Genomic DNA, 56,176 nt, shown 5'->3' with positions numbered 1-56,176 from the left:
CCTGCGGCCGCACGTCCCGCATCCACTTCTCGAGCTGGTCGGGACGGCGCAGATCCACCGAATCGCGCGGCGCCGTCACGATCTCGCAGTCCTCGCTCTGTAGGCGGCGCACGATGGCGCTACCGACCAGGCCGCGATGTCCGGCGACCCAGACTCTCTTATTGCGCAGCGTGTAGGACGGGTTCATAGCGAGCTCCGGTTGTCTTCAGGATCTTGCGATCGGACTCGACCATCTCGGCCACCAGCTGTTCGAAGCTGGTGCGGTGCCGCCAGCCGAGCTTGGTGATCGCCTTGGCGGGATCGCCCAGCAACAGGTCGACTTCGGTCGGCCGCTTGTAGGCTTCGTCGAGCGCCACCAGCACCTTGCCGCTGCGCTTGCAGCAGCCGACTTCCTCGGCGCCCTCGCCGCGCCACTCGATATCGCGATCGATGTGCCGGAACGCAATCTCCACGAACTCGCGCACGGTGTGTGTCTCGCCCGTCGCCAGCACATAATCCTCCGGCTCCTCCTGCTGCAGGATGCGCCACATGCCCTCGACGTAGTCGCGCGCATGACCCCAGTCGCGCTTGGCGTCGAGATTGCCGAGATAGAGGCGCTCCTGCACGCCGCGCTCGATGGCCGCGACCGCGCGCGTGATCTTGCGCGTGACGAAGGTCTCGCCACGGATCGGCGATTCGTGGTTGAACAGGATGCCGTTGGAGGCATGCATGCCGTAGGCTTCGCGGTAATTGACCGTGATCCAGTAGGCGTAGAGCTTCGCCACCGCATAGGGGCTTCGCGGGTAGAAGGGCGTGAGTTCACGCTGGGGCGTTTCCTGAACCTTGCCGAACAGCTCGGACGTCGAGGCCTGGTAGAAGCGGACGCGGTCCTGCATACGCAGGATGCGGATCGCCTCGAGCATGCGCAGCGTGCCGAGCGCATCGGTATTCGCGGTGTATTCCGGCGTCTCGAAACTCACCTGCACGTGGCTCTGCGCCGCCAGATTGTAGACCTCGGTGGGCCGGATCTCGTTCAGCAGGCGGATCAGGTTGGTCGAATCGGTCATGTCGCCGTAGTGCAGGAACAGGCGCACGCCCGCGTCATGCCGGTCGCGATAGAGATAATCGATGCGTTCGGTATTGAGCAGCGAGGACCGGCGCTTGATGCCGTGCACGATGTAGCCCTGCCCCAACAGGAAATCGGCCAGGTAAGCGCCGTCCTGTCCGGTGATCCCGGTGATCAGAGCGACCTTGTCCGTCTGTTGTGTCATGTACGCAACCTTCCTGTTCAGGAGAAAAGGATCTTCTCGGCGACGCGGTCCCACGAATAAGTGTCGACCACGTGGTGCTGGGCGACCGTGGCCATCCGCTCGAGGCGAGCCGGGTCGGAGAGAGCGCAGACGATGGCGTCGGCGAGCGCCTCGGGCGTCGCGCGATCGACCAGGAAGCCATGCCGCCCGCCATCGACGAGTTCAGGCAGGCCGTTGCGCGCCAGCCCCATCACGGGCGTGCGCGAAATCATGGCTTCGAGATAGACCTGGCCCCACGGGTCGTTGAGCATCGGCTGTACCAGCAGCGTCGAGTCGCGATAGAGCTGCTGCAGCTCGGCCCACGGCAGGTGATCGCGAAACGCGATGCCGGCCGTGTCCGCGACCAGCGCACGGCTGCGCGGGTCGCCGACGATCGTGAGCGTGAGGTCGGGCCGTCGCGAGCGAGCAGCGCGGAAGGCCTCCACCAGCAGCTCGCCGCCCTTGGCCTTGAACAGGTGCTTGGCGACGAACAGCAGCTTCGGCCGGGCATAATCCTTGGCGCCGTGCCAGGGCTCGATCGCCCCCATGCCCGATCCGACGGCCGTCACCTTGGACGGCGACACGCCGTAATGCGCGATCAGGTTGTCGCGGACATAGCGTCCGAAGGTGAAGACGTGCGCCAGGCCGTCGAACGAGGCGCGTTCCGCCCGATCGTAGGCGCGCCGTGCCCGCGCCGTGAAGCGATCGGCATGGACGTGGTGCAGCGACGCCAGCGCCCAGGTGTGATCGCAATAGAGGTAATGGCGTATTCCCCGCGTCGTATCGACGGACGGCAGCAGATCGAACGTTCCGGTGTGGAGCACGTCGCGCACGCCGAGCCGCTGTGCCGCCTCGCTCACCTGCGCGGCGAGCCGGTGCCGCATACTCAGGCTGCGCAGCACCTGCTCGCTGGTGAGCGGACGGCCGTGGCCGTCCAGCATGTCGGCAAGGGCAATGCCGACCTTGGCAAGCTTGCTCACCCGCGGACGGATTCCCTTGACCACGACACCACGCCGCTCCAGCGCGTTGGCGACGTTCGCCGGCGCTCCCGACCAGGTGCGCAGCTCGCGCGGATCGCCGAACACCGAGGTGATGGCAATGTGCTCGAAGCGTGGCGTGCGGAGGGTCGTCACGGCGTCGGGAGACAGCGTCGTGTCCATGCGGCGGAGAAGACATCGCGGCCGATGTTTCGGCCAGTGATCAACCTGTGACGGTCTTTGCTGCGCGTGCGAGGCGCCACAGATTGATCACATTGGCGCAACGCATGTTGCGTCGATACTCCGCGCATGTTCGGAGCGCTCGACGAGTTGGTACAAGACGATGCATCGGTTCAGCCGATGGCATCGACGTCGACCCTTTCCCGTCGGCGGCTGTTCTATTTCTGCTCCGAAGTGAGCGACGCAAGCACGCTGAAACGCATCCAGCAGTTCATCGACCACGGCTTCGACATCACGGTCTTCGGCTTTCATCGCACGCGGTACAACACTGGCTACGAGCCGGCATGGCCGTACGTTCCGCTCGGCCTCACGGTCGACGGGCGTTACTGGCACCGCCTCGGCGCCCTGATCGGCGCCCTGCCCGCCATCATCGCCAAGCGCGCGAAGCTCAAGGACGCGTCGCTGTTCTATGCCCGCAATCTCGACCAGTTGATCCTGGCCCTGTTCGCGCGGCTGATCGCCTTCAACCGGGCGCCGATCGTCTACGAGGTGCTCGACATCCCGCCCTTCCTCACGCGCACGGGACTCGGGTCGCGGCTGCTGCGCTGGATCGAACGGCGCTGCCTGCGCGGGGTCGACCTGCTGGTGCTCTCCTCCCCCGCCTTCCATCGCCGGTACTATGCGGCGATCCAGGAATACGAGGGACCGTGGTTCCTGCTCGAGAACAAGCTCCACCCCTCGATCACCGCCGTCGGGCGCAGCGACGTACCGGCGGCCACGCGCAAGCGCGGCGAGCCGTGGGTGGTGGGCTATTTCGGCCTGATCCGCGGCCAGGCGACGTTCGATCTCATGGCGCGGCTGGCCGAGCGGCTGCAGGGGCGTGTGGTGTTCAAGTTCCGCGGCGCGCTGACCACGGTCGATCCGGTCAGGTTCCAGGCCGCGCTCGACCGGCTTCCCAACATGTCGTTCGGCGGCCCCTACGTGCCGCATCAGGATCTCGAGACCCTGTATCGCGAGGTCGACTTCGCCTGGGCGCTCGACCTCGAACATACCGATCACAATTCGCGCTGGCTGATGCCGTGCCGCTTCTACGAGGCGGGCTATTTCGGCGTGCCGTGCCTGGCCGTGCGCAGCTTCGAGGTCGGCTCGGTCCTGGAGCGCCACCGCATCGGCTTCACCTTCGAGCAGCCGCTCGAGGAGCAGCTTCTGCGCTTCTTCGAGACGCTCACGGTCGAGGACTACGAGCGGATCCGCGCGCGCCTCGATGCCGTTCCGCCCGAGATGTTCGTCGCCACCGACGATGCGCGCCGGCTCTGCACGCTGATGGACGATCTCACGCCGCGTCGCGGTTGATCATCACGCAATCGAACTCGACCAGGCGAAGCGCGCTGTCGCGGCTCACCGGATAGAGGCCGGTGATGTCGAAGCCGCGCTCGTTGAGATAGCGGATCGTGTCCATGTAGCCCGGCATGCCCTTGTAGATGCCGATCACCGACGCCTCGGTCTGCAGGGCGCGGACCAGCGGCAGGCTGTCGCCGGCGCCCTGAAGCACCTCGATGTCGAAGCCCTGCGTGTCGAGCTTGAGATAGGGGCGCTCGAATCCCAGCCGCTCCTGCAGCACCGGCATCACGACATCGAGCGTCCGCACCGTCACGTTCTCGACATGCTGCGGCACGTTCAGCCCGTCGTAGTCGCGCACGCGGCTGTTGTCGGGCTGGAGGAACGAGCTGAACTGGTCCGAGACCATGACGTTGATCGGCAGGTTGCCGTCCTTGGCGCCCAGGGCATAGCCCTCGACATGCCAGTCGTCGTCCGCCTGCGCCCGCTCGCGCAGCAGCGCGACATGGCGCGACACCGGCTCGAACGAGACGATGGGCCCTTCATACAGCACCTTGTTGCGCAGGAAGTCGTGGTACTGACCGACATTGGCGCCGACATCCAGCACGCAGTCGATCTTGAGCTGCTCCAGCAGGGCGCCGAGATGAAGGGCGAAATCCCGCTCCTTCATCTCGCGCAAGGGGACGATATCGTAGCCGAACGAACGGCTGACCTTGAGGACCGAGTCCTTGACGATCTTCAGCATGGCGCGAAGCATTCGCCAGGCGCCGGACCGTTGACAGTGATCATTCGGTGGCGCCCGTCACGCCACCAGCATCTTGCCGAGCCGCACGGCATCCAGCACGAAATGCCGCACGTCGTAGAACAGGATGGCGAGCTCGAGCGTGACGACGAAGGCGAGCGCGTAGAAGGCGGCCGGATGCGCCGCCTTGAAGGCGAGGACCCGGTCGGGCATCCGCGTCGCCGCGATCAGCGGGCACAGCACCAGCATCAGCAGGATGCCGAGCCCCGCGCCGGCCAGCACGTCGCTGGGGAAATGGTAGCCGAGATAGACGCGCGGCAGGCAGATCAGCAGCAGCGTCCAGACCATCGCCGCCGCCCCCAGCCAGCGCGAACGCGCCCAGATCGGCACGGCGAGGGCGAAGAACAGCATGGCGTGATCGCTGGGAAACGAACTGAAGGTATTGAGCGACTCGGGATCGACATTGAGCGGGACGTGCAGGCCGAGACCGGGCGTGTGCAGCGGCCGCTGATGGAACGGCAAGCCGACCTGGAGCGCGCGCGACAGGATGGCGATGGCGAGCGCCGCCGTCAGCGCGACCACGATATCGCGCCGGCGGCCCATGGTGCGGTCGAACCATAGCCACCAGTAGAAGGCCAGGAACAGGCCGCCCTTGATCAGGGTCGCGTCGGCGATATCGAAGACCAGCTTGTCGAGAACGCCGTTGTGCCCGGCTGGCTGGTTGATCCAGAGCAGCAGCGCGCGATCCCAGTCCCTGGGAGCCCAATCCATCAGGCCCAACCCGTCAAGCGCGTCATCACCACCCCCGTCACACAAGCGTAACGAAACAGCTCTCCAGGCGGATGTGACCAAGGTGTGAACATCAGTCGTTTGATGCTACCGTCACCGATACGCGTTCGCAGGTTGAGGGTTTCGATGAAGTTTGGCTGGCTCACCTTGTCGTTGTCGCCGTCGCCCGAGGAGGACGCGCGACGCATCGCCCAGCAGGTCGAGCAGGTCCGCGAAGCCGAACGGCTGGGCTTCAGCGATGTCTGGCTGACCGAGCACTATTTTACCGGCGAGAGCGTCTATAACGACTCGCTGCTGTTCGCCGCGGCGCTGGCGATGAAGACCGAGCGCGTCCGCCTCGGCTTCGCCGTCGTGCAGACGCCGTTCCACCACCCGGTGCGGCTGGCGACCCAGCTGGCGCTGCTCGACAATCTCAGCAACGGCCGCATCGATGTCGGTGTCGGCAAGGGCACCGTCTACAACGAGTACGAATTCGTCGGGCACGGCCTGCGCAGCCACGACAGTCGTGAGCGCATGGAAGAGGCGATCGAGATCCTGGAGCGCGCCTGGTCGGGCAAGCCCTTCACCTACCGGGGCCGGTTCCACACGGTGACGGTGCCGGCGCTGCGGCCCAAACCGGTGCAGCAGCCCGGCCCGCCGCTGTGGCGCAGCGTGATCTCGCCGGGCTCGTTCGAGGAATGCGGGCGGCTCGGCCTGCCGATCCTGACGGCGCGGCTGCCGGTGGCACGGATCAAGGAACGCTGGGCGCTGTACGACAAGGGCCTGCAGGCGGGCGGCCACGACGACGCCACGCGGGCCGCGCTGCTGGCCAAGAGCGCCCTGTGGCGCAATGTCTATGTCGCCGAGTCCGACGCCCAGGCCGAGGACGAGCTGGCGAGCCTGCTGGCCGAGACCCGGGCCCACATGATGCATGTCCGCGAGGCCTACAATCCGCCCGACTTCGAGCCCGCGCCCGAGACGCTCAATCCCTGGACCGACCCGAAGGTCCCCGACGACGTCGCCATCCCCTATGTGCTGGAGACCGGCTCGATCTATGGCGCGGCGCGCCGGGTACGCGAGCAGGTGGCGGAGCTGGCCGATGTCGGCGTGCGCCATCTCCTGTGCCAGACCGGCTTCGGCGCCATGAGCCACGAGCAGACCCTGGCCTCGATGCGGCGGTTCGGCGAGCAGGTCATGCCGGCCTTCGCCGCCCCGGCCTGAGCCGGAATGCCGCCGGCCTCCCCGGCCGGCGAGGTCGCCCCTATGGGTAGGGGCTGGCAGGCGGTTCAGCCCCCGGAAATTGCGTTTCTCGCGGTCCCTGCATTTTCCCGCAGGGCCTTCGGACCGGTTGCTTCGGACCGGCTGCGCTGTAATAAAGCGTCCTCGAACGACCGGCTCACGGGGTAAACACAATTGTCGTTGCATATCGTGGATGGACGGACCGTCGTCGCCCAGCGGCGCGGACCGCTGGCGCGCATCGGGCGTTTCCTGGCTGAGCCGTTCAAAGACGCCTGGCACCATCGCGACCTGCTGCTGGCCATCCTGCAGCGCGAGCTGGCGGAGCGCTTCAAGGGCTCGGTGGCCGGCTGGGTCTGGGCGGTCACGGCGCCGCTCCTGTCCCTGATCGTCTATACCGTGGCCTTCAGCGGCGCGGTCAGGTTGCCGAGCGGCGAGGTCTCGGGCTCGAACTTCGACTATGCGCTGTTCATCTTCGGCGGGCTGATCGCCTTCAATTTCTTCTCGGAGATGGCCTATCGGGCGCCGTCGCTGCTGCACGAATACGCCCATTTCATCAAGCAGACGATGTTCCCGGCCGAGATGCTGCCCATCATCTCGACGCTGCGCGCCACGGCCTATGCCTCGATCGGCCTGGTGCTGATGCTGGTGGCGCAGCTGGTCCTGACAGGCACGCTGCACTGGACGGTGCTGCTGCTGCCGATCTGGTACATCCCCTTCATCGCCTTCCTGATCGGGATGACCTGGACGCTGTCGGCCATGGGCGCGTTCACGCGCGACACCGCCTATCTGATGATGACGGTGGCGCCGCTGCTGATGTTCGCAACCCCGGTGTTCTATTCCACCGACCAGATGTCGGAGACGCTCAAGCTCGTCTTCTACATCAACATCCTGACTGGCTTCATCGAGGTGCTGCGCGACATCGTGGTGTTCGGCCAGCTCCCCAATCCGCTGGTCTGCGCCTGGGTCCTGTTCCTCTCGGTCGCGACCTTCTACTTCGGCTTCTGGTTCTTCGGGAAGCAGCGGGACGGCATCGCCGATGTCATCTGAAAAAGACGTCGTAATCCGGGCGCGCCACCTCGCCAAGGCCTACCGGATCTACGGCAACCAGCAGCAGCGGCTGAAGCAGGTGCTGTTCGGCTCGTGGCACACCTACTACCGCTCCTTCTGGGCGCTGAAGGACATCAGCTTCGAGGTCCGCCGCGGCGAGGCGCTCGGCATCCTGGGCCGCAACGGCTGCGGAAAATCGACCCTGCTGCAGATCGCCTGCGGCATGATCCGGCCGACCAAGGGCGAGATCATGGTCAATGGCCGTATCGCCCCGGTGCTGGCGCTGGGCGGCACGTTCGATGCCGAATCGACCGGCCGGCAGAACGTGCTGATCGGTGGCGCCGTGCTGGGGCTCAAGCGCCACGAGATCCTGGAGAAGATGGACTCGATCGCCGATTTCGCGGGTATCGGCGACTTCATGGGCCAGCCGGTGAAGTTCTATTCGAGCGGCATGCGCGTGCGGCTGGCCTTCGCCATCTGCGCCCATATCGACCCCGAGATCCTGGTGGTCGACGAGGCGCTGGCGGTGGGCGACGCCGTGTTCCAGCGCAAGTGCATGGACTGGATCGACAATTTCCGCCGGCGCGGCACGCTGCTGTTCGTCAGCCACGCCACCTCGGAAGTGGCCCGGCTCTGCAACAACGCGATCTGGATCGACGACGGCCGCATCCGCGAGGCCGGCACCCCGGCGAACGTCATCCGCGCCTATCGCCGCGCGACGCTGATCGAGCAGGACAATATGAGGCGGTTCTCGGCGATGTGATTCGGCCGCCGCGGCCGCCCTCGCTCACGAGCCAGGACGATCAGCGGCCCTTGCGACCGAAGAGATAATCGCCGAGCCGCTTCAACGCACCGCCTGCTTCCGCCGTTTCCGAGTCACAGCGGCAGGCCGTGTCGTCCCGGCCTTGAGATGCGCCATTCCCGGCCGCGCCCGCGTCGCCGTTGCCGGTCGATGTGTCCGCCACCGCGGGGGCAGGACTGTCCGAGAAATAGGCCTCGACGTAGGCTTGGTAACCTTGCCGTCCATCGGACATCTGGCGGGCCAGCAGGTCGAGCAACTTCTCGGGGTCGACCAGCCCCGACAGCCCTTCCCTGTTCGCGACGATCAACTCGGCCGCACAGTCGCTGAGACAGTAGATCTCCAGAAAGCAGCACAGCTTCAGGAGCGCCAGTGGCTCCAGGTTCGGAACACCGAACAGATCGCGGAAATACAGGGCGTCGCCATCCTGCAGTTGGCCGTGCGTGGTATAGGCGTAGAAGCGTTTCCCCGACGGCAGGCGATAGTCGTAGAGTTGCGGATACGGCAGCGCGGTCCGGCTGTGATGGTTCACGCTCAGATCGTAAAGCCGGAATCCCTGCGCCTGCAGGAATGCATCGAGCGACGAGAAGGGCGGCGATCCATTGATCTCGGCGTGCAGCCGAATCTCGCTCAAGACGCCCAGCAGCCCGGGAGACGAGATCGCTTGCCCGCCCCCCTTGAGGATGTCGAGTTCGGCGCCCTCGGTATCGAGCTTGATGAAGTCGAACTGGGGAATGCCGTGATCCCGCATGGCATCGCGCAATGACTTCACGAAGATCGTGTGCTCGGCCACGACTTCGCCGTTATCGCGATTGGTGAACCGCCCGAAATACTCCATGCGCGTCTTGTAGAGGCCTGTGCTGAAGGCCAGCCGGGACTCGTACAGCGTGGCCTGTCCCGTCACGGCACCAAGAGCGGCCGGGATATAGGTGACATGAGCCGGCGCGCTGGCGGCAAGCCGGGCGCATTCCTCCTGCTCGGGCTCGAAGCAGTAGATCCGCGCCTGATCGCCGAACACCGCCCATTCGGCATTGACCCCGGCCCGAGCCCCGACATCGACAACGATGACGGGATTACTGGCAAAGATCTGCTTCTCCTCGACGAGATAGCGGGTCATCACAGGAGAAGCATTCACGGCAATCGGGCACATCGAAGACGGTTTCCGCCCGTCTTTCCGACAGCCCCCACCGGCCCGTCGGTCCAACGGTCAATCAAAAGAAGGTCGGTACTCAAAGCCCGCCGCGCCGAAAACAGCAAGCGGAAATCGGCGGGACATGGTCACTGTTCGGCGATTGGGCCTGGCGGTCGCCGCAGTCTAAGGGCGGCAATCCCGTTCCAGACTGGCACGATGGATGAAGTCTGGTAGTCCCTGCCCCATCGAATGCTCGTAGCGGCGCGCAACGGCGCCGGCATTGAACGGTATCCCGAGGGCCGCCCGAACCTCCCGCTCGACCTGATCGCGCAGCGTCACGATCCTCTCGGCGGAAAGATGGTCGGTGAAGACGAAGGCCGAATAGCCGCCATCCGGATTGCCTTTGTAGTAGTTGGCGGACGTCCCGTAATCGACCTCGTAGGCATGCAAGCGATCGCCCGTCTTCGGCTGCGTATAGGTCCAGACGTTCTCGAAGTCCGGATTGGGTTCGGCGAAGTCGTAGTAGGGTGTGCCGGGATAGGTCGTGATGATCGTGCAGTCGAAATCGTCGACCCTGCTGCGGACCAGCCACTCCTTGATTGCCTCGATGGTCTCTTCCGACTCGCCGGGATGACCGACAGACATCAGGGCCTTCACCTTGAGGTCATGCCTGCGGGCGAACTCCACCGCCCGATCGTTGTCGTCACGCGAGGCGCGCTTGTTGATGTTCGTCAGGATCCGCGGATGCGCCGCCTCGAAGCCGCACAGCAACCAGCGGAATCCGGCCCGCCGCATGGCCCGGGCCTGATCCTCCGTAAAGAGCTCCGACTTCACGAACCCGCGCAGCTGGAACTCGGCGCCGAGCCGATCCTGAAGATCGCTTAGACCATTCATCAGATCGACCATGCTCTTGCTGACGTTGAGTTCGTCGTCATAGAACATGAAGCCGGTGTAGCCGTAGGTGAGGTGCAGGTTCTCGACCTCGGCCAGGATCGACGCAACCGACCGGTTGCGGACCAGGCGCAGGCTCTTGCTGTTGCGACCGCCGCAGAACCCGCAATTGAAGGGACAACCAAGCTGGCCGATCAGGCTCGTCGCCCTGTGACCTTCGATCGTGTACTTGTACGATTCCAGGTCGACGAGATGCCGCGCAGGCGGCGGACCGATGGTGAACATCTGATCCGACAGGAACAGGCCGCCCTTCGGATCGTCACCATCGACCATCTTCGGTGGCTCCGGCTTGAGTGCCTCGAAGATCGCCAGTTCCCCGTCACCACTGCAGAGCACATCGAAGCGCGCCTCGAGCTGGGCCACCGCGCGCTGTGCGCGTCCCTGCGCAATGCCGCGCTTCTGCTCCTGCTTCAATGCCGAGTAGACAAGGGTGACATGCGGACCGCCAAGGATCAGTCGAAGGTCGGGGCGGATCTCGCGGATCGCCGCGGCGATCCTGAATACCGCAGGCAGCTGCGGCGTGGTGGCCGTTATGCCAACGGCGAGATCGGCCGCGGTGGCGAGGTAATTGGACAGTGCGTCTGTGTAGTTCTCGATTCCGGACAGGTCCAGGAAGTTGACGCGATACCCATTCTGTTCGAGCGACGCCGCAACCTTCAATATTCCCAGGCTGACGAACACGCGCTCGTCCAGAAGGAAGGCCGAAGGAGGCGTGACCAGGCACACCGACCTCTGGTCGCTCGCGGACGGGAGTTGCTGGGCCAAGGCTGCGGTCTCGAGAGACGGCACGATATCCCCTCCTTTCGCCACAGCTTAGCCAAAGTCCAATGAGCCGTTAAGATCGATTCTGCGTCAGCGCAGCGCTACCCACGTTGCGCGCCTCGGCGATCATGGACAGGTACGCCTGTTCCAGCGACCGCGCGAAGCGCTTGGAATCGTTCAGCCCGCCCTCGACATAGCGACGGCGCAGATCGGCCCGCAAGCTGGCCAGCCGATCGAGGTTGGAGGCAAGATCGCAAGCGATCTCGATGTAGCGTTCCGGAGTCTCCGCGATCAGTTCGGGGCATCGCGCAGCGGCCAGAAGCGATGCGCCGTATCGCCCGGTGAAGAGCTCGCCTTTCAGCGTGACCACGGGCACGCCCTGCCACAGGGATTCGGCAACGGTGTTGCCGCCGCAATAGGGCACCGTATCGAGCGAAATATCGACCTCGGCATAGGTCTTCATCACGCCGTCGCGGTTGGTCCCCGGCCTCAGCTTCAACCGCTCCGCGCCAATCCCGAAGCGGCGGAAAAGCCGCTCGACGTAGCGCCGATTGTCGGCGAGAGAAAGCTGGCCGTTCTGCAGGAGAAGGCTCGAGTTCGGCACCCTGTGCAGGATCGCTGCCCACAATTCGGCGAGGGACGGGTTGATCTTTCCGCCGCTGCCCAGACACGCAAAGGTCACAGCTTTCGCGGTCAATGCCGGCAGTGGCCCGACGGGCGGACAGCCGGCTTCGGCATAGTCATAGCAGAGAAGGCAGTCGGCAAACCGGAAGATGGTCTCCGAGAAGTGCCGCTGGACGTCCGAATCGCTCGGCGTACAGGTCTCGTCGCTCAGGATGTAGTCGACATTCGGCACTCGGCTGGTCGCGAAGTGATTCAGGTACGAAACCTGGACCGGCGCACAGCGGTTGGCCATGGCGCGGAACCGGTGCCCGGGCGAGAAGCCGGACAGCTCGATGAAGACGTCGATCTTGTCCGCCCGCACGACTGCAAGAAAGTCTTCGTCGGAAAGGCGGCCAGTGTTGCGACTGACATCGAAGCCCGAGCCGATATCCTGCGGCAGATCCATCGGCGCATAGCCGAACACTTCGACGCGCCCTCGGTCATGGGCTCGGAACGCCCGGGCCATGATGTAGCGAATGGTATCGGCGTCCATGAACGAGCAGTGATAGCCGATACGCAGGCGGCGACGGCCGTCGAAGGCCTCGAAACTCGGTCGCGGAATTGCCGGATCGACGCGGGCATGACGATCGGCCCAACGTTGATGGCGGACCGCCAGCTCCTCGTTGGTGGCCCCCGGTTGCTTGATCGCAGCCTGACAAGCAGCCGTTTCGATCAGGGGATCGTGAAGCGGCTCGGCACGCCCCCACATCGCCAGTGCCTCGTCGATCTGACCGCGGCTTTCGTAAATCCGCGCCACGCTGTCATACAGGCGGAATCGGCGCTCGGCTCTTCTGGCGGTGGCGAAGGACTTGAACTCCTCGCAGGCCTCCTCCGCCAAGCCCAGCCGGGCCGCGAGGTCGAGCGCACGGCGCAGCGGATGTTCCCGGTCGATCAGGAAGCGCTCCGTCACGAAGCGCTGCAACCAGAGGCGCCAGCGCAGCCCGCGGTCTTTCGGCCGCGCGAGATGGGGGACGCCGAGGGTCGCTTCCCATCCCTTCCACAGCTCGTCCAGGAGACTCCGGCGCCATTCCGCATCTGTAATCCCCGGCTGGCGGTCGGAGTACTTGAACGCCTTCACATTCTGCTCGTGGTAGGCGATCGCCTGCTGCTTCAGGTCTTCGATACGGCGCGCGAAACCTTTTTCCTCCGCCTCCAGCTTGTGTGCCCGCGCGTGCGCCTCGAACTGCGACAGTTGGCTGATCTTGGCCTCGATCTCGCGAAACCAGTGATCCTGCCGGACACCCCATTCGGGGTCGAAATTGCCCAGCCTGTCCTTCAGCTTTCCTGCGCCGAAAAAGCCGTCCTCCGAAAACATGCCTTCGATGAGCTTCAGACGGTTGTCGATATGCTCGTGGAAATTCTTCGGCGTGTTGCTGAGCTGGCCCGGATGGATCGCGTACTTGGAAACCGGCGTCGGCACGTAACGGACGACATGGTCGCGCGCGAGCCGGCACCAGATTTCGAATTCCAGGCATCCGATATTCCAGCCGGGCTGATCCAGGCCGACATCGAGCAAGGCCTTCCGGCGAAAGAAGCTTCCGGGCCAGAACGGGCAGTATCTGTCGAAGATGTAGGCGACGAAGTCGAAGTCCCCGGCCTTGAATTCCCCAATGATCTTGCCGTCGGAGTCGGTCGTGTAGCCATCGCAGGTAAAGGCCCCGACCTGCGGCTGCTCGGCGAACCACCGGACCGCTTCTTCTATCACGCCAGGCTGCAATTCCTCATCGGATAGACACGTCGCGATGTACGCACCGGTGCAACGCTGAAGCACCTTCCAGTAGGCCTCGGCCGGCCCCGAATCGGGTTCCGAGACGATTTTGACCCGAGGGTCCCGCTGCGCATAGGACTGCAGGAGTTCGAGCGTGCCGTCGGTCGACGCGCCATCCTGCACGACCAGTTCGATGTTGCGGTAGGATTGGCTAAGAACGCTCTCGACACTGCGCGGGAGAAATGCGACCCGGTCCTTGCAGAAGCAAATAACCGAGACGAGCGGCTGCTCGACCTTATCCTGTCGTATCTCCATGCGGCGCTCGACAAGCCTCCAAAGTTTGCCTCGGCAGTCCCCGCTCCCCCTGCCGTTGTGCATTTTTCGCCGGATCGAGATATCCGGTCGCTCTTCATATCATGGATCACGAACACCACAACCCGGCCGGCGATGCGACGGCCACAACCGGTATTTGATCGCGCCCAATGGGGACGTTAGCTTTACCCATCACAGCAGACATGGAACCCCGCCATGCTTTTTGGACGACTGCGGCGGCCGCCTCCCCCTGTCGAGCCGGCACCGCCCGTCTGGAAGGCGCATACGCTCAGGGACAATTATTCCCTTTCCGACGAGCAATACGCACTCTGCGCGACGCTCACGAATCAGGTGCAGGATTTGTACGACCAGGCTCTGCCCTATTCCCGGAGCAAGGGACTCGATCCGCAGCTGGTGCTTCCCGGCAACGAGTGGGCGGAAATCGTAAAAACGACCGGCCTCGAGTTCCGCAAGGACCGCGCGCACCTCGATTACCTGAGGCTGCACGCGCCCTTCGCCGGGTACCATCTCATGTTCCTCGACCGCCTCGACGTTCGCCACTTCGCCGAGCCCTGGAATCAGGAGATACTGGACCGCTTCAGCCGCGAGGGCATGACCCCGGAGATCGTCGGCTTTCTCGCGGACCGCGTCGATCCAGCCCAGCGCCTCGCGCCGTTCGTCGAGGAATACCGCCAGCACCTCCGCAACGTCGACCGCCGCTACATCGTCCGCACGCCCAGGCTGTTCGGGGAGATCGGCCTCGAGATCGACGGCGTGCTGTTCAATCCGGACGTGACGCTCTGCCAATCGAGGATCAATGGCCTGCTGTCGGCGGGCGTGATCGGGAAACTAGAGCGCGACATCGCCAGGCGTGGCCGCGCCAGAGTCCTGGAGATCGGGCCCGGCTATGGAGCGCTTGCCTACGCCCTGCGATCCTTCTTCGGGCCAGACCTCGAATATATCGCGGTCGACCTCCCGAGTTCCCTTCTCTACTCGGCCCTTTACCTTTCGACCCTGGCGGGCGGCCAAGGCTGCCATATTCTGGCGCCGGGATCGACGCTCCCGGGAAGCTTTGCCAACCTGTTTCTCGCCAACTACCTGTTCGAGGAGGTCGCCGATCGGCTGGCGCCGATCGACCTCGCTTTGAACACGATGTCGTTCACCGAGATGTCGCCTCTGCAGGTCCGCCACTATGCCGAGACCCTGAGGCGCCTGATCGGCACCGACGGCGTCGTCTTCGACGAAAACGCCGCCGTGCGCCCCCACCACACGGACAGCAAGGCGATCTTCGCCGACGTCTTCCCGTTCCGAAAACACGTCGAATCGACGACTGTAACCACCAAAAACTGGTGCCAGGACGTCTGGGCGAACAGGTATATCGGTGAGGTCTTCGATGTCAGCGATCACGCCGCGTTTCATGCCGCGGCATCGGGAAGCGATTGACGACCAATCCACCGCTCCCGCTGAAACTCATTGGTAATCTCAGCAAAGTCGGCATTCTTGCTGTTGCTAGAGTTCTATGGGCCTGCTCAAATTAGCGATGAGCAGATATGATGGTTGGGTCGGCCCTTGTCCGATGACCAAGAGACAGGACCTCCAGCTTTTCCCTTCGGCCCCCATTCATCCAACCGGGTTGTGACCATGAACGAGAGCGAGCGCTACCAATTTGACCTGAACGGTTACCTGGTCATCGAGAACCTGCTCAGCGCGGAAGAAGTGAGCCGATACCTAGCCGCAGCCGACGAGCTGGAAGATCACTTCGTGAAGACGATTGACGACGGCCCCAGGATGGTAGGATTTTCCAACATATCCTACCGGTTCGACGAACAGCATCAGTGCTTCGCGTACAAGGGTAGCGGCGGCGGCGGGTTGCAGATCGTCGTCGACGATTTTCTGAATGCGTCGCCAGCCTTCGACAGCCTCGTCGGCCATACCCGGACGATGGCCTACATCGACGAGCTATGCGTCGGGCCGAACTGGATTGGCAGCTCCGAACTCCGCTATCGCTACAAGTCCAACGAAACCCACACTCACATGGGTGGCCATATGGACGTCCGCAACCGATACGAATTCGCGGGCGTGAAGATGTACGACTCGGCCGCGCAGGTATGGCGGGTCCGAGATTTCGATCTCGCGGCCGTTCGCGTGCTCTACGCCCTGCACGATGTTCCAGAGGATTACGGTCCCCTGTGCGTCGTGCCGGGCAGCCATAAGTCGAACTACTTCTCCCCTTACCCCGACCAGAAGCCGACGGCCGAGCCCGGCATGATCCCGGTTCCGCTGAAAGCCGGCGATGCCATTCTCTTCACCGAGAATCTCCGCCACGGCGGCTTCCCCAACCATCGCGACCAGGCACGCAAGACTCTGCATCTGATGTTCTCGCCGCGCTGGGCCGGTTCTCAGAGCCCCATTCACTGGAACGAGCATGTCTACGTCTCGCAGCAGGCTTGGTCGCGCTATTCGGACGCGCAACGGGCGGTTCTGCCGGCGCCGTCGCAGGACTTCGAACAGGAGGCGAAGGTCCAGCGCCAGGAGATTGCACGCCTAAAAGCCGAAATCGCCGATCTGAAGTCCCAGCTGGCAGCCCGGCAGGCGGAAGCGCCTGCCGCCGAGCCCAGCCGCTCTCTATTCCGCAAGGTCATGGGCCGCTAGCAGACCCGATAGGAAAAAGCGAAGCACATGGCGATCACTCGGCATCTGGCGGAACTGGTTCTCGCCGAGCACAAGCATCGGAAGATCTCGGGAGAAGTGCTCCTGCTCGGCCGTCAGCTCGTCCTCATGACGCCCGACGAGGCGCAGGCCCTGGTCGAGAAACTCGGCTTGCCGGTACTTTCAACCGCCTTCATCGACTACGACAAGACACCGCATCCGTACCCCAAGAAGCTGATCTCGGACGCGTCCTTCTTTTCGTTGTTTTCGGACGCCGTCGTGAAGGCCTGCGACGTCAGCCCGTACGAAGGCGCGGAGATCATCTTCAGCCTTTCCGACGATGTGCCGGAGTCGCTGCTGAAGCGCTTCGACTTCATCTACAACGGCAGCGTGCTCGACAATGTGTTCGATCCCGCGGCCTGCATCCGCAATGCCTCGAAGATGCTCAAACCGGACGGCTCCGTCTTCAACTACGAGGGCTCGGCGCATGCCTCGCCCGCCTATCTGAAGTTCTCTCCCGACTGGTTCTTCGACTATTACGCGCTCAACAGCTTCGCCGACTGCCAGACATACATCGTCACCTACAGCGACGTGCATCGCGATCCGTGGGAAGTCTATCAGTTCGATCCTTTCACGGCGGACGGAGCTCTCACCATGCCTATGCGCCTGCCGCCGGAGGCCATGGTAGTCGCCCTTGCCCAGAATTCGCCGGAGGCGACCATCGATCGCACTCCGCTGCAGAACGTCTACCGCTCGGGGGAGCATGCGCCCTACTTGACCGCGCACGAGCGGTTCGTGACGAGCAGGCGCCGCGCAGTGATCGCCAACCTGTTCAAGGGGACGGCGCCGCCCGAGGTCCCCGCGCCGCAACGGCAGTCCCTGTGGGCAAGATTGATGAAGCAACCGCCGGAGATCGCCGCCCCGCCCCTCCCGCCCGGCCACACCCATTTGGGAACCCTGGGCTCCCCCAATTTCTTGGGCTGAAGAACGGCGGCGTTACGATATCAATGGCACCGCCGCCTCCCTTTTTTCCCTCTATGAAAAGGGCGATGCCGCGGTCGAGAGATCGCGCGCTGCAATACGCGCCCCCTCGGACATCAGGTGGCGATGTCGCTACCCAATGCCGTTCCCATTGCCGGCCTACTGATTTGCAGGTAGTTGTCCGCTCAACGATCGCCGAGGCCATAATGAAAGCTACCCACTTTGGCAAAGGCTCTTGCCGATGAGCTTGTCAGCCACGCTGAAGTCCATCTTCGGCAGACGTGCAACCAATGAAGAAGCGACCCGGAATTCGACGCCCTACAAGGACCTTCTGGCTCGCTGCGAACGCCAGCTCGAGCTAGTTGACCCGGATCCCTCGGTCGATGCGCGCATTGCCGAGAATAATCACCTGCTGCGCCATGCCCGCCGCGTTACCTCACAGGAAGGCGAGGACGGAGTTATAGCGGAAGTCTTTCGGCGCCTTGGCGTGGACAAGGGCTGGTGTGTGGAATTCGGTGCCTGGGATGGAAAGTTCCATTCCAATACCTGGACCTTGGTTCACGAGCGCGGCTGGGGCGCGGTCTTCATAGAGCCGGACGAATACGCGTTCGATCTCCTGACCAAGAATTGCGCCGGCCTGCGCGATGTCCATTGCTTCAAGGAACTAGTCGAGGTCGACGGGCCTTCGACTCTGGACGCGATCCTGAGCCGGAGTCCCATTCCGCGCGATTTCGATCTGCTCATCATCGACATCGACGGCAACGACTGGTTCATCTGGCGGTCGCTGCAGCAATACCGTCCACGCGTGGTGATGATCGAGATCAACCCCTTCTTGCCCGCCGACATCGATTTCGTTCGCTGGAACGATGGCCAGGTCAAGTCCTCCGCATCGCTCACGGCGGTCACGGAACTCGGACGCGCGAAGGGCTATGAACTCATCTGCGTGGTGGGCGGCAACGCCGTCTTCGTCCGCCGTGAAGATTTCCCACTCTTCGACATCACCGACAATCGTCCGACGTCGATGTTCCGGTCACGGCTCGATATGAAGATATTCCAGGGCTACGACGGCACCCTCTTCCTGGCCGGAAACCGCAAACTGATCTGGCGACACCAGTTGCGCCGCGACGGCAAGCTCGATCACGTCGAGATCGCCGACGCCGACATCCAAGTCCTGCCCGAAGGACTGCGCGTCTTTCGCCCGCGACTGAGCTACCGCAACGCGTTCCTCGAAGCGCACGCGAACTGCCTGAATCGCAGCCGCGTTCCGGGCAATGTCCTGCTGGAGCATCAGCGGAACGTGACGTCCGAATGCGGGGAGGACGGCATCCTTCAGCACGTCTTCCAGCGCCTTGGCATTTCCGCTGGCTATTGCGTCGAGGTGGGCGCCCATGACGGCAGGAAATCTAGCAACAGCTGGTCACTCATCAACGAGCACAAATGGCGTGGCGTGTTGATTGAAAAGGATCCCGCGGCTTTCACGGCGCTGGCCGAGCTGTATGCGGGCAACGCCGCTGTAAGGACCGTCCAGGCTGAAGTCACAACCGCTCCCGACTGCTGTCTCGATCGACTCCTTACCGAGGCTGGAGCGCCGCGCGACTTCGCCCTCCTCAGCATCGATATCGAGGGAAATGATTATCACTTGTGGCGCTCGCTCACGGCGTTCCAGCCGAAGGTGGTCGTCATCGACTTCAACCCGACGGTTTCTAACGATGTCGTGTTCGCGCAGCAGGACGATGCCGACGTGAACCACGGCGCGTCGCTTCTCGCCCTCATTCGGCTCGGCTTGGCGAAGGGCTACGAACTCGCCGCTGCGACGGCCTGGAACGCGATTTTCATTCGGCGTGACTTGCTTGCAAAGGTCGGCGTGGAGCGCAATGCTATTAGCGATATGTACTATCCCGTGTTCGAGACGCGGATCTTCCAGTCCATCGACGGCTACCTGTCAACGGTCGGCTGCGATCGCCTAATCCGGCACGACTACATTTTCGATCCCGAACGGCTGCAGCCGCTCCCTCCGAACGTGCGCGTGATGCCCTTCACCGACGGACGACTAGGACAACTGAAGAGCACCTTCTTCGCGCCATAGAAGACGCGTCGCGCGGCGGCTTGCCGCTTGCCGGGCCGCCCCAAAGCGATACAGTTCCGACATGGTTGCCGATACTGATCTCCTGAGACGCGCGCTGGATGCCGTGCGCGCCCAGATCCCGCAAGACCAGTGGGACTCTTTCGCGGAGGCCATCGTGCGGGACCGCCAAGGCTTCGATGCCGACCTGCGTGGTGATGTGCCCGCGGACAACTTTCGGCACCTGCTGCCCAGCCTCAAAGAATCTTCATGGACCAAGCTGCCGATGGCCTTTCAGGGCGTGCCCGAGATCAAGGACTATCTCTTGCGCCTGCCGGTTCACAAGGGGCCGCACATCTACGCCAACGACGGCATTCAGATGCCGCTCGAAGCGGCCCGCGCCCAGTTTCCGATCGTCGGCTATCGCTCAGACCAGCTTCTCCGGGCGCCGGGACTTCTGGACCAACTGAACGATCCGCGCCTCATCGATCTGATCGAGTCCTACATGGGCTGCGTCCCGACGCTTTACTCGGTCAACTGCTGGTGGTCGTTCCCGGCCGAGAAGCCGGAGTTGTTCTACTCTCAATACTATCATCGCGACACCGATGACTGGCGTTTCCTGACGCTCTTCATCTATCTGACGGATGTCGATGCCCAGGGGGGGCCGCACCAGATCATTCCGGGCTCCCATTCGGCTGCCGGAATGGCGGCGCTGGCACGCAAGAACTCATGGTTCAGGCCCGGCGATATCTCCAAGACATTCGTCAATGCCATGGGAGAGCAGTTCGCCGCCGAGACCGAGCGCAGATTTGGCGCACATGCTATCGAACTAACCGGGCCGGCCGGAACGATGCTGCTGGTGAATACGCTGTCCCTGCATCGCGGGCTAATGCCGACGAAGTCGCCTCGCCTGCTGCTCTGGGCGCGCTACGGCCTCGGTCGCACCTGTATCTCTGCCGATCAGGAGCACGGTCCACTTGCGAGACGGCAAGTCCAGGTCAGAATGCCGGCAACGCCGCGGAATCGGTACATTAACAGATTGATGGTTGACTTCGATATCGGGCCGCAATCATAACGATATGGCAGATCAATCGGGGACGCTTCCAGCCTTGGCGACCGTCATGGTCGCAGGCTCAGATAGCTCAAAGCCCACTCGGAGAGCTTCCTATGGGCAGCACGGCATTCGGCTCCGGCTTCGATCGCGTCGTTCGTCCAAATCGCCAGGTCGCCATCATTCGCGAAAACAGGCGGCAGCGTCGGTTCATCAGGGCACGGCCTTACCAGCTCAGCGGGTACCTCTCGATTGATCAAGATTGGCCTTGGGGTCTGCGCGGCGCCGCAACCCGTCAAAGAGAGCGCGCATAGCAGGGCTGGCAATGCAAGCGTCTGTGACCGGCGCACGCGCAATGGCAATTGTGCGGGCATTGGCTTGTTCCTTCCTGAAAGCGATTTCAGCGGCGAGTTGATCCGAAAGTTCCTGTGCACGTCGTGCATCGGCTTCCTTCTCTTCTCGGATTTTTTCCTCGGCCTTGAGGACGTCATCACTACGTGCAGCCACTTCGTCGAGCCAGCGCATGCGATACCACCCGGCCCCACCGACGCCGAATGCCGTAGAGACCAACAATAGGACCCATGGGTTTCGGAGGGCCGCCCAGAAAAAATTCACGCGCCGACCTCCTTCAGGATTGCTATATACGCTCTGCCGAGATTGCCGATATCGATCGAATCCCGAACGTTGTTGCGATCAACGTCTCCGTCGCCATTGATGATGGCGCGAGCGCCATCCCAATCTTCGCGCGTGCCGTTGAAGAAGTAGGGCAGGCCCACACCGGTAAAGTCGCCGTGTTCCATGCCTTCGAACAGGATTGCGGCCGCGATTGCGGGTTCGAGCGCTTTGTCTGGATCGATCACGAGATCCACCCCGACCGCGCCGCTCATCTTCTGGTAGTTTCTTCGCCAGGTGAGCTGCACATAGCCGCGGCCGTAATAGGGCCAATACCGCAGATTCTGGCGTCGCCAGTCTTCAGACATCCAGTAGGCCTCGCGCACTGCCTGCATCGTGTGCGCGGTCTCCCAGGTCGTTGTCGCCAAAGCGTAGGCCAGCCAACGGAGATCCCCGTGCGGATACCGCGCTTCCCAACCATCCAGGATCGAGGTCATCCCATCGGCCTGACTTTGGCGGAGAATGCCCCCGAATAGGCGCTGTCGCACCGGCAACAGGAATCCGGCGCGATTTATCATCGTGGCCTCCGGTGCAGCCATTCCCTCACGGCAAGGTAGGCGACAAGTAGCGAGATAGCGGTCAGCAGGTCGCCGTTCATCGGCTGCTCCTGTTCCACCACAGGTTCCACCAGGCACGCACGGTGCCAAGGGGGTCGGTCCGCATGCCGCCAACGACAACGATGATGGCGCCAACAACGTCCTGGCCAACAATGGCGACAAAAGCCGCAACCGCAGCCACTATCCACGGTCCGAAGTGCCAGGCTTCACCGCAAACGCCGCCGCCGATCACACCCAGCCCGACAGAGATCGCAAAGGCCCAGAGCCGTTGCTGCAGCGTCTGCTCGGAACGATAGCGGAGCCCTACCAGAGACCCGAACGTCGCTGGCACCAGCAATCCAAATAGCGGCAAAAGGTCCGGCTCTCTATTCATGGTACCTGCTTCGTATTTCTGTTCGATGATATGAAGTGATTAGGTTCAAAGGATCTGATGCAAACGACCCAACGGCACTGTTATTGATATGCCTTCGTGGGCGAGTCCCAAGGCTAAGCATCTCTTCCACGCCTATCGACCCAACCGTCGGTAACAACACTGAGTTGAACGCCTCCAGTACTAGCAACAATACGGATTTGCTGAAGTCCATTAGTACGAACGATAAAGTGCCCAGCAGCACCATTACCGCTCGATCCGTTCACAACTGTTAGACTCGCCCCCGCACCCTGAGTCGAAACAGCTTGCACATTTTCTGCCGGGGATTGGATTAGTATCGAAACATTCCCGGCACCGATGACGCTCACACGTGTCAATGCATTAACAACAACACCGTTCGGAACACTCAAAGCATAAAGCGTCGATGTAGTTCCAAGTGCCGCGGCGCTCACATCTATTGGAGGTGAGAGCCATAAGACTTCGTCTCCACTCTGACTAAACGCAACCCAGCGGCCTGAACTATCGGTGAGCATCGCCCCGATCCGCCGATAAAGCGTATAAGCTGCCGGCAGCGTCGGCGCGGAAGCGTTGGTCGAGATGGCGACATCCGTTGCGCCGGTATCCAGGCGCTGGATCAGGTAGACGTGATACCAACTGTTATTGGCGATCGTTCCGGTATCGATAGCACCATTGCCGGAGCCGGCGGCCCAGGCGGCGGTCGTTTTGGTGAAGGCTGCGGGCAGCGTCATCATGGAGATGTTGGTGTTGTCGGCGGCGCATCCGGCGGCGATGCCGAAGGTGGGTGAGCCGCCGGCTGTCGAAAGCGTCAGCCCCGCGAGATAGGAGCGAATGGCATTGTTGCGCACGAACGCCGTGCTCGCCGCGTCGGTGCCGCTGTCACCCGCCGCCCTCGTCGGCACCTTGATGCGGCCGGCGGTGAAATCGTTGGTGCCGGTGAGTGCGTTGTTGTCGGCCGTTCCCGCGCCGCCCAGCGCTGTCAGCGCGGCGAGGCGGGACGTCATGGTCAGGAAGTTCGCCGCCAGCCACGACGATACTGTCGTCGTGCCGACGTTCTGTGCCGCGATCGGCTGGCCGTTGTTGTCGAAGGCGAGATAGGCGTTGGCGCGCTGGATCTTGGGTGGCAGCGCGTTGACCGTGCCGCCATCGGTGGCAGAGACCACGAGGGCGCGCGAGGCCGTATCGGTGATCTTCTGGGCGATGAAGGTCAGCCGATCGAGTGCCGCCTCGATCACTTGCGGCCACATCGCGCCCTGGTTCGAGATCGAGGTCGGCTGCGTCGGGGCCACGTCGCGATAGATCGTGAGCGTCGTGGCCGCCGCGATCGGGCTGCCGCTGATGGGATAGGTCACGGTACCGCCGGCATCGAGGCCGAACCCCGTCGCCGCATATTGGCTCTGCGACAGAACCGTGTCCGTGCCGGTCGCGTCGGTATAGACCACGATGAGATCGGCGGCCTGCTGCACCTTGAAGGCGAAGGGAAATACCGTGGTGGCGCCGTTGCCCTGGTAGACGACGCGACTGGATGTGCTGGAGACGGTCATACGCTACTCGCTGCTCACTCGTACCGTCGGCTTATATATACCCACTGCCGCCGTTGGCCGGATTCCGGTCGTCAACGGCGGCGCCGTCAGACGTACTTGCCGAGCAGGCTGGCCCCGCTCTTGATCCCGTCCGCGAGAAGGTTGTTCCGGTACGTGGACCACACGTTGCTGGCCTGCGTGTCGTAAAGGCTCGCCTGCCCCGCCGCCGTGTTGGCGTCGAGAAGATATTTGTAGGCCCTCGCCTGCGCGTCGTTGCCGATCGTCTGCGCCGAGAACTCGCCGCTGCGCGCGGTATCGCCGACGAGATCCACGCTGGAGCCGCTGTTGATGTCGCCGCCCTGGCTGGCGAGCGCCGCCCTCTGCTGGCCGATCGCCTGAGCCGTCTTCTGCCGCTGCAGATCCTGCTGCACCTGCCCCTGCTGCAAGGCACGTTGCGCGTTCCATTGGGCGACCTGCTGGTTGTTGCGAGCGACCTGCGCCATGTAGCTGGCCTGGTTGGCCTGGATCTGGGCCTGATTGCCGGCAAGCACCTGGTCGATGCCATGCCTTGTCGCCGGCCTCTCGCGGCGGAACGGATCGCTGTAACTGTGCCGAAAGATCATGGACGTCCTCGCAACGTGACTTGGTGGAACAGAGCCTGGCGCGGACCAAACGGCCGGGCCGGGCCGATGTCGAAGCCGAGCCAAGCGAGCCAACGAATCGACTGGCTGTAATCGGCGTGAACGTAGTTGATGAGCAGATCCCACTCCCGCCGCAGGCCGGCGATGCGGGCCCTGGTGAGGCAAAGGAACGCCTTGCGGTGACGCTCGACCGGCATGCCGGTCAGCAGCCACGGCGTCGCCACCCGACCGAGCATCGACGGCAAGCCGATGCCGGCGATCGCCGCAACCTCGCCGTCGGCCAGATAGGCCTGTGCCTCGAGGGCACGATCGAGGCTGAGGCGTAGGCCCTCCCGGCTGCTGAGGCCGAGTGCCGCGATCTCGGCGACATCGCCGGGTCGAAGCACGATGGCGTCCACATGCGCCATCGTCGCCGGGACGATCTGGATGCGACCGCCGTCAGTCACCGACCGTCACCTCGGAAATGAGATCGAGGATGGTGCACGGCAGCGGGTAGCCCTGTTGCACGAACAGCCGACCCTCACGATTCCATTCGCTCGGAATGCTGATCTGCCAATCGCCGGTGAACGGCTGCATGGCCGTCCCGAGCTGCTCGGACGAGCGCTGCTTGACCTCGGCCAGCGCCCCCTGCTTCAGCCCGACCTGGATGCCGCGCGCATCCTTCACGCGCACCGTGACCTGGGCGATCTTCTTCATCTGCCCCTGCAACGTGCCGCCGCCGGCCGGCTCGAGGTTGAGCGTCTCGAGCTGGGCGGTATAGGGCAAGCCGACCGTCACCTTCGAATAGGCGCCGTCCAGCGTGACCGCGCCGCTCGTCACCACCTGATTCGGCACCACCGAACCGTCGGCGACGATGGCGACCGCTTTGCCTTCGAGATGGCCAAGGCCAGAGACCTGCGTGACGGGAGCGCCGCTATACTGCAGGCCGCAATCGACGAACCAGAAGTCGGCCGCGGTACTGAACACGCGCTCCGCCATGCGCTCGACATAGCGTTTGGTGACGCCGCCGATGGTCCGATTGACGATCAGGTAAACGGCATCGGTCGTTCCGCCCGCGCCATTGGACTCCGTGATGGCGCACACGCTCTCGACCTGGCCGTCGGTGACATGCCGATGCCAGGCGTAGACCTCGTGCTCGCGCATGTAGGTGAAACCCAGCAGCATGCCATCGGATCGCACGGCCCAGATGATGCGGAACGGTTCCTGGGCGAAGGCCCACTCCTGGATCTGGTACTGGGCCGTCGTGTCGTAGAGCAGGTGCGAGGCCAGGACCGACATGTCCTGCGAGGTGTAGACGTCCTGAAGGGCGTCGTAGCGCAGGGCCTGGACGCGGTTGCCCTTCTCCTGCACGAACAGCAGCGAATTGTCCGTCACCACCGGCGGCACGTGGCTGCAGCCGAATGCGGTCTGCGGAAGGGTCATGCATTGAGCCGGCGTCAGGCCGCTCTGCGACGGGCCGGGCCAGCACCGCCACTCGGCGCCCGACGTCATGATCAGTAACGACGCCAGGGGAACGAGATGGCGAATCTCGTCCACCTGCCGGCTCACGAGTGCGCGCGTGATCGCGTCCGAATCCTTGGTCGGCGTGGACACGGTCATGTTGTTGAAGGCGCCGACCACGGAGAACCACAGCGTCTGCGGGGCGCTGGTCGTGTTGGCGAAGGCCTGGCGCTGCAGATAATAGGTCGAGCAGGCGGGATAGTTGCCGCTCCCCGAGAACGGATTGCGCTGGCCGGGCGGCGTGTTGCTGATATCGGCGACGATGCCCGAGTCGGTGAAGCTCGCCGAGGTCGAGCGTCCGATGAAGCCGTAGGAGCCGCTGCGCAACTTGTAGACGTTGTAGGAACCGGCCACCGCGACGGGCACCCAGCCCAGGGTCGAACTGTCGTTGGCCGCGCCGACATAGGGGCTCGGCAGGCTCTCCTCGCCGCTGGTCGCATTGACCGCGGTAACGACATAGGCAACGGCAGTGCCGGGATTGTTCGACGAGAGACCGGTCGGCGCCGCGGTCGCCGGCGCGAAGGTCAGCGGCGTGAACGTCCAGTTGGCATGGCCTGTCCGCGTCAGGTTCTGGGGTGGATAGTTGGGATGCGTGAGCGTCATCGTATCGGCGCTCTGCACGAACTTGAGCGTCGGCAGATCGCTCGCCGCGTAGGGCGACGCCACGGTGTAGACAGTGCCGGTCCCGTCGAGGACGAAACCGCCATTCATCACCACCTGCATGGTGTAGTTGCCGAACAGCAGCGCGTAGCTCTGTCCGGCCGGCAGCGTCCGGAACTGGAACGGAATCAGCCTGTGGCGGATCGTCGAATCGTCCACAGCGCCGACAAATCGGGTGCCGGGCCGGTTGGAAGCACCGCCATGCGGATGCACGAAGAAGTTGACCAGGGTACGGCATCCGACATGGAACTTGGCCAGATCGACGCGACCGTGGAGGAAGGGCGAGAGCTCACCAGCGGCGAAGGAAGGCTGGATGGTTGGAAGCGCGGGCATGGTGCCCAAGATAGGCGCGACTCCCCCGACACCCTATTCTGGTCGTCAACGGAGCCGCGCCTTCGTCAGTGCCTCAAGATCAGCTGCTCGAGCGTCAACATCACCGCATAGACGATCAGCAATCCACCGCTGAACGTCGCCCCGATGTTCATCATCAAACGCATGGCACACCCTCCATGGTTGAACGCGACCATGGCACCCACCTCCATGATCTCCCACCCGGGTCCCATCTCGTGTTCGGACAACGGCTCGGCCTTGCCTGCCGCCATCTTCCCGGATGGCGGCAGACGCAGTTCGAGCGGTCGGGCGGTTGAGGCCCGTTTCCTCGACGTGGTTGGACCCACACAGGTCGGTGCAACGGCGTCAAACCCCAAGTCGCCGCGGCCCCTACACCCCAGTCACTCTTCCCAGATGCGAGGTCGGGACCCCTCCCGGCCTCGCGAGACGTTTTCTAATCAGGGAACGTGTGTGCTCTGTGTCAGAAACTGCCGACTTTCGTATCAATGGTTGCGAACTGGCCGAACTCGGCCAGGCCGTCGTCGTAGCCGCGCGCGGCAAGAGCTTCCGGCCGGTAGGTTCGATTGAGCGCCGACCCTTCATTCGCAGCCGCTGCCGCGGCCTGGTTGAGATTGATCTGCCAGAGCTGCGTCAGCGTCCTGGCGCGATCCTCCTTGCCCGAGAGCTCGTAGCAGACTCGCGCTGCCAGTCCGTAGGTAACGGCATCGGCGAAGCCGGCATCCCAGCGCAGCGGATCGGCGACCTGCGCCGTGTAGATGGCGCTCACCGCCGCGGCATTGGTCAGGATCACGCCGACGAACGCGCCGGTGCTGTCTTTGTCGGCGGCCGCTTCGAAGAACGCCTCCGGCAGCGCCAGCAACGGCACGTCGTTCAGTCTGCGCAGCCTCACGCAATCGCTGGGAAGCGCATACTTGTAAGCCCACCGGTCTGGTGGATTCTGCAGCAGCGCCAGCGTCGTTGTAACCCGCGCGAAGTTCCAATCGTGGAGTCGCAGGGTCTGATCGCGCACCATCGCCAGGTGGGTACGGCAGGCATTGGCCTCGGCGCTGCCTTCGTCGATCGAGCTGATCTTCGAACGCGTCCCGCAGTGGGAAAGCGCGGCATTGCAGATGTCCGTGACGGTCACCATCGGTCGACCGTCAGCGGAGGTGAGCGGCGCTTGTCACCAAGCGCGGGCGCCCACTCGCTCCAGAGCGAACCAAGCTGGTCATGTCATCTCCATGAGCGGCCCCCTCCCCGCACGCGGGGAGAGGGATGTGACGAGGGAACGAATCCGCCTACGCCACGTAGGCGCGCGGATAGACCGGCTGCACGTCCAGCGACGGCACCAAGCTGGCGGTGATGGCGCCGGCGGTCATCGCCGCGGTGCCGACCACATAGTTGAGGCGCAGGTAGCGCTGCGTCGGTCCGGGCAGCTCTCCCGGCAGGAACTTGTAGCCCTGTACGAGGTTGGCGACGGGGATCGCGTCCGACTGGGACAAGGTCGACCAGCTCGAGTTGTCAGGCGAGGTCTGGAACTGCACCTGCAGCGTCGCCGAACCGCCCGAGGTGAAAGGCGTGACGACCTCGCACAGCAGCATCAGCTGATCGGTGACGTCGCCACCGATATCGCGTGCAACACCGAGGTCGATCACGTTGGCGCTGACAGTCGAGCCGAGCGCCGCGACAGCCTGCGTCGCTGAGAACTGGTTCTGTTGATCGATAAGCATGAGATAAGGACTCCGAGTGAATTCGGGAGGGGGAAACCGCTGTCGCCTGTGCCGGCAAGATCCTCGCGTGGTCTGTCACGAGTTCCTTGCCGACATCCGGAGCAGCAGCGGGATCAGACCACGCGCGCCTCGTTGTTGGTGAGCTGGTCGCAGATCCGGATCGGGATGCCGCGGAACGCCGTGTAGGGCTTGGAGTCCCGGGTCTCGATGGTGAGGAAGTTGTTGGTCTTGGCCATCGCCTGCTGGTCGAGCGCGGCGCGGACCGTGCGGTTGCAGTAGATGACCGTGTTGACCTGGCCCGGCTTGGTGCCGCCCGGCGGCGGGCTGTTGCCGGCCGCGCTGATGAACGGCAGCTTGTTCACCGCCGTGATCAGGTAGTTGACCAGATTGGTGGTGGTGACCGCCCCGCCGGTTACGTTGACATTGGCGACACGCACCACGAATCGCCAATCCCGCACCGACAGACCGCAATCCCACTTAAAGTGGGTGCGATAGCCCTGGTAGACGTTGCCGTTCGGGTCGTAGAGCGCCACTTCGCCGAGATCGCGCACCTGCAGCCCGGCCTTGCTGCCCTTCGGGAACAGACCATGGCACGTGTTCTGCCCCCAGCCGATCAGCCACATCGAACTGTTGGTCGCGCCGGTACCGCCGGCGTCGACGATGTTGACGCCGTTGTTGGCGCTGGCGATCGCCGAGAAGCGCGGGCCGAGACCGGTGAAGCGCTCGGGATTGACGGCCGTGTTGCCGTAGATGACCGACTGCTGCATGCCCTGGTTCATGGCCTCGATGAAGGCCATGTCCTCGCCCATGCGGAACTCGGCGCTGTTGCCGTTGAGATCGGCCAGCGCCTTGTCGATGTCGGAATAGGCCTCGAGCATGCCGGTGCTGTCGCGCACCTGGGCGGTGGTGCTCTTGGACTTCACGACGCCGTAGTTCAGCAGACGCCACGTCGCCGCCGGCAGACCGGTGCGCACCGTGGTCTTGTGACCGGCGCCGTCGTTGCACTCCATCCACAGCATGTCGGTCAGCATCTCGTTGGTCTGGCCGAGCAGTTCGATCACCGCCGCGGGCTTGCCGCCGGGATCGAGACGGGTGGCCCATTCCGCCAGAGTGAGGGCCGAGGAAGCAAGGGTTGCCATATACGCTACTCCGATTGTTGAGGGTTACCGGCGCGGACTGGCGCCGTAGATGACTTCGGCGGGCGATCTCGGAACAGTCGGCGCGGCGCTATTGCCGGGCGCGAAGCGATCCTCCGAGACCATCTGCCCGAGACGCACGAAGGCCTTCACGACGGCGGGATGGTTGCCCGCGCCGGTCAGGTTCAGCGCCTCGCGGAGACCCGGCACGCCAAGGCGATCGATCGCGCGGGCAGCCGAGGCCAGGGAGGCCGTGAGCTTGTCGCCGCCGATATCGGGATCCGCCTTGATCTCCGAGACCCACTTGTTCTGCAGGTCGACGAAGGCCTGCACGCCCTTCTGGACGGCGGCCTGCTCGCGCGACACGGCAAGATCGATGAACTTCTGCGCCTGCTCCTGGTTCAGCGCCGACGCTCGGAAGAGCTCGGTCGCAGTCGACAGGGAGTCGGCATCGACGCTGACGCCTTCCGGCAAGTTGAACGCTTCGTAAGCGACGGGCTCCGCGGCCTGCGCCAGCAGCGACGCCTCGGGCGAGGCAACCGCGGGCGTCTCAGGCAGATGAGCCAGCCCCGTAGCGTCCGCTACTTCTCCGTCACGACTCGGCAGAATCGTCTCGTTCGTCATCCTTGTCTCCGTTGGGGGTGTTGGAAGTGCGGGCCCGCGCTTCGCTGGCCATGCGCATGTACTGCTCGGGGCACAGCCGCATGATCTCGCCGAGGTCGCGCAGGCCCATGTCGCGGCGCCCTTCGCGGAAGGCCATCAGCTCGGCGCTCGAGGCGAAGCTGCAACGGAAGACGCCGGCTTCGGCCAGACGCTCCCACATCAGCATCCGGCCGCGGGCATCGCCCATCATCCATTTGAAGGCTTCAGCGAGCTGTCGCTGGTGCTGCCGGCCGACCTTGCGTCGACGGTCGACGTGACGTGGGTTGCCGGCGTCGTAGTCTTTGGGTTCAGGTGTATTTGTGCTCACGGGCGCGAAGATAAGCCCACGCCTCTCGAACCAACGATTCCGGCCGCTACCCCCATCCCTGGTTGCACGCCTTCTCGCCCTGCATCTTGCGATGGGTGCTTCGACGATTTTCGGCGACGATATCTCCCGTCACGTCAAGCTCGCTCGCACGATTCCGACCGTTCCCAGGCGCTCCGCTTCAGGTACTATGGCGCGAGCGGGAGGGTGCATGCCGCAGGGGGAATATTGAAGAAAGCCGTTTTCTGGGTGGCCTACGGGCTGCTCCTGACAGCCATCACCGTCACTGGTCTCGAATTCGTCTCGACGTTCTTCACTCCACCCTGGCCCGCCTTCGAACTGCGGCCGATCGAGGCGTCGAGAGGCGCCATCCGACAGATCAAGACCTTGGCCGAGGCGCCCGAATCCATCCCCTTCTACAACAGCTGGGGCGTGAAGGATCGCGAGCGAACGATCGACAAGCCGCCGGGCATTCGCTTTCGATCAGTGGTCGTCGGCGACAGCTTCGTCGAGGGCGCTTTCGCCCTTCCCACGGTGACCGACGCGATCGAACAGGATTGGGCCAAGGCCGGCATCAAGGACATGGAGGCAGTCAACCTCGGCATCTCCGCCACCGGCCCGCCGCAATACTACTATCGCATCATGCGGGTCGCGCTGGACCTGCATCCCGACGCCATCATGCTGGTCTTCTATTCCGGCAACGATTTCCTCTCGCGGGCGCTGGAGCCGTGGGAGATCCCGCCCTTCATCGCCGAACGTCCGGAGCCGTCGCTGCTGGGAACGGTCGCGCCACACCTGACCTGGCTTGCCGTCAACCGGCTGTCACTGTCGGAACTCGGCCGCGGCAACGTCGCCGTTCCCAACGAATTCGACACCTTGAACGACGTCATCCTGAAGAAGCCGCGTACGGAGCGAGCGGCCCTGCTCGCCCAACATCTCAAGAAGTACTACTACCCGAACATGGACGTCGCGACGTTGCAGGAAATCATGGCGCGCGGCGGCGACAAGTTCTGGGATGCGTTCGAACGCACCGACAGCGAACGCGAATTCCTGATGGGCTGGATGATCTCCAACATGGTCCAGGTCGAAACGGGCACCTGGAAGACCGCACGCGACGCGGCCGAAGCTACTCAGATGGTAGACGCCGCGGAGATCGCCGCGACCCTGTCCTGGCTGACCGCGGCTCGAGACCTGGTCGAAGGAGCCGGGGTCAAGTTCCTGGTCGCCATCGCACCGATGGCCTCCGTCGATCCGCGCTACGAGGATTTCTGGAAGCCGTGGCCGCGCTACTATGCCTGGAATCTCCAGCGTGAGGCGGCGCGCCAACGGCTGGACGCCGCCCTGCGCGAGAAGGGCATCACTCCGATCGAGCTCGCCGACGACCTCACCGGTGTGACGGGCACCTATCGCCTGACCGACGGGCATTGGACGTCGCTCGGAACCTCGATCGTCGGCCAGCGGATGCAGAAGGAACTGATGGAAGCCCGGAGTGGCGTGCACGCCGCCCGGCGCTGACGCCGGCAACCTTGGCGCGACAGCTGTCGTTCGATGGAAGCGGGCAATACTCCTCGCTGTAATCGGCCCGCAGCTTCTTCCCCGAAACTCGGCCGCCTGCCCACGGGTGGGCGGCCCTTCTTGGCGTTATCCGCCTCGTCGGACTGCAATTAGTTCGTGATTCTGGCGTTTGAATTGACTTTGAACGCGGCCGGCTGATTCGTAGGCTGTGATCTAGCTATGGCTGCGCTGCCGGATACGAGTCCGTTCCTGTTCATCCGCCGTTTCGTGCGCGGCGAGTATTCGCTCGCCGTGTCCTATTGCACCGTCGGCCTGATCGTCTATCTGACCATCGGCGTCCTGCTCGCCGGCGTCTCCTTCCTGATGCACCGGCAGGCCTTCAATCCCTACGAGGTCGTGGGCGCACTGATCGCGATCTGGAGCGCGATCATCATCGGCCAACTCTTCCAGTCCATCGGCGTCTGGCGGTCCGCCTCGCGCCACCGGCGGGTGGCGATCGCGGCCGGCCGGGTCGGCCTGTGGGGCATGGTGGCCCAGGCAGTGATCATCCTGAGCGGCATCGGCATCGGCTATGCCTTCGTCAAGCAGGGCATGCCGCAGCTGGTCGAAAGCTGGCGGATGGCGTTCGAAGGCGATCCGGACATTCCGGCCTACGCCATCCGGATCATGCGCGACGGCACGGAGGCCGAGATCACCGGCGGCTTCAAGTACGGCCTCTCGCACGACGCAGCAAAGATATTCGCGACCGCCCCGAACCTGAGGATCGTGCATCTCAACAGCGGCGGAGGCCGGCTGGGCGAAGCGATCGAGCTGGCCAAGCTGATCCGGGCCCGTGGTCTCGCAACCTATACATCTGCCTCCTGCGCGTCGGCCTGCACCATCGCCTTCGTCGCCGGCCGCGAACGCTATCTGAAGAGCGGGGCGCGTATCGGTTTCCATCGGGCGATCTTCGCCGGCGTCGAACGGACCAACGAGATGCGCGGACTGCTGCGGGCCGCCAACGTCGAATATACCTTCATCGAGCGCGCCATGGCGCAGCCGGCCTATTCGATCTGGTATCCGACCGAGCAGGAACTCAGGGCCGCCAACGTGGTCGTGACCTCGGTCGACCCCTATCGCTACGCTGCCTCGGGGCTCGGCGCGAAGCCGACGCTGGCCGACTTCAAGTCGGCGCTGCGCCGCGGCCCGCTCTTTGCCGCGCTGGAGGCTACCGACCGGCAGGGCTTCGAGGACAGCGCCGAGCTTTACCAGCGCCGCTATTTCGAAGGCATGCCGGACGGGCGCATCGCCGACGAGATCCGCCTGAAGAAGATCGGCCCGGTGGTCCGCATGAAGCTGGTAACGGCTCCGGACGAGCTGCTGATCGACTATGCCCGCCTGATGGCCGACCAGTTCGCCGCCCTCGATGAACGCGACGCCGATGCCTGCTTCGACTTCGCGACGCGATCGGGCAGCAACGCCGCCGCCCTGTTGCCCGCGGAATTGCGGCAGCGCGAGGAGGAGCTGTCGATCCGCGTGTTGGAGGCCAGGACCTCGCGAGAGCCGCCGACCGCGGCAGAGCTGAACGCCGCGACCCTCAGCCTCTCGCAGGCGATGATCGACCGCTATGGAGCGGAGAAAGTGCGTTTGCTGATCGATCCCGCCAGGGTCCTGCCCGCCGAGCACGCCCTGTTCTGCGCGCTTTCGGCTGCCATGTTCCGCACCATCGCCGACCTGCCGCCGGCGGAGGCAGGGACGGAGATGAGCAGCATCTTCAGCGCCATGGCCAAGACGACATCAGGCAAATAGCGAGTTCTCGGAGCGCGGGCTCATCCCGGGCCCGTTCCCAGGAGCGCCTGAACGGCGTTCATGCCGCCGCCGACATCGATCTGGCTGGCCGTCTTCGCACCATGCACGAGCGCCATGGTCTTTTGCATCTGCGCCTCCTGGGCTTGCGCCTGCTGACGGGCCTGGCGAGCCGCCATGGCCTGGCGCAGATCGACCAGCACGCTCGCCGGCACGCCGGTCATGTCGGCGTAGGCGTCCATGGTCCCGTCGGCATCGAGGCGGTCGAGCGCCTCCGGCTTCACCGCGCCGATCTGCGCGCCGAACTGCCAGAATCGCTCGATGGCGCTCGTAGCCGCCGCCTTCTGCGCCGAGGCCAGCATCGAGATGAATTCGACCTGGACCCCGGCCGCGGCGACGGCGGGAGGCGGTTCCGGCAGCATCCGGTTGCGGTTCATGATGGCAAAGACCCGGCTCACCAGCGGGTCGAGCAGCTCGTCGTGCAGCCGCTCCAGCACCGGACCGAGCATCAGCATCTTTTCTTCGTGACGCTCGTCGATCTCGCGCGCCGTGATCTCGCGGCGGTCGCTCTCGGCCATCATCAGGAACAGGTCGGCATAGAACGCCTGTTTGATGCGATTCTGCGTCTCGGCAATGTCGGCGCCGAGATGGCTGAGATCGACGCGCACCTCGATGGCCGGCCGGAAGGTCTGCCCGGATGGATCGGCGACATAGGTGATGCCACCCGGCAGGAGCGTCGCCGGTTCGTTGCGCAGGGACGGCGGCCCGACCATCGGCGGTTTCACCTGCTTGTCGATGGCTTCGACCTTGCGCCGCTGCTGGACTTGCAACTGCTGCGCGTCGCCGAGAGCGATCCAACCGGGACCGCTGCCCCAGGTATCCGACCCTGTCACGTCCCAGCGCGGCGCCATGCAGGGGAATTCCGAATAGCCCGACACACGCAACAGGGACTTCTCGCCCTGCTGGCCGCGCTCGAACCAGACTGACCGGAACGGCAGGCGGTTGGCCACAGTGCCGTTCCAGAGGTTGGCGCCGCCGCGCACTTCCGGCGGCTGGGCATTGGGATTGGGCTCGATGGCATGAACGATCTCGTATTCGAGATCGAGCTGGCCGTTGTCGTAGTTGGCCCGAATCCCCGCCGACACGGCATCGCGGCCGAACGTGTCGACGATCTGGCGCACGGTCCACCACATGGTGCGGTAGAGCGTGTCGACGGCCAGCCGGCGCGACGAGGCCAACCAGTATTCACCCGAGGTCAGCGTGTAGCCGCGCACCACGTCTTCATCGTCCTCGTCGACCCACAGCGCGGCGGTGCCGAACACGCCGAGCTCGCCGTAGAGCGTGTGCAGGCAGTTGTAGAGGTTCGACTTGGCGAAGACGTGCAGCATGCGCTTCTGCACCTCGTCCAGCCATGCCCGCGCACCCGGCGCGTCGTTGGCCCGGTCATCGACCAGCCGCAGCCGGAACCAGGGACGGGCCGGCGAGGAGATACCGGCCATCATGCCCGAGGCCATCACCCGTGCCGCCAGCAGAGGCGTATTGTCGATCAGCCGCTGGTCCTTGCGTCGGCCGCGGGCGAAGTCGTTGGCCGAGACCAGGAAGCGCCCCCGTCTCGGCGCGAAATGCTGGGCGAGATCCTTCCATGTCGACCAGTAACTGGTGCGTTCGCGGTCGAGCGCGGCCAGGCGGTTGATGAAGTAGGTGCGAAGCCAGGGATCACGGTCGTCGTTCATGGCCAGCGCCTCCTACTGCCCCAACAGGGTCTTCAGGCTGGTGTTGGCAGCGCCGAGCACGCCTTGCGGCGTGGTGGCGATGGTCGAGCCGAAGCCGCTGGCGGCCTTGGCCCGACTCATCGCATCGGCTGCAGCCTGGCTGACCGCCGGATCGGCAGTGGTCGGCGGCGACGGAGGTGGGGCCGGCAAAGGCGGCACGTAGGGCGCGGAAGGTGACGAAAAGATTCCCATGGCGACGACAATAAGCTCGACGATGTTCGAGCGACGATTCCGGTCGTCAATGAACAGCGGCGCTCGCGATAGCACCGCCTCCGCAGACAATGTCCTTTCAGGTCGTAAGGAGTTGCCTTTGTCACAGGCTGCGCCTGGCCCGCTTCAGAACGAGTTTAAGTGCCAAGCATCATCGATGCTTATCCGGATCGCATTTGAGCGACGCCTCGTCGCTTTCCATATGGTGGTACTTTCGCTTAGGATTCTACTTCGAACGTTCAATCGTCTGCCGTGGGAAGCAACGATGAGCTGGGTGTGGAACGGCAGGATGTCAGCGACTGCCGCCGAGATAGCTGCGCTATCGCGGCGTGCCTTGTTGCGGGCATCTGCGGTTGCAGGTGGCATCGCGGCGCTCGGCAGCCTTCCCGAGCGCCGGTCTTTCGCCCAGATCCGCACCGAACCTCGTGGACCTCAAGAAGCGGACTTCGTCTTTCGCGGCGGAGCGATCTTCACCGCCGAGGGCAAGCCAGCCGAGGCCGTCGCGGTCCGCAACGGCACCATAAGCTACGTGGGCAGTGCCGTGGGCGCCGACGATCTTGTCGGACGGTCGACGCGGACGATCGATCTCGACGGCAAGCTGCTACTTCCCGGCTTCGTCGAAGGGCAGATCCACCCCATCCTGGGGGCGGCCCTGGTCCAAGGCGTCAACGTGCAATATGCGACGCGCCAGGAGACTCTCGACGCCCTCAAGGCCTGGCGCGACAGGGTCGGCAGCGTCGGTTCAGTCCGTGGATATGGCTGGTGCTACAGCGCCTTTGGACCCTACGGTCCGTCGAAATCCGATCTGGATCCGCTTTGGCCCGATACGCCCGTGGTTCTGCTGTCCGTCGACATGCGTGCCGCCTGGGCCAATTCGACGGCACTCGAGCGGGCCGGCATCGTGCGCGGCGTCCACGATCCGATTCCCGGCCTCAGTTTTTTCCAGCGCGACGCCGGCAGTGGCGAACCAACCGGATACGTGATCGGCCTGCCCGCGGTGCTGCAGCTCGTGCGGGCAGCCATGCCGATCGATTCCAGGACGATCGCCGCGGCTCTCGAGGGCTGGCTGGCACGCGCCGCCGCCGAAGGGATCACCAGCCTGTTCGACGCCGGCATCGAGGTCGTCAGCGACAAGGAGGGCCTGTCCTTCTACGAATCGCTGGAACAGACCGGTCGACTCCCCTGCCGCATCGTCGCCTGTCATCTGTTCAACCATCCCGAGATCGATCCCATGCCAAAGGTGCGGCAGTTGCGCGATCGCTCCCGCACCGGCCTGGTGCGCGCCGGGGCACTGAAGATCGCGCTCGACGGGACCGAGTCGCATTACACCGCCGCGCTGCTCGAACCCTATGCCGACTGGCCTTCCGCCCGCGGAGGCCTGGTGATCAATGCAAGCCTGTTGCGCGACACGGTCATGCGCGCCGATGCCGAGGGTTTCGATGTCGTCATCAAGACCACCGGCGATCGGGCCGTCCGCATCGCGCTCGACGCGATCGAGGCGGCGGCGCGAGCCAATGGCAGGCGCGGGCGTCGCCATGCGCTCACTCATCTCGGCCTGATCGCGGACGAGGATCTGCCGCGCTTCGCCCAACTCGACGTGATTGCGCAGTTCTGCGCTCAATCCGCCGTGCCGGATGCCCATTGGCAGAAGATCACCCTGGCTCGGCTTGGCCCGGAAAGAGCCGGCAACGGCTATCGCCTCGCGAGTCTGCTCCGCGACGGCACCACCGTGGCGTTCGGCACGGACTGGCCGATGGCCCCGCACGGCGTCAGCTTCCGACCGCTCGACGCCATCGAGGTCGCGGTGACGCGGCGCCAGATCGGCCAACCGCAGGAAACGGCGCTGTCTCCCGCCGACGAGGCCCTTACGCTCGAGCAGGCGGTCATCGCCAATACCCTGGGCGCCGCCCGATTGCTGAGACTCGACGACCAGGTGGGATCGATCGCCGTCGGCAAGCGGGCCGACCTCGTCGTTCTCGATCGCGATATCTTCAAGATGGCGCCGCACCAGATACACGAAGCCAAGGTGCTGATGACCCTGATGAACGGTGCCGTGCGCTACGAACGCGCATCGGCGCTGACGCTGCCGGTCCCCTTGCCGGACGTCGCCGCTCCCGTCGCGCTTACGCCCTCCCGCCCCTGATCCGGCTGGCGCGCTCCCTCACCAGGGAGCGATCGGCGGATCGCGATCCAGCGGCTGGCCGGCCAGCAGGCGGCGGATCGCTTCCAGCCGGTTGAGGTAGGAACTCTGGTAGCCCGCCACCATCGAACTCGAGTCGGCGGACGCCCGCGTGATCTCGTAGAGGCCCCAGACATCGCCATCGAGCCGCTGCAGGAAAGTCGCCACCTGCAGGGCGGCCGGCTCGAACAGCGTGACGATGGCAACGCGGATGGGCGTGACGTTCTCGGTTTCCAAGACCAGACGATCGGCGCTGTGTTCCAGCACGCGCAGGCGATAGACGGCGCGACCGGCCATCTCGGCATCTTCGGCATAGTAGAAGTCGCGGCCCGGTTGCAGCGCGGTCACCGGCGGATCGGGCTGGCGCAACTTGCCGTCCGGCCCCTCCACCGACCAGGCCGCAAGGGCCATCGGGCGCCACTCCCGCCGGGTGATGGCCCAGAACTTGATGGCCGGATAGTCGGACACCGCCGCCAGCGGTGCGGCAAGCTCGTCCAGGGAGCGGGTCGAATGAAAGCGCGCGGCAAGGGCGGCTACGAGCCGGCTGTCCCCTCCCCAGCCCATGCACGACGGCACCTGCCAGCCAAGCTTGTGCAGATCGACATTGCGCCAGGTGGCCACCAGAGGCTTGCCATCCACCGCGCCATAGGGCGGATAGACGGGCAGGCTGCCGCACGGCGGCTGCGGGCCCACGGCAGGTTGGGCGAGCGCCGGCAGAGCCAGACCGCAGAGCAGAGCAAGGAGCGGAAGGCGCAACATCATGGTTCGACACCGCCAACGGTAGCCGTTCAGACCGCATACTCGGAATGACAAACGCTTGATCGAGCCCATTGTTCGCCACATGCGCGGCCGGCGGCGATGGCGTAAGGAGGGACGGTTCGCAGAGGAGTTGCAATGAGTTCAGCCGTTGCCGATCCCAGGATCGTGTCCATCGCAAGCCGTGATCTGCGCGCCGAGATTTCCGAACTCGGCGCCGAGCTGGTCCGATTGCAGGATGGCGACGGGCGCGAGCTCCTGTGGAACGGCGATCCGGCTTATTGGACGGGACACGCGCCGCTGCTCTTCCCCATCGTCGGCAGCGTCAAGGGCGACGTCATCCGCGTGCACGGCAAGACCTATCCTCTGCAACGACATGGCTTTGCCCGCCGCTCGCGTTTCCAGTGCCTCGCCTCGACGGCATCGCGATGCCAGTGGCGGCTCGCGTCGAGCAGCGAGACCCGCGCCCAGTACCCATTCAACTTCACGCTCGACGTCGTCTACGAGATCGTCGGACCGCGCCTCGAGATCGTGGCGACCGCGACCAACACCGGCAGTGAACGCATGCCCGTCTCGTTCGGTTTCCATCCCGCCTTCCACTGGCCTCTGCCCTATGGGCGGCCACGCGAGGAGCATGCGATCCGTTTCGAGATGCCGGAGCCGCTCGCTGTCCGGCGGCTGGAGAATGGATTGCTGGCGCCGCATCTCTTTGCGTCGCCGGTCCATGACCACACCCTGGCCTTGGCCGACGATCTGTTCCGCGATGACGCCTTGATCTTCGACCGGCTGGCAAGCCGCAAGGTCACCTACGGCGCGGCGACAGGGGGAGCGGCGATGGGCCCGCAGCTGGAAGTCGCCTTTCCCGACATGCCGCATCTCGGCATCTGGTCGAAACCCGGCGCCGGCTTCGTCTGCATCGAGCCCTGGCATGGCTTTGCCAGCCCGACGGACTTCGACGACGAATTGCGCACCAAGCCGGGCATGGCGATCTTGCCCCCTGGGGACGCACAGGCGTTCGAGATGAAGATAACGCTGCGCCGCTGACGCGAAAGCAGCGAGGTCGTCAGTTCACGACCGATGGATCGGCGCGGTCGGGATCGAGCGCACTGCCCGGTTCGATTGCCTTCAGCCCGACGATCAGGCTGCTGCCGGCGAGGCCGACCACGAAGGCGCTGCCGCCCGAGAAGGAAGGCCCGCCGCCCTGAACCTCGATGTCGATCACCCGATATTTGTGCCCCAGGTATCGGACAGAGCGCCCGGGCGCCGGCCCCACGCCCTTGTCGAAGCCGAGCTCGGTCGAGGCGAGATGAAGATCGGCCGTCAACGGTTCGGCTGCATCGGCTGCCGCCGGCGACGAGTCGGACTGGAAGGGCATCACGAAAGAAGGAGGCAGGGAGGGCGCGCGGCAAGGTGCCAACAGCAATCCTCCCGTCCAAGTGCCGGCCGCGGCGGCTTCGGAAATCGGTGCGCATGCAACCAGCGCCTCGATCTCCTGACCGAAGACCGGCGCAGCGAGAAGCATAAGACAGCTCGCCGCCACAAGGCCGATCCCCCGGCAACACTCCATCGAAATTTCTCCCCCAACCGAGGTGGCGCATCGGTCGAAGACCGAACTCATACGCACCCTCCATGCAAGCAACTAACATGGCGCGCCGCGAGTCGTCCATGCAACTGACATCACGGAAACAAAAATGTTGGACTCATAATTGTTTTTGCAGTGATGAGCGGTCCTGGATGCGCCAGGCGTTCCGTGGAAATGATCGCATCGTAATCCGGTGGTGCGTCCCAACTGATTATTGGACATCGCATAGAAAAAACATATCGCGCGACACACTTGCATATATTGGCGCGCCGGCACCGGTTTGCCGATAATGCCGCCATGACCGATACCCTGGTCCCGCTGATCTGCGATCTTCTGGAATGGCTCGACCGACAGCCGCGTACTTATGCCGAAGTGATGGACGGCTGGCGGACGTCCTGCCCACGCCTGCCGGTGTGGGAGGAAGCGACAGACAAGGGCTACGTCAAACGCGAGGGACAACTCGTCCTGGTGACGAACCGCGGCCGGGTTTTCCTGGAGCATAGCCGCTAACGCGGATTACCGGCCTTCGACTAAAGTATGACTCCGCTGATCAAAATATTCCGGAAAAAATCCTCTCCCATTATCAGTTGTTAATGAATCGCGGCTGCCGTGCATTTTTTTCTTGATCTGCCTCAAGGTCGAACGGCAGAGGTAGCGGCATAATGTTTCATTATGAAAGCCACGATCATCTATCGATGCCCCAATACCGGCCGCCATGTGGAAGCGTCGATCGAGGCGGTTGTCGACGATATGCGCTGGCACGAGCCGCATTTCTGTCCGGCATGCTGGAAAATCCATCTGATCAATAGGGCTACCGGGAAGTTGCTGCTGGAGAGACAGGCGGCCCCAAGCGTTCCCGCCCATTGATCTGCGAGCGATCACGCCCCGTAACCCACCCGTGCATCAGGACACCGGAGAACAATACTCGTAATGACGACCACGGTATCCCTTTCGGAACTGGCGGCTGCGATGCGCGCCTCGAACTCCCTGCTCCTGGATCTTTTGACGGAGACGCCGGTCGGCGAGGATCTTCTCGATCGCCTGATCGTATCCGCAGTCGGGCAATCCAACACCGCGACGCTCAGCGCCGATCCGGAATTCCTGCGCAGCTACGGCACCCTTGACGCACTGTTGCCGGACGAGGCGCGCAAGCCAGTCACCATCAGTGCCGTCGCCAACATGATCTGCATTCCGTTCGAAACGGTGCGCCGTCGCATCCAGCAACTTGCGGCTAACGGCATTTGCGTGATCGGACCGAATGGCGTGGTCGTCCCGACGCAGGTGCTCGCGCGCGAAGAATACAAGAGCGCCATGCTTCGGACCTGGGAACTGGCTCAGGTGCTCTATAATCGTCTCCGCGATAATCTTTGCCTGACCGAGCTCTATGCCGACAAGGTGCCGCCCTATGAGGGCGCACCGCTGATCCGCGCGGTTGCACATGTCGCCTATGGGCACTTGCTGCGCATGACGTCCGCGTTCGTGCGCACGTCGGGCGATCTGACAATGGCGATGATCCTGCTCGCGGTTCAACGCGAGAATTCGGAGCACACCGCGACACTGCCGTCGGCCGCCATCGGTCCCGGCATCATGCCCGACGAGTTGAGGGTTCCGGTGAATGCCGCGACCATCGCCGAGATCCTCGGCCTCGGCGAATCGACGGTCAGTCGCCGCCTGACGCGCCTCGTGCGCGACGGGCGCTGCCTCAAGCGGAAAGGCGGCGTGATCGTTGCCTCAGCCTATGTCGCGCGGCCAGAGATCATGGCGCTGCTCGAGCTCAATCACGGCAGCCTGCTGCGGATGTTCGAACCGCTGCGGCAACTGGGGATCCTGAGCGCCTGGGATCATACGCACCTGCAGCAGCCCGTCTCGGCGACCGCGATCGCCTGATCGTCAGTCTTCGGCCGCCTGCGCGCGTTTGCCGGAGATATCCAGCCTCTGCTGATCCGCAAGCAAGCGCTCGAGCACGAGACGCTTGCTCTGATCGCGCTCCTTCTCGATGGCTTCCTGCAAAAGCTTGATGTTCCGTCGTCGGATGAAGTCCTGCATGTCCATCCCTCGTGCACTGACTCGTGACACAAGACTTGCCGTTCAACCGAGAACCGAAGTCTAACAACGTCCTGCTGCCGAAAAAAGACTGCCGCCGCCGAGGCACGCGGTGTCGGAGGCGAGCCTTGGCGCTGAAGGTGGCCATGGCGACGTGCACCATCAACACGTTGCGGACAGCGCTTCGCCGCCCACAAGCCGTGCGACCGGACAGGACCGGATCCTACGGGCATCGCAATCAGCTATGCGTATTTCGGTGCATCGCCGTGTCTTGCCGATCGCTAGCGAAACGGCGGAAAGCCCGCCGCCATCAGCACGATCGCAGCCACGATCAGCGCCGCGATCGCCAGGCCCGTCCAGCGCAGGAGGCCGGCCAGCGTGCCGCGACTGCGCACTGCCGCGGGGTTCGTCGGAGCCCTCACCGGACCGGCGTCGCGGCCGATCCGCCGCTGCTCGCTGCGCATCGCCGCGAAGGCATCGGCGGGCGTGGGCGTGCCGGCCGCTTCCTCGTCCGTGCCGAAGGCGGCGAGGCCTGGGTCGGGCGTGGCGACCTTGTCGCCAGCGAGGCCGCGATCGATGTCGGCCTTGACCTCGGACGACGTGGCTCCCGAGAAGGAAGGCGATGCGGCAGACGTCGAAGATCGATGATCCATGCCCCAACCAACCCTGCGAACCAGGCCGGGTTGCAGAGCCCCTGACCGCCGTCCGGAGCCGTACGGAGCCGTACGGACTGCCATCGTTCCGTGTCGCTGATGTTGCAGGGGCGGCCTGCCGCAACTTTGTCACGGGCTATTGACCGGCATCGCTGCTACCCAAAGCGCTGCACCACAACATTGTTTTTCGCGCGAGCGATGACCCCTCCGGACGAGATGAGGCAGAGTCCGAGCGCCACCGACTTCGGCGCCCTGCTGCCGGGACAAGCTGTTGGCCGTTTCACCATCGAAGCGCTGCTCGGACTGGGAGCGTTCGGTGCGACCTATCGTGCCCGCGACATGCGTCTGGGATGCGAGGTCACGATCCGCGAATTCCTGCCGCCCGCGCTGGCGACGCGGCGCGAGGATGGCGCCATCATCACCGATGCGAGCCGACTGTCCGAAGAATTTGCGCGTGGACGCAGACACTTCCTCAATGGCGGGCGCATCCTCGCCGCGCTGCGCGCGCCCTGCATCGTGCGCGTCCTCGAATGCCTGGAGACCAACGGAACGGCCTATATCGTCACGGAACGGCTGGCCGGCACCACCCTGGCGACGCGGCTCGAGACGCAAGGCGTCCTGGTTCCGGCCGATATCGATCATCTTCTGTGGCCGCTCCTCGAAGGGCTCGAGCTGGTGCATAGCCGCGGCTTCTTCCACGGCGACATCAATCCCCGAAACATCGTGCTCGATGCCGAAGGCCGGCCGACATTGATCGATTTCGGCGCTGCCGGTTCGATAACGAACCCGGCCGACGCCTCCGCCTTCACGGCGCCGGAGCAAATCGGCACCGGCGCGACGGTGCCGGCGCACATGACGCCAGGTAAGCAGGGACCCTGGACGGACATCTATGGCCTGGCCGCCACTTTCTATTACACGCTCACCGGCGCACCGCCTCCCAAAGCGCGCGAACGGCTGTTCGAGGATCACTATCAGCCCTTGATGCGGCTGAGGCCCGCCGGCTTCCGGCCATCGATGCTGGCAGGTATCGACAGGGGGTTGGGCTTGCACCTGCGCGATCGTCCGCAATCGATCGCGCAGTGGCGGTCGATCCTGTGGCAAACGACTCGCGTGGTGCCGGCGGCGCCCGCGGAGCCGCCGCCCATGCTGCCGCCGCGTCTGCCGCCCCGCCCCCAAACCACCGAGACCGCCACGTGGCAGACACGGCGCTTTGCCTCCCCGGCCGCGCCGCCTGCGCCGGAACCGCCGCCGATCGTGGTCGAAAAGATCCCGCCGCATCCCGTTGCCTCGCCGGCATCGGACGCCGCCGCCTCTCCCGCTCCGGAGCGCGCCGCTACCGCCGCGACGGAGCCAGGGCCTTCCCCACGCCGGTCACGCGGCCTGCTGGCCACGGTGGCGGTGGCCTCCGTCCTGGCGGCGGGTGCATTCGCCTATATCGTCTTCGGCATGCCGTCCTCGCCGATTACCCACGCCACCGTGGCGCCGGCGAAGACGGAAAGCGCCGACCAGGCGCAGGCGGCGCAGGAGGCACGCCGCAAGGCCGAGGCCGAGGCTGCCGCACGCCGTGAAGAAGAGGCGCGCCAGAAGCAGGTCGAGGCCGAGCAGGCAGCACTTCGTCAACAGAAGGAAGAGGAAGCGCGCCGGCAGGCCGAAGCCGACGCCCGGCGGCAGGCCGAGCTGGCCGATCCCAAACTCGCCCAGGCCAACGAAAGCGCTCTCAAGCTCACACAGACCGATCGGCAGCAGCTGCAAGCGGCGCTGGCGGCGCAAGGCTTCGACCCCCAGGGAATCGACGGCGTCTTCGGACCGCGGACGCGCCAGGCCATCGCGGCCTGGCAGAAGAACCGCAACGAACCCTCGACAGGTTTCCTGAGCGACGCGCAGAAGCAGGCATTGCTGACCTCGGCGCCGAGCACCAATACGGCAGCCACGCCAGCAGCCACGACGGCGCCCGCCGCGGCGCCGACGGCGGCGGCCAATCCCTTCGATGGCACCTATGCCGGCACGGCGGAGCTGCCGACCGGCACCCAGCCGGTCAGCCTGCGCCTGGTCGACGGCAAAGGATCGGCGCAATGGAAGACGGAGAGCTGCGGCGCGGCCGACGTCACCCTCTCGGTGTCGCCCGACGGCGCGGCGGCGCTCGACTTCAAGGGCTTCACGCCGCAATGCCAGCCCATGAGCCGGCACTTTGACGGGCGCATCCAGAGCAACACGGTCCAGTTCACCCTGCCTGGCGACAACGGTCCCAGCGGCGGCCTGACGCTGACGCGACAGGAGTAGAGCCCACGAGGCGAGGCCGGCGCCTCGGAGGCGACAACCGTCGCCTCGCCGCCCGCACGGCGATCTGCGACCCTGGCGCTTCCGACACGGCGTAGAGGTGCTCCATGCTCGAGGCGGCGACCTGGCTGCTTGCCTTCCAACTGGCCGGCGAAGCGGCGGCGCGTCTGTTCCAACTGCCGGTTCCCGGTCCCGTCATCGGCATGGTGATGCTGGCGATCGCGCTCATGGCCTATCCGGCGCTGGCGGACCGGCTGCGCGGCGTGGTCGACGGCCTGCTGTCCAATCTCGGCCTGCTGTTCGTGCCGGCCGGTGTCGGCGTCTCGCTGCATCTCGGCCTGCTCGAACGGGAGTGGCTGCCGATCACCGTCGCGCTGCTGGTCAGCACCGTGGCCGGCATTCTGGTGACGGCCTTTCTCATGCGCCTGCTGATGCCGGCGGAGGACAGGCGATGAGCGAGCCCTTCTACAAGCTCTGGGTCTATCTCGCCGCCGGCCCGCTGGTATGGCTCACCGCGACGCTGATCGCCTATCAGATCGGCCGCTACCTGCAGGCGCGCACGCGCGGCAACCCGGCCGCCAATCCGGTGCTGATCGCCGTGATCCTGCTCGTGCTCCTGCTGGCGCGCACCGACGTGCCCTATGCGCAGTATTTCGCCGGCGCCCAGTTCGTCCACTTCCTGCTGGGCACGGCCACGGTCGCGCTCGGCCTGCCGCTGTGGCGCGAGGCGGCGATGCTGCGGCGCCATATCGGCCCGCTGCTGCTGTCGATTGCGGGCGGCTCGGTGACCGCGGCGGGAACGGCGGTCGTGGTGGCCTGGGCGCTGGGGGCGTCGCGCGCGACATTGCTGTCGCTGGCGCCCAAGTCGGTGACCACGCCGATCGCCATGGGCATCACCGAGAAGCTCGGTGGCATTCCCTCGCTGACCGCCGTGCTGGTGATCCTGACCGGCGTGCTGGGCGCCATCATCGCCACCTGGGTCCTCGATACCGCCGGCATCAGGGACTGGCGCGCCCGCGGTCTCGCCGCCGGCACGGTCGCGCATGGCATCGGCACCGCCCGCGCCTATCAGGTCAATCCGACCGCCGGCGCCTATGCCGGCCTGGCCATGGGCGTGAACGGTCTGCTGACCGCGATCGTGCTGCCCTACGCCGCGCGCTGGCTGTAGGTCGGGTCCGCGCGACGGACATTTCGGAGCCGCCCTCTTCAAGGGAAGGTTGCATTGCATCACGGTATGCAAGCGTACCGAATGGTGGACACACCATGGACACGCCGCGGTTCCACCAGCGGTGGTAAGCAGATCGTGCGGGGGACACGACAGTTGAAGAGGCGGCCCTTCGATGAGCTACGCCCCTTACCACTGGCACGTCGAATCGGTCTGGGCCGGTCGAACGCCGAACGCTGCCGCGATGGCCCGAGCGCCCGGCATCAGCGCCGCCGACATGGCGCTGATCTGCCTGTTCCTGCTGGGCCTCTACACCAACTATACAATCTGGCTTTCGACCAAGGTGCCCTTCCCGTCGGCACCCGCGGGCATCGCCGGCGTGATCCTGCTGTGGCGGCGGCGCGACGCAATCACACCGCGCGCCTTCGGCACGCTGATCGGTGTGATGTTCCTCTATGTCGTCTCGATCCTGTGCGCGCCCAACCTGACGTTCCTGTCGCGGCGGCTGAACGGGCTGATCCAGCTCACCTATTCCATCGTCATCGGCTACGCGCTGTTCCTCACCGTGATCCAGGCGCGCCGCAGCCAGATCACCGGCCTGTTCCTCGGCATCTCGCTGTTCATCGTCGTCGGCTGCCTGCTCGAGACCTATGGCGGCTTGCGGCCGATCAGCGATTCGGTGCGGCAGGTGATCTACAATCGCGGCGTCTACGAGAACGATCTGCGCGACATGCTGCTGTACCATCGCGTGCGGCCGAAATTCTTCGCCTCCGAACCGGCCAGCGTCACCTTCTGCTACACGCTCTTCACCTTCGTCTGGTTCGTGGTCAGCCGCTGGCGCTTCAAGCTGCTGCTCTATGTGGTGCTGGTCGCGGTCGGCATCTTCGCGATGCCGGGACCGACGTTGCTGCTGCTGCTGGCGCTGATCCTGCCCTACATGCTGTTCCTGGCCAGCCGCCAGAACGGCAGGCTCAACGTCGCCAAGCTCCTCAAAGTGGCCATCGTCTCGGTGTTCTTCCTGGCCGCCTTCTTCGTGCTCGCCCAGACCGTCTTCTCCGAACGCTTCAAGCAGGCGCAATCGGGCAACGACCCGAGCTTCTTCTATCGCGTGCGCGGCCCGGCCATCGCCGCCAAGGAGATCGTGCGTGACTTCCCGCTACAGGGCGCCGGCCTCACCGGCGAACCCTTCATCGAGCAGCGCGTGGTCAACATCTACGTCCAGTCGCCGGCCTATTCGGTCGGCTGGCAGGTCGTGTCGCCGGCGACGGAACTGCTGATCAACTATTTCTGGCTGCACTGGATCTATCTCGGCGCCGGCTTCGGCGTGCTGATCGGCGCTGCCCTGACGCGCTGGTTCTTCGTCATCGGCATTCCCAGCGCCGCCTTCTGCTGGATGACATGGGCGATCCTGGGCCAGGCCTCGGGCGCCTATGTCGGCCCGACCTGCTGGGCGGTGCTCTTCCTCTCCGGTGCCGCGGCGGTCCTGCACGAGCGCGCGCCCGATCCGGCCGAGGATCGCCGCCGCTATAGCACCAGCTCGCAGGATCTGATCGCCCGGGTGCAGAACATCCAGCACGGGCCGCAGCTCGAGCAGGCCCGATGAACGGCCCGCGGGACCTGCCTCAGGGCGACCGGGCCCGAACCTCCTGCGTGACGTCCTCGACGTAATGCAGAAGCGCGCCCAGTCGGCCCTCGCCATCGAGCATCGGCGAGTTGGTCGGCCGCCAGTGGCGTTCGACGAAGGTCCCGGTTCCGTCACGGACGTCGTAGCGCTGGATCGGCATGACGTGCGGGCGACGCGTCTGGGCGGCGGTTCGCAGCGAGGCATAGAGATTGGCCACGCCATCGGCCATCGGATCGGCGGGATTGTCCGGGAAGACTTCGAACAGCGGACGGCCCCGCATCTCGCTGCGCACGGTCATGGTCGCGGTCGCGTAGGCGTCACTGGCATCGAGGATGGGCAGGCCCGGTCCCGGATCGAGCAGCAGATAGAGCTTGCCCGACGGCGCATATCGCTGCTCGAACTCGGCGATGCATCGGGCGGCTTCGGCGGAAAAGGTCCGCGAGCGAAAGGCAGCCTGTGGCTCCACGCCTTCCGTCGTGGCATCCATCATCGCCAGGTCGCGCTCGGCAGCGATCAGCAGCCTGGCCATGGTCTGCCGCTTGGCCGCATCGGTCTCCCGGCCAAGCAGTTCCTGATAGCGCTGGATATTCCGCCGCAAAACGAACCGCTGCATTGCGCTATTGTCTCATTCGCAATCGCGAGGTCAATAATTTCAAACACATACTCAAATGTGCGCAAATAATGCCGCATAGCTGCCATTTAATTTTACATTATTTACACAAAGATTCTGGATTGAAGATCGGGCGGCCTACAGCGCGATGACTTTTCATGGAATCAAGCCGTCGCCCTGACGCATGCGCTGCCATGCTACGAGCGTCAGGGCGACGGCCGAAGTAAAAGTCATCGCGCTTTATTGGGCGGTATAGCCGCCGTCGATCACCAGCTCCGTGCCGGTCACGAACTTCGACTCGTTCGAGGCCAGATAGAGGACGCCGTAGGCGATGTCCTCCGGTTCGCCGACATGGCCGATGGGATGCATCGCATCCAGCGCCGCCCGGCCCTGGTCGACGTTGCCGGCCTGCTGGAGATAGCCCTCCACCATCGGCGTCCAGATGTAGCCGGGATGGATGGAGTTGACGCGGATGCCGAGCCGCTGCCGGGCGCAATAGAGCGCCACCGACTTGGTATAGAGCCGGACACCGCCCTTCGACGCATTGTAGGCGCCGAGATTGGGATCGCCGACCAGGCCCTCGATCGAGGACAGGTTGATGATCGAGCCGCCCATGGGCGGATGCTTCTTCATGGTCAGGATGGCGTGCTTGGTGCCGAGGAACACGCCATCGAGATTGACGCTCATCAGGAAGCGCCATTGCTCCAGCGTCTGCTCCTCCGGCGGACCGCCCAGGCCGACGCCGGCATTGTTGACCAGCACGTCGAGCCTGCCGAACTCGGCGACCGTCCGCTCCATCGCGCTCTTCCAGCTCTCCTCGCTGGTGACGTCGTGATGGAGATAGATCGCCTTGCCGTCGGTGGCGTTGATGCTGTCGGCGACGGCCTTGCCCTCGGCATCCTTCAGGTCGGTGACGACCACTGCCGCGCCCTCTCGCGCCAGCATGTGCGCCGACGCCGCGCCCAGGCCCAGCGCACCGCCCGTCACCATCGCCACCTTGCCGCGAACCCGATCCATCCGATGCTGCTCCCTGTGCCGGTTCACCATCGCGCCTGCGCGGATGGTGTCGCTACTTGCCGTGGCCGTTCCCGTTCCCCGCATCCGCCGGATGGCTGGCGGTGCTGGAGGTGTAGCGCGGATCGAGTTCCAGCCACATCGCGTTCAGGATGGCGAAGGTACAGGCAAGGCCCAATCCGAGCACCCAGGCGAAGTACCACATGGTCGTCTCCTCAATAGGCCTGATGATTGCGTCCGATCGTCTGCGCCGTCACCTTGCCACGCAGCACGCGATAGACCCAGGCGGTATAGGCCAGCACGATCGGCAGGAAGATCACCGTCGCCACCAGCATGATGAACAGCGTCATGTGGCTCGACGAGGAATCCCACACGATCAGGCTCGAGCGCGGATCGGTCGACGATGGCAGGATGAACGGGAACATCGCCAGGCCCGGCGTGGCGATGATGCCGGCGATCGACAGCGCGCTCGCCCAGAAGGCGCGGATCGACATGCGGCGGATCAGCGTGACGATGGCAAGCAGGGCGCCCAGCACGCCCAGCACCGGTGCGAGCAGCGTCCACGGCAGGAGCCGGTAATTGGCGAACCAGGCGCCGGCCACGACCTCGACCGTCTTGCGCACCGGGTTGGACGGTCCGGCATGATCGACCGTGCCGACGACGGCATAGCCCTTGATCGAGGCGTAGACCCAGAGGCCCGCGGCCACGAACAGCACGATGGTGGCGAGGTTCAGCACGATGCCGGCAGTCTTCGCCCGGGCCGCCAGCGCACCCTCGGTCTTCATGCAGATATAGGTGGCGCCATGGGCGGCGAGCATGGCGACGCTCACCAGGCCGCACAGGATCGCGAAGGGATTGAGCAGGCCGAAAAAGCCGCCGGTATAGATGGCCCGCAGGTCCTCATCGAAATGGAACGGCACGCCCTGCAGCAGGTTGCCGAACGCGACGCCGAACACCAGCGACGGCACGAAACCGCCCACGAACAGCGCCACGTCCCAGCAGGCGCGCCAGGTATCGTTGTCGACCTTGCCGCGAAACTTGAACGCCACCGGCCGCAGGATCAGCGCCAGCAGGACCAGGAACATGGCGATGTAGAAGCCGGAGAAGGACGCGGCGTAAAGCGGCGGCCAGGCCGCGAAGGCCGCGCCGCCGCCCAGGATGAACCACACCTGGTTGCCTTCCCATACCGGCCCGATCGAGTTGATCATCAGCCGGCGCTCGAGATTGGTCCGGCCGATGAAGGGCAGCAGGATCGCAGTGCCGAGATCGAAGCCATCGAAGACGGCGAAGCCGATCAGCAGGATACCCAGCAGCGCCCACCACAGGACCCGCAGCATTTCGTAATCGAGAGGGATCGACATCGGCTCACTCCCTCGGCAGGTCGGCATGCAGGGTGGAAGGATCGACCGCGGCGCCGCCCGGGGGCGCGAACCGCGTGGCCACGTCCGGTATCTCCCAGCTCTCGCTCGGTCCGAGACGGATGTATTTCAGCATCAGGTAGAGTTCGACCACCAGCAGCGACGTATAGAAGACGACGAAGCCCGACAGGCTGAGCCACACGTCGTGAGCGGCGATCGGCGAGGTGGCGAGGAAGGTCGGCAGCACGCCCTCGATGATCCATGGCTGGCGTCCGTACTCGGCCACGATCCATCCCACCTCGGCCGCGATCCAGGGCAGCGGCAGCGACAGCAGCGCGACGTAGAGCAACCATCGCCGCTGGTCGAGCTGGCGCTTGGCCGAGACGTAGAACGTGACCGCGAACAGGGCGATGAAGAAGAAGCCGAGCCCGACCATGACGCGGAACGACCAGAACAGCACCGGCACGTTGGGCACCGTGTCCCAGGCCGCGCGCTCGATGTCGGCATCGGTCGCCTTGGCGGGATCGGCGACATAGCGCTTCAGCAGCATCGCATAGCCGAGATCGTCCTGGCGCTCGGCGATGATCTTGCGCGCCGCCTCGTCCTTGGGATTGGCCCGCAACGTCTGCACCGCGGTGTAGCCTTCGAGACCGGTGCGGATCTTTGCCTTGGCCTCGTCGACGAGCTGGAACAGGCCCGGGATCACCGTGTCGATCGAGCGCGTCGCGAGCAGGCCCAGCGCATAGGGAATGTGGATCGCGAAGTAGGTCTTGCGCTCCTCGAGGCTCGGGATGCCGAACAGCGTGAAGGAGGCCGGCGCCGGCTCGGTGTGCCACATGGCCTCCATCGCCGCGATCTTGGTCTTCTGGTTCTGCGTCGCCGTGTAGCCGCTCTCGTCACCCAGCACGACGACCGACAGCGCCGAGGCGAGGCCGAACGAGGCCGCCACCGTCATCGAGCGCTTGGCGATCTCGCGATGCCGGCCGTTCAGAAGATAGAAGGCGCTGATCGCCAGCACGAAGATCGAGCCCGTGACGTAGCCCGCGCTCACCGTATGGACGAACTTCGACTGCGCCACCGGGTTGAACAGCACCTCGAAGAAGTCCGTCACCTCCATGCGCATCGTGTCGGGATTGAAGCGGCTGCCGACGGGATGCTGCATCCAGGCATTGGCGATCAGGATCCACAGCGCCGACAGGTTCGAGCCCAGCGCCACACACCAGGTGACGGCGAGATGGCCTGGCTTGCTGAGGCGGTCCCAGCCAAAGAAGAACAAGCCGATGAAGGTCGCCTCGAGGAAGAAGGCCATCAGCCCCTCGATGGCCAGCGGCGCCCCGAACACGTCGCCGACGTAATGGGAGTAATAGGACCAGTTGGTGCCGAACTGGAACTCCATGGTGATGCCGGTGGCGACGCCCATGGCGAAGTTGATGCCGAACAGGATGCCCCAGAACATCGTCATGTCGCGCCAGATGCGGCGCCCGGTCATGACATAGACGCTCTCCATGATCGCCAGCAGCAGCGACAGGCCGAGCGTGAGCGGCACGAACAGGAAGTGATAGAGGGCCGTCAGCGCGAATTGCAGCCGCGACAGGGTAACGACGTCGATATCGGGCATCACTGACCTCGGATCGAGAAGAGTTGGACAGCAATGTCGGGAAGCAAGGGCTTCGTCGCAAAGAACGCGAAGTACAACGCCACCAGCAGCGCGACCTTCGCTGCCAGGGCGATGGAGATGTCACGCAAAAGCCAACGATCCGACCTTCGCATCCCGCCTCCATACACTTCGTCTCTGCAAGCAACGCCACATTCCGCCATCCATCGCTCACAGTCCAGTTGTGAATACGCACAGGAGGAAGGGCTTTTTGTCCTAGAGCAGCGCGCCAGTTGCGACGCAGAATCATCTCCATCGTTGCGCACCGAGTCGTGTGACGCATCGATGAAGAGACACGCCTCGTCTCTCGCTACATATCCGCCAGCACATCGTAGTCCGTGATGCATCGTCCGGGCCGTGCGTAACGACCGCCGCCGCTGGGCGCGGCCGGCTGCGCGAAAGTGAGGACGAAGGCATCGGCGTCGTCGGGTGAATGACCGATACGCGCCTTCACCTGCTCCTTCGGTTCGAGCAGGAGTCGGTCGCCGCGAAAGCTGTAGGTCGTCTGGCTGAGGGCCGCGATCAGTTCCGGAACGTCGGGCAGCGCCCCGCCCGCCTTGATCCATTCGACGGCTTCGAAATACATCTCGGTGCGCTTGTTGTCGTAGCGCGGATCGTTGGGGCGGCTGGCGAAGCCGATGCCGATCGGCTGCCGGCCGAGACGACGAAGATTGTCGATCCACGACGCGCCCCAGCCGCCGGTGTCGTCGATGAACACCGCGTCGGCGCGCCAGTCCTGCCATTTGCGCGCCACGGCGCCCGCGCCCTGCGTGCCATCGATGTTGCGAAAGCGTTGCGGCGCGAAGGCGGCGAGGCCCTGGCGCGGGAAGATCACCGAGGCATCGTCGCCGAAGCGCGCGACATCCACGCCCAGCACGCGAGCCGCCGCGCCATATTCCTCCGGTCGATAGAAGCGACGGGTCGCGGCGCGGCATTCGTCCGGGCCGATCAGCGTGTTGAGCGAGCCCGGCGGAAACTTGCCGAACACGTTCACCAGCACCCACGGATTGTCGCGGCCGTATTTCTGGATCTGCTCGCGCGCCCACTCCGCCTTCACGCGCGTGCTGCGTTTGGGATCGTCGGGATCGGCGGAGATCTCCGTCACGTGCCACAGCGCCCGCTCCGTCGTGCAGGCACGCCACAGCGGACCTTCGAGATGGGTCGGATTGCCGGCCTGTACGATGTGGCCTTCCTGACAGGAGGACAGCGCCGCTTCGGCCGAGGCCATCACCGCATCGGGAATGGCGCCGCTTTCGTCGATCACGAACAACACGTGATCGGCGTGCAATCCCGCCAGAGTCTGCCCCTGCTGTTGCGCGTCGGCGCTCTTGGTCCAGGTGCGGGCGCTCATCCACCAGGTCTCGGGATGCTGGCGCGCGAAGATGCGCGTCCGGGTCCATTCGAAGGCATGCCGCAAGAGAGGCGCACGCTGGCGCCACTTCGCCATCTCGGACCACAGATTGTCGGCGAGGTTATCGGCGGTGACGGAGGTGGCCGCCACCTTGGGATGCTGGCGCGTGAGCAGGAAGTTCCAGGCCAGCCACGCCTCGACCGCGGTCTTGCCCGGCCCCTTGCAGGCCTTCATCGCCAGGCGCGGCCGGTGCGGAAAGGCCTCCAGCACCTCGTCTTGCCAGGGATCGGGCGTGATCCCGAACACTTCGCGGACGAACAGGGACGGCGATTGGCGCCAGCGGTGGAGTCTTTCAGCGGCAGGCAACATGGCCGAAGGATAAAGCCGCGGCATGGGCAGGACCGATTCCGGTCGCCAATGCCCGACGACCGTCATGCGCAGGCCGACGGGTCGTCCTGCCCCCTACTCTCTTCTACTTATATCTAGTGGCGACGGCGGGATTGCTTGCGGTCGAGCGAGACCATGCGCGCGAAGTGCCAGTCGAAGGCGGTATCGAAGGCCGACTGCAGGGCTTCCTTGCTCATGCCGTCCGTGAACGCCACGGTCACCAATGCCAGCAGCAGGACGCCATGCATGGAGCCGGCATCGCTGCCGAAATATTTCAGGTACTTCGGATCGGCCACCTCGGTCAGCAGCTCGACCCGCTTGTAGAAGCTGGTCCGCTCGGCCGGATCCTCGAACAGTCGGCCGGCGGCGACCCAAGCCCGATTGAAGGGTGTATCCGGAAGCGGCACCACCTCGCCGGTCCCCGGATCGCTGTAGGCCGTCGCCAGATCCGGCATCGGATCGCCGTCGAGCGGTGCCTCGCCGTTGGAACCGGCGATCAACAGGGCGTAGGCCTGCCTGAACTTACCCACAGCCAGCGGCACATATTCGCCCAGTTGCGCCGTCACCGAGAGGTCGGCAGATAAGGAAGGTATCGTTTCGAAACTGTCTCCGGAACGGGCCCCGCCTGGCGTCACCGAAGCAAGCCCTGGAGAAGGAGCCGGACTGGTTTCGAACCGATTGCACAACGCCTGATATCGGCTCTCTAGGCGGCCCTGCATTTTCTCGAAATTCTCCAGCCGCTGAACGGCCGTGTGGGTCAGTCGGCTCTGTTGCTGCAGCCGAGCAACCAACGCGCGCTGCCGCTGCAGGCGCTCAGCCCCTTTGAGGAGGCGCCTTTTATAGGACTCTAGCTGCTCCCGACTCTCGCTCATTCAGCACTTCCGTGACCCAAAGCGACGAGAGCGTGTCGCCCCGCAATTGTGAAAGCATAGCTGGTACAACCGCGGCCTGCCAACACGCTGTGTGCGCTTGCGTGCATTACCCATTGTAAGAAATATCAAGAGATGGAGTGCGGCAGCGTATCCGGGATGATCGCGATGATGGAGGGACCGAATACCCATTTTGGGTATTCACCCACAGACGCGGAACCGCAACTGTGCCGATAACGGGGCGATACCACCATCCCGGGTGGGGAAATTAGGGGCGAAAGGGCCTCGGCCGGGCAGTTGTTGCATTAGAGCAACGCTAGGGCTGGAAATAACATTTCCGGATTTTGAAGGACGCCAAATTCACGCGGGATGTCCTATACTCGCCGCGCAATGGCGGGGGACACCCCTCTCCCGCGGATCTCAACGACGGGGAGATGAAATGAGAAAGCTTTTGTTGACCACCGCTTTGGTAGCAGCACTTCCGGTGGCCGCCCAAGCGCAGAAGATGAACCCGCAGCCGAACTTCTATTTCGGGGCTGAGGGCGGACTGAACTGGATGCTGAACACCACGGTGACGGCATACAACCTGCCCGGCCAGCCGACCTACAACGTCAGCCCGACCACCGGTTTCGCCGTTGG

Annotated in this window: 56 protein-coding genes (1 of these 56 cut by a window edge); 20 read left to right on the top strand and 36 right to left on the bottom strand. The window is 64.5% G+C overall.

What is annotated here, in order from left to right:
* The 3 genes in view from B5D62_RS29720 to B5D62_RS29710 are tightly spaced (at most 17 nt apart) and all read right to left on the bottom strand, a layout consistent with a single transcriptional unit that may run on beyond the window.
* Positions 1-187 carry the 5' portion of a GDP-L-fucose synthase family protein gene (locus tag B5D62_RS29720; protein WP_085937720.1) on the bottom strand. The gene continues 776 nt to the left of window position 1, outside the view, so only the first 187 of its 963 coding nucleotides appear in the window; it begins with the start codon at positions 185-187; its stop codon lies beyond the left edge, outside the window.
* Positions 159-1,250, bottom strand: a complete 1,092-nt coding sequence (gmd, locus tag B5D62_RS29715) for a GDP-mannose 4,6-dehydratase (RefSeq protein ID WP_085937719.1) — start codon at positions 1,248-1,250, stop codon at positions 159-161. Before gmd ends, B5D62_RS29720 begins: the two co-directional genes overlap by 29 nt.
* Before the next feature lie 17 nt (positions 1,251-1,267).
* The gene (locus B5D62_RS29710) at positions 1,268-2,428 is read right to left on the bottom strand and encodes a glycosyltransferase family 4 protein (protein ID WP_085937718.1); all 1,161 of its coding nucleotides are present in this window, start codon (positions 2,426-2,428) and stop codon (positions 1,268-1,270) included.
* A gap of 126 nt (positions 2,429-2,554) precedes the next feature.
* Between B5D62_RS29710 and B5D62_RS29705 the strand changes: the two genes are divergently transcribed.
* Positions 2,555-3,778 carry a glycosyltransferase family protein gene (locus tag B5D62_RS29705; protein WP_085937717.1) on the top strand — a complete coding sequence of 408 codons (1,224 nt, stop codon included), beginning with the start codon at positions 2,555-2,557 and terminating at the stop codon, positions 3,776-3,778.
* On the opposite strand, the gene B5D62_RS29700 is transcribed toward B5D62_RS29705, so the two are convergent.
* Positions 3,759-4,508: an FkbM family methyltransferase gene (locus B5D62_RS29700; RefSeq protein ID WP_170921223.1), complete on the bottom strand. Its 750-nt coding sequence runs from the start codon at positions 4,506-4,508 to the stop codon at positions 3,759-3,761. The two genes, B5D62_RS29705 and B5D62_RS29700, sit on opposite strands and share 20 nt — an antisense overlap.
* A 57-nt stretch (positions 4,509-4,565) precedes the next feature.
* Positions 4,566-5,276 (bottom strand): phosphatase PAP2 family protein, encoded by a 711-nt coding sequence (locus tag B5D62_RS29695; RefSeq protein WP_085937715.1) that lies wholly within the window; start codon positions 5,274-5,276, stop codon positions 4,566-4,568.
* 144 nt (positions 5,277-5,420) lie between these two features.
* Here B5D62_RS29695 and B5D62_RS29690 point away from each other — a divergent pair, with 144 nt between their 5' ends.
* From B5D62_RS29690 to B5D62_RS29680, 3 genes are all read left to right on the top strand, one after another.
* On the top strand, positions 5,421-6,494 hold the full coding sequence (locus tag B5D62_RS29690; protein ID WP_170921222.1) for an LLM class flavin-dependent oxidoreductase: 1,074 nt from the start codon (positions 5,421-5,423) through the stop codon (positions 6,492-6,494).
* Between the two features lie 192 nt (positions 6,495-6,686).
* Complete coding sequence (locus B5D62_RS29685) at positions 6,687-7,559, top strand: ABC transporter permease (protein ID WP_085937713.1); 873 nt, start codon at positions 6,687-6,689, stop codon at positions 7,557-7,559.
* Positions 7,549-8,322, top strand: coding sequence for an ABC transporter ATP-binding protein (locus B5D62_RS29680; RefSeq protein ID WP_085937712.1), 774 nt, complete (start codon positions 7,549-7,551; stop codon positions 8,320-8,322). Before B5D62_RS29685 ends, B5D62_RS29680 begins: the two co-directional genes overlap by 11 nt.
* 40 nt (positions 8,323-8,362) lie before the next feature.
* On the opposite strand, the gene B5D62_RS29675 is transcribed toward B5D62_RS29680, so the two are convergent.
* From B5D62_RS29675 to B5D62_RS29665, 3 genes are all read right to left on the bottom strand, one after another.
* Positions 8,363-9,475, bottom strand: a complete 1,113-nt coding sequence (locus B5D62_RS29675) for an FkbM family methyltransferase (RefSeq protein WP_170921221.1) — start codon at positions 9,473-9,475, stop codon at positions 8,363-8,365.
* Positions 9,476-9,673: 198 nt separating this feature from the next.
* On the bottom strand, positions 9,674-11,230 hold the full coding sequence (locus B5D62_RS29670; RefSeq protein ID WP_170921220.1) for a B12-binding domain-containing radical SAM protein: 1,557 nt from the start codon (positions 11,228-11,230) through the stop codon (positions 9,674-9,676).
* Between the two features lie 46 nt (positions 11,231-11,276).
* Positions 11,277-13,889 (bottom strand): O-linked N-acetylglucosamine transferase family protein, encoded by a 2,613-nt coding sequence (locus B5D62_RS29665; protein WP_170921219.1) that lies wholly within the window; start codon positions 13,887-13,889, stop codon positions 11,277-11,279.
* Positions 13,890-14,102: 213 nt separating this feature from the next.
* On the opposite strand from B5D62_RS29665, the gene B5D62_RS29660 reads away from it, so the two are divergent.
* The 3 genes from B5D62_RS29660 (at position 14,103) to B5D62_RS29650 (ending at position 17,519) form a co-directional block, all read left to right on the top strand.
* A complete protein-coding gene (locus B5D62_RS29660) occupies positions 14,103-15,329 on the top strand; it encodes a putative sugar O-methyltransferase (protein WP_085937708.1) in 1,227 nt (408 codons plus the stop codon).
* A 198-nt stretch (positions 15,330-15,527) separates the two neighbouring features.
* The gene (locus B5D62_RS29655) at positions 15,528-16,538 is read left to right on the top strand and encodes a phytanoyl-CoA dioxygenase family protein (protein ID WP_085937707.1); all 1,011 of its coding nucleotides are present in this window, start codon (positions 15,528-15,530) and stop codon (positions 16,536-16,538) included.
* Positions 16,539-16,565: 27 nt separating this feature from the next.
* Complete coding sequence (locus tag B5D62_RS29650; protein ID WP_085937706.1) at positions 16,566-17,519, top strand: class I SAM-dependent methyltransferase; 954 nt, start codon at positions 16,566-16,568, stop codon at positions 17,517-17,519.
* A gap of 433 nt (positions 17,520-17,952) precedes the next feature.
* Here the strand turns inward: B5D62_RS29650 and B5D62_RS33600 are convergent, their stop codons facing one another.
* On the bottom strand, positions 17,953-18,168 hold the full coding sequence (locus tag B5D62_RS33600) for a hypothetical protein (protein ID WP_170921218.1): 216 nt from the start codon (positions 18,166-18,168) through the stop codon (positions 17,953-17,955).
* A gap of 153 nt (positions 18,169-18,321) precedes the next feature.
* Here B5D62_RS33600 and B5D62_RS29645 point away from each other — a divergent pair, with 153 nt between their 5' ends.
* A complete protein-coding gene (locus B5D62_RS29645; protein ID WP_170921217.1) occupies positions 18,322-19,602 on the top strand; it encodes a hypothetical protein in 1,281 nt (426 codons plus the stop codon).
* Positions 19,603-19,663: 61 nt separating this feature from the next.
* On the top strand, positions 19,664-20,653 hold the full coding sequence (locus B5D62_RS29640) for a phytanoyl-CoA dioxygenase family protein (protein WP_085937704.1): 990 nt from the start codon (positions 19,664-19,666) through the stop codon (positions 20,651-20,653).
* A 210-nt stretch (positions 20,654-20,863) separates the two neighbouring features.
* Here B5D62_RS29640 and B5D62_RS29635 read toward each other — a convergent pair whose 3' ends face one another.
* The 13 genes from B5D62_RS29635 to B5D62_RS29575 form a co-directional block, all read right to left on the bottom strand.
* Positions 20,864-21,154, bottom strand: a complete 291-nt coding sequence (locus tag B5D62_RS29635) for a hypothetical protein (protein ID WP_139374164.1) — start codon at positions 21,152-21,154, stop codon at positions 20,864-20,866.
* Positions 21,155-21,240: 86 nt separating this feature from the next.
* Positions 21,241-21,627: a glycoside hydrolase family 19 protein gene (locus tag B5D62_RS29630; RefSeq protein ID WP_218191379.1), complete on the bottom strand. Its 387-nt coding sequence runs from the start codon at positions 21,625-21,627 to the stop codon at positions 21,241-21,243.
* Positions 21,628-21,895: 268 nt separating this feature from the next.
* On the bottom strand, positions 21,896-22,231 hold the full coding sequence (locus B5D62_RS29625) for a hypothetical protein (protein ID WP_085937701.1): 336 nt from the start codon (positions 22,229-22,231) through the stop codon (positions 21,896-21,898).
* A 113-nt stretch (positions 22,232-22,344) separates the two neighbouring features.
* On the bottom strand, positions 22,345-23,790 hold the full coding sequence (locus B5D62_RS29620) for a hypothetical protein (RefSeq protein WP_085937700.1): 1,446 nt from the start codon (positions 23,788-23,790) through the stop codon (positions 22,345-22,347).
* 86 nt (positions 23,791-23,876) lie between these two features.
* The gene (locus tag B5D62_RS29615; RefSeq protein ID WP_085937699.1) at positions 23,877-24,392 is read right to left on the bottom strand and encodes a hypothetical protein; all 516 of its coding nucleotides are present in this window, start codon (positions 24,390-24,392) and stop codon (positions 23,877-23,879) included.
* Complete coding sequence (locus tag B5D62_RS29610) at positions 24,389-24,856, bottom strand: hypothetical protein (protein ID WP_085937698.1); 468 nt, start codon at positions 24,854-24,856, stop codon at positions 24,389-24,391. The genes B5D62_RS29615 and B5D62_RS29610 overlap by 4 nt, the downstream gene beginning before the upstream one ends.
* The gene (locus B5D62_RS29605) at positions 24,849-26,903 is read right to left on the bottom strand and encodes a phage tail protein (RefSeq protein WP_085937697.1); all 2,055 of its coding nucleotides are present in this window, start codon (positions 26,901-26,903) and stop codon (positions 24,849-24,851) included. The genes B5D62_RS29610 and B5D62_RS29605 overlap by 8 nt, the downstream gene beginning before the upstream one ends.
* A gap of 65 nt (positions 26,904-26,968) precedes the next feature.
* A complete protein-coding gene (locus tag B5D62_RS29600) occupies positions 26,969-27,172 on the bottom strand; it encodes a hypothetical protein (RefSeq protein WP_085937696.1) in 204 nt (67 codons plus the stop codon).
* Between the two features lie 209 nt (positions 27,173-27,381).
* Entirely contained in the window at positions 27,382-28,050 is a 669-nt protein-coding gene (locus tag B5D62_RS29595) for a phage connector family protein (protein ID WP_085937695.1), read from the bottom strand.
* Positions 28,051-28,198: 148 nt separating this feature from the next.
* Positions 28,199-28,630, bottom strand: a complete 432-nt coding sequence (locus tag B5D62_RS29590) for a Bbp16 family capsid cement protein (protein ID WP_085937694.1) — start codon at positions 28,628-28,630, stop codon at positions 28,199-28,201.
* Between the two features lie 113 nt (positions 28,631-28,743).
* Positions 28,744-29,769, bottom strand: coding sequence for a major capsid protein (locus tag B5D62_RS29585; RefSeq protein ID WP_085937693.1), 1,026 nt, complete (start codon positions 29,767-29,769; stop codon positions 28,744-28,746).
* Between the two features lie 24 nt (positions 29,770-29,793).
* Positions 29,794-30,390 carry a hypothetical protein gene (locus B5D62_RS29580; protein WP_085937692.1) on the bottom strand — a complete coding sequence of 199 codons (597 nt, stop codon included), beginning with the start codon at positions 30,388-30,390 and terminating at the stop codon, positions 29,794-29,796.
* Positions 30,359-30,619, bottom strand: coding sequence for a Bbp19 family protein (locus tag B5D62_RS29575; RefSeq protein WP_139374163.1), 261 nt, complete (start codon positions 30,617-30,619; stop codon positions 30,359-30,361). The genes B5D62_RS29580 and B5D62_RS29575 overlap by 32 nt, the downstream gene beginning before the upstream one ends.
* A 342-nt stretch (positions 30,620-30,961) precedes the next feature.
* On the opposite strand from B5D62_RS29575, the gene B5D62_RS29570 reads away from it, so the two are divergent.
* Both B5D62_RS29570 and B5D62_RS29565 read left to right on the top strand, forming a co-directional pair.
* Positions 30,962-32,248, top strand: coding sequence for an SGNH/GDSL hydrolase family protein (locus B5D62_RS29570; protein ID WP_085937690.1), 1,287 nt, complete (start codon positions 30,962-30,964; stop codon positions 32,246-32,248).
* 219 nt (positions 32,249-32,467) lie between these two features.
* Positions 32,468-34,036, top strand: a complete 1,569-nt coding sequence (locus tag B5D62_RS29565) for a COG3904 family protein (RefSeq protein WP_085937689.1) — start codon at positions 32,468-32,470, stop codon at positions 34,034-34,036.
* A 20-nt stretch (positions 34,037-34,056) separates the two neighbouring features.
* Here the strand turns inward: B5D62_RS29565 and B5D62_RS29560 are convergent, their stop codons facing one another.
* Together B5D62_RS29560 and B5D62_RS29555 are read right to left on the bottom strand one after the other, a co-directional pair.
* The gene (locus B5D62_RS29560) at positions 34,057-35,766 is read right to left on the bottom strand and encodes a portal protein (RefSeq protein ID WP_085937688.1); all 1,710 of its coding nucleotides are present in this window, start codon (positions 35,764-35,766) and stop codon (positions 34,057-34,059) included.
* Between the two features lie 12 nt (positions 35,767-35,778).
* Complete coding sequence (locus B5D62_RS29555; protein WP_170921216.1) at positions 35,779-36,087, bottom strand: hypothetical protein; 309 nt, start codon at positions 36,085-36,087, stop codon at positions 35,779-35,781.
* 217 nt (positions 36,088-36,304) lie between these two features.
* On the opposite strand from B5D62_RS29555, the gene B5D62_RS29550 reads away from it, so the two are divergent.
* Positions 36,305-38,158, top strand: a complete 1,854-nt coding sequence (locus B5D62_RS29550; protein ID WP_170921215.1) for an amidohydrolase — start codon at positions 36,305-36,307, stop codon at positions 38,156-38,158.
* Between the two features lie 18 nt (positions 38,159-38,176).
* Here B5D62_RS29550 and B5D62_RS29545 read toward each other — a convergent pair whose 3' ends face one another.
* The gene (locus B5D62_RS29545; RefSeq protein ID WP_085937685.1) at positions 38,177-38,956 is read right to left on the bottom strand and encodes a DUF6675 family protein; all 780 of its coding nucleotides are present in this window, start codon (positions 38,954-38,956) and stop codon (positions 38,177-38,179) included.
* Between the two features lie 132 nt (positions 38,957-39,088).
* On the opposite strand from B5D62_RS29545, the gene B5D62_RS29540 reads away from it, so the two are divergent.
* Positions 39,089-39,994 carry an aldose 1-epimerase family protein gene (locus B5D62_RS29540; protein ID WP_085937684.1) on the top strand — a complete coding sequence of 302 codons (906 nt, stop codon included), beginning with the start codon at positions 39,089-39,091 and terminating at the stop codon, positions 39,992-39,994.
* 19 nt (positions 39,995-40,013) lie between these two features.
* Here the strand turns inward: B5D62_RS29540 and B5D62_RS29535 are convergent, their stop codons facing one another.
* Entirely contained in the window at positions 40,014-40,472 is a 459-nt protein-coding gene (locus B5D62_RS29535; protein ID WP_085937683.1) for a hypothetical protein, read from the bottom strand.
* Between the two features lie 357 nt (positions 40,473-40,829).
* Here B5D62_RS29535 and B5D62_RS29530 point away from each other — a divergent pair, with 357 nt between their 5' ends.
* Positions 40,830-41,042 (top strand): hypothetical protein, encoded by a 213-nt coding sequence (locus B5D62_RS29530; protein ID WP_085937682.1) that lies wholly within the window; start codon positions 40,830-40,832, stop codon positions 41,040-41,042.
* A 6-nt stretch (positions 41,043-41,048) separates the two neighbouring features.
* Here the strand turns inward: B5D62_RS29530 and B5D62_RS33595 are convergent, their stop codons facing one another.
* Positions 41,049-41,414, bottom strand: coding sequence for a hypothetical protein (locus tag B5D62_RS33595; protein WP_170921214.1), 366 nt, complete (start codon positions 41,412-41,414; stop codon positions 41,049-41,051).
* A gap of 48 nt (positions 41,415-41,462) precedes the next feature.
* Between B5D62_RS33595 and B5D62_RS29520 the strand changes: the two genes are divergently transcribed.
* A complete protein-coding gene (locus B5D62_RS29520; RefSeq protein ID WP_085937680.1) occupies positions 41,463-42,419 on the top strand; it encodes a helix-turn-helix domain-containing protein in 957 nt (318 codons plus the stop codon).
* A 3-nt stretch (positions 42,420-42,422) separates the two neighbouring features.
* On the opposite strand, the gene B5D62_RS33590 is transcribed toward B5D62_RS29520, so the two are convergent.
* Entirely contained in the window at positions 42,423-42,584 is a 162-nt protein-coding gene (locus B5D62_RS33590; RefSeq protein ID WP_170921213.1) for a hypothetical protein, read from the bottom strand.
* Between the two features lie 272 nt (positions 42,585-42,856).
* Entirely contained in the window at positions 42,857-43,228 is a 372-nt protein-coding gene (locus tag B5D62_RS29515; protein ID WP_085937679.1) for a hypothetical protein, read from the bottom strand.
* Between the two features lie 216 nt (positions 43,229-43,444).
* Between B5D62_RS29515 and B5D62_RS29510 the strand changes: the two genes are divergently transcribed.
* From B5D62_RS29510 to B5D62_RS29495, 4 genes are all read left to right on the top strand, one after another.
* A complete protein-coding gene (locus B5D62_RS29510) occupies positions 43,445-45,508 on the top strand; it encodes a protein kinase domain-containing protein (RefSeq protein WP_170921212.1) in 2,064 nt (687 codons plus the stop codon).
* Positions 45,509-45,612: 104 nt separating this feature from the next.
* Complete coding sequence (locus B5D62_RS29505) at positions 45,613-45,960, top strand: CidA/LrgA family protein (RefSeq protein WP_085937677.1); 348 nt, start codon at positions 45,613-45,615, stop codon at positions 45,958-45,960.
* On the top strand, positions 45,957-46,673 hold the full coding sequence (locus tag B5D62_RS29500) for an LrgB family protein (protein ID WP_085937676.1): 717 nt from the start codon (positions 45,957-45,959) through the stop codon (positions 46,671-46,673). The genes B5D62_RS29505 and B5D62_RS29500 overlap by 4 nt, the downstream gene beginning before the upstream one ends.
* 172 nt (positions 46,674-46,845) lie before the next feature.
* The gene (locus B5D62_RS29495; protein WP_085937675.1) at positions 46,846-48,273 is read left to right on the top strand and encodes a hypothetical protein; all 1,428 of its coding nucleotides are present in this window, start codon (positions 46,846-46,848) and stop codon (positions 48,271-48,273) included.
* A gap of 19 nt (positions 48,274-48,292) precedes the next feature.
* Here the strand turns inward: B5D62_RS29495 and B5D62_RS29490 are convergent, their stop codons facing one another.
* The 7 genes from B5D62_RS29490 to B5D62_RS29460 form a co-directional block, all read right to left on the bottom strand.
* Entirely contained in the window at positions 48,293-48,907 is a 615-nt protein-coding gene (locus B5D62_RS29490; RefSeq protein ID WP_085937674.1) for a PAS domain-containing protein, read from the bottom strand.
* Between the two features lie 237 nt (positions 48,908-49,144).
* Complete coding sequence (locus tag B5D62_RS29485) at positions 49,145-49,921, bottom strand: glucose 1-dehydrogenase (protein ID WP_085937673.1); 777 nt, start codon at positions 49,919-49,921, stop codon at positions 49,145-49,147.
* A 52-nt stretch (positions 49,922-49,973) separates the two neighbouring features.
* Positions 49,974-50,123 (bottom strand): cytochrome bd-I oxidase subunit CydX, encoded by a 150-nt coding sequence (gene cydX, locus B5D62_RS29480; RefSeq protein ID WP_085937672.1) that lies wholly within the window; start codon positions 50,121-50,123, stop codon positions 49,974-49,976.
* Positions 50,124-50,133: 10 nt separating this feature from the next.
* Positions 50,134-51,279, bottom strand: a complete 1,146-nt coding sequence (gene cydB / locus B5D62_RS29475) for a cytochrome d ubiquinol oxidase subunit II (RefSeq protein WP_218191378.1) — start codon at positions 51,277-51,279, stop codon at positions 50,134-50,136.
* A 4-nt stretch (positions 51,280-51,283) separates the two neighbouring features.
* Positions 51,284-52,894 (bottom strand): cytochrome ubiquinol oxidase subunit I, encoded by a 1,611-nt coding sequence (locus B5D62_RS29470; protein WP_085937671.1) that lies wholly within the window; start codon positions 52,892-52,894, stop codon positions 51,284-51,286.
* A gap of 346 nt (positions 52,895-53,240) precedes the next feature.
* A complete protein-coding gene (locus B5D62_RS29465; protein WP_085937670.1) occupies positions 53,241-54,716 on the bottom strand; it encodes a hypothetical protein in 1,476 nt (491 codons plus the stop codon).
* Between the two features lie 47 nt (positions 54,717-54,763).
* Positions 54,764-55,234 carry a hypothetical protein gene (locus B5D62_RS29460; protein ID WP_085937669.1) on the bottom strand — a complete coding sequence of 157 codons (471 nt, stop codon included), beginning with the start codon at positions 55,232-55,234 and terminating at the stop codon, positions 54,764-54,766.
* Positions 55,235-55,976: 742 nt separating this feature from the next.
* Here B5D62_RS29460 and B5D62_RS29455 point away from each other — a divergent pair.
* A partial coding sequence (locus tag B5D62_RS29455; RefSeq protein ID WP_231714988.1) for a hypothetical protein occupies positions 55,977-56,176 on the top strand: 200 nt, incomplete at its 3' end.

The organism is Enhydrobacter aerosaccus, assembly GCF_900167455.1.
Classification (GTDB): Bacteria; Pseudomonadota; Alphaproteobacteria; order Reyranellales; family Reyranellaceae; genus Reyranella; species Reyranella aerosaccus.
This window is presented reverse-complemented; position numbering and strand designations above follow the sequence as displayed.

Excerpts from the sequence above, each read along its gene's own strand:
- B5D62_RS29495 (WP_085937675.1), top strand. The coding sequence starts at position 46,846 with ATGAGCTACGCCCCTTACCACTGGCACGTCGAATCGGTCTGGGCCGGT.
- B5D62_RS29600 (WP_085937696.1), bottom strand. The coding sequence starts at position 27,172 with ATGGCGGCAGGCAAGGCCGAGCCGTTGTCCGAACACGAGATGGGACCC.
- B5D62_RS29505 (WP_085937677.1), top strand. The coding sequence starts at position 45,613 with ATGCTCGAGGCGGCGACCTGGCTGCTTGCCTTCCAACTGGCCGGCGAA.
- B5D62_RS29465 (WP_085937670.1), bottom strand. The coding sequence starts at position 54,716 with ATGACGGTCGTCGGGCATTGGCGACCGGAATCGGTCCTGCCCATGCCG.
- B5D62_RS29545 (WP_085937685.1), bottom strand. The coding sequence starts at position 38,956 with ATGATGTTGCGCCTTCCGCTCCTTGCTCTGCTCTGCGGTCTGGCTCTG.
- B5D62_RS29635 (WP_139374164.1), bottom strand. The coding sequence starts at position 21,154 with ATGCGCTGGCTCGACGAAGTGGCTGCACGTAGTGATGACGTCCTCAAG.
- B5D62_RS29695 (WP_085937715.1), bottom strand. The coding sequence starts at position 5,276 with ATGGATTGGGCTCCCAGGGACTGGGATCGCGCGCTGCTGCTCTGGATC.
- B5D62_RS29530 (WP_085937682.1), top strand. The coding sequence starts at position 40,830 with ATGACCGATACCCTGGTCCCGCTGATCTGCGATCTTCTGGAATGGCTC.
- B5D62_RS29565 (WP_085937689.1), top strand. The coding sequence starts at position 32,468 with ATGGCTGCGCTGCCGGATACGAGTCCGTTCCTGTTCATCCGCCGTTTC.
- B5D62_RS29535 (WP_085937683.1), bottom strand. The coding sequence starts at position 40,472 with ATGCTTCTCGCTGCGCCGGTCTTCGGTCAGGAGATCGAGGCGCTGGTT.
- B5D62_RS29470 (WP_085937671.1), bottom strand. The coding sequence starts at position 52,894 with ATGCCCGATATCGACGTCGTTACCCTGTCGCGGCTGCAATTCGCGCTG.
- B5D62_RS29540 (WP_085937684.1), top strand. The coding sequence starts at position 39,089 with ATGAGTTCAGCCGTTGCCGATCCCAGGATCGTGTCCATCGCAAGCCGT.
- B5D62_RS29620 (WP_085937700.1), bottom strand. The coding sequence starts at position 23,790 with ATGACCGTCTCCAGCACATCCAGTCGCGTCGTCTACCAGGGCAACGGC.
- B5D62_RS29485 (WP_085937673.1), bottom strand. The coding sequence starts at position 49,921 with ATGGATCGGGTTCGCGGCAAGGTGGCGATGGTGACGGGCGGTGCGCTG.
- B5D62_RS33590 (WP_170921213.1), bottom strand. The coding sequence starts at position 42,584 with ATGGACATGCAGGACTTCATCCGACGACGGAACATCAAGCTTTTGCAG.
- B5D62_RS29690 (WP_170921222.1), top strand. The coding sequence starts at position 5,421 with ATGAAGTTTGGCTGGCTCACCTTGTCGTTGTCGCCGTCGCCCGAGGAG.
- B5D62_RS29590 (WP_085937694.1), bottom strand. The coding sequence starts at position 28,630 with ATGCTTATCGATCAACAGAACCAGTTCTCAGCGACGCAGGCTGTCGCG.
- B5D62_RS29625 (WP_085937701.1), bottom strand. The coding sequence starts at position 22,231 with ATGAATAGAGAGCCGGACCTTTTGCCGCTATTTGGATTGCTGGTGCCA.
- B5D62_RS29575 (WP_139374163.1), bottom strand. The coding sequence starts at position 30,619 with ATGATGGGCGATGCCCGCGGCCGGATGCTGATGTGGGAGCGTCTGGCC.
- B5D62_RS29650 (WP_085937706.1), top strand. The coding sequence starts at position 16,566 with ATGGCGATCACTCGGCATCTGGCGGAACTGGTTCTCGCCGAGCACAAG.
- B5D62_RS29560 (WP_085937688.1), bottom strand. The coding sequence starts at position 35,766 with ATGAACGACGACCGTGATCCCTGGCTTCGCACCTACTTCATCAACCGC.
- B5D62_RS29595 (WP_085937695.1), bottom strand. The coding sequence starts at position 28,050 with ATGGTGACCGTCACGGACATCTGCAATGCCGCGCTTTCCCACTGCGGG.
- B5D62_RS29490 (WP_085937674.1), bottom strand. The coding sequence starts at position 48,907 with ATGCAGCGGTTCGTTTTGCGGCGGAATATCCAGCGCTATCAGGAACTG.
- B5D62_RS29710 (WP_085937718.1), bottom strand. The coding sequence starts at position 2,428 with ATGGACACGACGCTGTCTCCCGACGCCGTGACGACCCTCCGCACGCCA.
- B5D62_RS33600 (WP_170921218.1), bottom strand. The coding sequence starts at position 18,168 with ATGGACATCGCGCAGGCCGGCGCAATTCTTGGTCAGGAGATCGAACGC.
- B5D62_RS29660 (WP_085937708.1), top strand. The coding sequence starts at position 14,103 with ATGCTTTTTGGACGACTGCGGCGGCCGCCTCCCCCTGTCGAGCCGGCA.
- B5D62_RS29550 (WP_170921215.1), top strand. The coding sequence starts at position 36,305 with ATGTCAGCGACTGCCGCCGAGATAGCTGCGCTATCGCGGCGTGCCTTG.
- cydB (WP_218191378.1), bottom strand. The coding sequence starts at position 51,279 with ATGTCGATCCCTCTCGATTACGAAATGCTGCGGGTCCTGTGGTGGGCG.
- B5D62_RS29675 (WP_170921221.1), bottom strand. The coding sequence starts at position 9,475 with ATGACCCGCTATCTCGTCGAGGAGAAGCAGATCTTTGCCAGTAATCCC.
- B5D62_RS29700 (WP_170921223.1), bottom strand. The coding sequence starts at position 4,508 with ATGCTGAAGATCGTCAAGGACTCGGTCCTCAAGGTCAGCCGTTCGTTC.
- B5D62_RS29655 (WP_085937707.1), top strand. The coding sequence starts at position 15,528 with ATGAACGAGAGCGAGCGCTACCAATTTGACCTGAACGGTTACCTGGTC.
- B5D62_RS29510 (WP_170921212.1), top strand. The coding sequence starts at position 43,445 with ATGAGGCAGAGTCCGAGCGCCACCGACTTCGGCGCCCTGCTGCCGGGA.
- B5D62_RS29680 (WP_085937712.1), top strand. The coding sequence starts at position 7,549 with ATGTCATCTGAAAAAGACGTCGTAATCCGGGCGCGCCACCTCGCCAAG.
- B5D62_RS29605 (WP_085937697.1), bottom strand. The coding sequence starts at position 26,903 with ATGCCCGCGCTTCCAACCATCCAGCCTTCCTTCGCCGCTGGTGAGCTC.
- B5D62_RS29705 (WP_085937717.1), top strand. The coding sequence starts at position 2,555 with ATGTTCGGAGCGCTCGACGAGTTGGTACAAGACGATGCATCGGTTCAG.
- B5D62_RS29500 (WP_085937676.1), top strand. The coding sequence starts at position 45,957 with ATGAGCGAGCCCTTCTACAAGCTCTGGGTCTATCTCGCCGCCGGCCCG.
- B5D62_RS29640 (WP_085937704.1), top strand. The coding sequence starts at position 19,664 with ATGGTTGCCGATACTGATCTCCTGAGACGCGCGCTGGATGCCGTGCGC.
- B5D62_RS29615 (WP_085937699.1), bottom strand. The coding sequence starts at position 24,392 with ATGATCTTTCGGCACAGTTACAGCGATCCGTTCCGCCGCGAGAGGCCG.
- B5D62_RS29580 (WP_085937692.1), bottom strand. The coding sequence starts at position 30,390 with ATGACGAACGAGACGATTCTGCCGAGTCGTGACGGAGAAGTAGCGGAC.
- gmd (WP_085937719.1), bottom strand. The coding sequence starts at position 1,250 with ATGACACAACAGACGGACAAGGTCGCTCTGATCACCGGGATCACCGGA.
- B5D62_RS29665 (WP_170921219.1), bottom strand. The coding sequence starts at position 13,889 with ATGGAGATACGACAGGATAAGGTCGAGCAGCCGCTCGTCTCGGTTATT.
- B5D62_RS29520 (WP_085937680.1), top strand. The coding sequence starts at position 41,463 with ATGACGACCACGGTATCCCTTTCGGAACTGGCGGCTGCGATGCGCGCC.
- B5D62_RS29585 (WP_085937693.1), bottom strand. The coding sequence starts at position 29,769 with ATGGCAACCCTTGCTTCCTCGGCCCTCACTCTGGCGGAATGGGCCACC.
- B5D62_RS29515 (WP_085937679.1), bottom strand. The coding sequence starts at position 43,228 with ATGGATCATCGATCTTCGACGTCTGCCGCATCGCCTTCCTTCTCGGGA.
- cydX (WP_085937672.1), bottom strand. The coding sequence starts at position 50,123 with ATGTGGTACTTCGCCTGGGTGCTCGGATTGGGCCTTGCCTGTACCTTC.